This is a genomic window from Microbispora sp. H10670 (genome assembly GCF_014161385.1).
Lineage (GTDB): Bacteria > Actinomycetota > Actinomycetes > Streptosporangiales > Streptosporangiaceae > Microbispora > Microbispora triticiradicis.
In genome coordinates this window covers 115,344-173,014 of the sequence record NZ_JABBWW010000008.1, presented here as the reverse complement: position 1 = coordinate 173,014, position 57,671 = coordinate 115,344, and the positions used below count along the sequence as shown (strand labels likewise).

At 69.6% G+C, this 57,671-nt stretch carries 45 protein-coding genes and 4 tRNA genes (2 of these 49 cut by a window edge); 24 read left to right on the top strand and 25 right to left on the bottom strand.

Features of this window, described 5'->3' with window-relative positions:
- A protein-coding gene (locus tag HHX33_RS14390; RefSeq protein ID WP_182875030.1) for an alpha/beta fold hydrolase crosses the window boundary here: on the top strand, nt 1–695 show its 3' portion. It extends 841 nt beyond the left edge of the window; 695 of the gene's 1,536 nt are visible here — the last part of the coding sequence; its start codon lies beyond the left edge, outside the window; its stop codon occupies nt 693–695.
- 842 nt (nt 696–1,537) lie between these two features.
- The gene (locus tag HHX33_RS14385) at nt 1,538–3,241 is read left to right on the top strand and encodes a SpoIIE family protein phosphatase (RefSeq protein ID WP_182875029.1); all 1,704 of its coding nucleotides are present in this window, start codon (nt 1,538–1,540) and stop codon (nt 3,239–3,241) included.
- 62 nt (nt 3,242–3,303) lie between these two features.
- Here the strand turns inward: HHX33_RS14385 and HHX33_RS14380 are convergent, their stop codons facing one another.
- Nucleotides 3,304–4,458, bottom strand: coding sequence for a ferredoxin reductase (locus HHX33_RS14380; protein ID WP_182875028.1), 1,155 nt, complete (start codon nt 4,456–4,458; stop codon nt 3,304–3,306).
- A gap of 225 nt (nt 4,459–4,683) precedes the next feature.
- On the opposite strand from HHX33_RS14380, the gene HHX33_RS14375 reads away from it, so the two are divergent.
- Nucleotides 4,684–4,935: a hypothetical protein gene (locus tag HHX33_RS14375; RefSeq protein WP_111698991.1), complete on the top strand. Its 252-nt coding sequence runs from the start codon at nt 4,684–4,686 to the stop codon at nt 4,933–4,935.
- Nucleotides 4,936–5,001: 66 nt separating this feature from the next.
- Here HHX33_RS14375 and HHX33_RS34990 read toward each other — a convergent pair whose 3' ends face one another.
- On the bottom strand, nt 5,002–5,442 hold the full coding sequence (locus HHX33_RS34990; RefSeq protein ID WP_310741372.1) for an STAS domain-containing protein: 441 nt from the start codon (nt 5,440–5,442) through the stop codon (nt 5,002–5,004).
- A 355-nt stretch (nt 5,443–5,797) separates the two neighbouring features.
- The gene (locus tag HHX33_RS14365) at nt 5,798–6,634 is read right to left on the bottom strand and encodes a sensor histidine kinase (protein WP_182875027.1); all 837 of its coding nucleotides are present in this window, start codon (nt 6,632–6,634) and stop codon (nt 5,798–5,800) included.
- 311 nt (nt 6,635–6,945) lie between these two features.
- Between HHX33_RS14365 and HHX33_RS14360 the strand changes: the two genes are divergently transcribed.
- Nucleotides 6,946–8,265 carry an acyl-CoA desaturase gene (locus tag HHX33_RS14360; protein ID WP_310741371.1) on the top strand — a complete coding sequence of 440 codons (1,320 nt, stop codon included), beginning with the start codon at nt 6,946–6,948 and terminating at the stop codon, nt 8,263–8,265.
- Nucleotides 8,266–8,332: 67 nt separating this feature from the next.
- Here the strand turns inward: HHX33_RS14360 and HHX33_RS14355 are convergent, their stop codons facing one another.
- The 3 genes from HHX33_RS14355 to HHX33_RS14345 are packed head-to-tail and all read right to left on the bottom strand — an operon-like array spanning nt 8,333 to nt 11,249.
- The gene (locus HHX33_RS14355) at nt 8,333–9,430 is read right to left on the bottom strand and encodes a sensor histidine kinase (RefSeq protein WP_182875026.1); all 1,098 of its coding nucleotides are present in this window, start codon (nt 9,428–9,430) and stop codon (nt 8,333–8,335) included.
- Nucleotides 9,427–10,947: a circadian clock protein KaiC gene (gene kaiC, locus HHX33_RS14350; RefSeq protein WP_182875025.1), complete on the bottom strand. Its 1,521-nt coding sequence runs from the start codon at nt 10,945–10,947 to the stop codon at nt 9,427–9,429. The genes HHX33_RS14355 and kaiC overlap by 4 nt, the downstream gene beginning before the upstream one ends.
- Nucleotides 10,948–10,949: 2 nt before the next feature.
- Nucleotides 10,950–11,249, bottom strand: coding sequence for a circadian clock KaiB family protein (locus HHX33_RS14345; protein WP_182875024.1), 300 nt, complete (start codon nt 11,247–11,249; stop codon nt 10,950–10,952).
- Nucleotides 11,250–11,659: 410 nt separating this feature from the next.
- Here HHX33_RS14345 and HHX33_RS37205 point away from each other — a divergent pair, with 410 nt between their 5' ends.
- Nucleotides 11,660–12,319 carry a response regulator transcription factor gene (locus tag HHX33_RS37205; protein ID WP_182875023.1) on the top strand — a complete coding sequence of 220 codons (660 nt, stop codon included), beginning with the start codon at nt 11,660–11,662 and terminating at the stop codon, nt 12,317–12,319.
- Between the two features lie 172 nt (nt 12,320–12,491).
- Nucleotides 12,492–13,355: a sensor histidine kinase gene (locus HHX33_RS14335; RefSeq protein WP_182875022.1), complete on the top strand. Its 864-nt coding sequence runs from the start codon at nt 12,492–12,494 to the stop codon at nt 13,353–13,355.
- Nucleotides 13,356–13,403: 48 nt separating this feature from the next.
- Here HHX33_RS14335 and HHX33_RS37695 read toward each other — a convergent pair whose 3' ends face one another.
- The 6 genes from HHX33_RS37695 to HHX33_RS14310 form a co-directional block, all read right to left on the bottom strand.
- Nucleotides 13,404–13,931: a DUF5994 family protein gene (locus HHX33_RS37695; protein ID WP_220501811.1), complete on the bottom strand. Its 528-nt coding sequence runs from the start codon at nt 13,929–13,931 to the stop codon at nt 13,404–13,406.
- Nucleotides 13,932–14,113: 182 nt separating this feature from the next.
- Nucleotides 14,114–14,848: a GAF and ANTAR domain-containing protein gene (locus HHX33_RS14330; RefSeq protein WP_182875021.1), complete on the bottom strand. Its 735-nt coding sequence runs from the start codon at nt 14,846–14,848 to the stop codon at nt 14,114–14,116.
- Nucleotides 14,849–15,159: 311 nt separating this feature from the next.
- Nucleotides 15,160–15,684, bottom strand: coding sequence for a TetR/AcrR family transcriptional regulator (locus HHX33_RS14325; RefSeq protein ID WP_310741370.1), 525 nt, complete (start codon nt 15,682–15,684; stop codon nt 15,160–15,162).
- A 446-nt stretch (nt 15,685–16,130) separates the two neighbouring features.
- Nucleotides 16,131–17,768 carry an SWIM zinc finger family protein gene (locus HHX33_RS14320; protein ID WP_182875020.1) on the bottom strand — a complete coding sequence of 546 codons (1,638 nt, stop codon included), beginning with the start codon at nt 17,766–17,768 and terminating at the stop codon, nt 16,131–16,133.
- Nucleotides 17,769–17,771: 3 nt separating this feature from the next.
- On the bottom strand, nt 17,772–18,827 hold the full coding sequence (locus HHX33_RS14315) for a hypothetical protein (protein ID WP_182875019.1): 1,056 nt from the start codon (nt 18,825–18,827) through the stop codon (nt 17,772–17,774).
- Between the two features lie 28 nt (nt 18,828–18,855).
- On the bottom strand, nt 18,856–20,205 hold the full coding sequence (locus tag HHX33_RS14310) for a hypothetical protein (RefSeq protein WP_182875018.1): 1,350 nt from the start codon (nt 20,203–20,205) through the stop codon (nt 18,856–18,858).
- An 883-nt stretch (nt 20,206–21,088) separates the two neighbouring features.
- Between HHX33_RS14310 and HHX33_RS14305 the strand changes: the two genes are divergently transcribed.
- The gene (locus HHX33_RS14305) at nt 21,089–21,316 is read left to right on the top strand and encodes a hypothetical protein (protein ID WP_182875017.1); all 228 of its coding nucleotides are present in this window, start codon (nt 21,089–21,091) and stop codon (nt 21,314–21,316) included.
- A gap of 167 nt (nt 21,317–21,483) precedes the next feature.
- Here HHX33_RS14305 and HHX33_RS14300 read toward each other — a convergent pair whose 3' ends face one another.
- Both HHX33_RS14300 and HHX33_RS14295 read right to left on the bottom strand, forming a co-directional pair.
- A complete protein-coding gene (locus HHX33_RS14300) occupies nt 21,484–22,134 on the bottom strand; it encodes a response regulator (RefSeq protein WP_182875016.1) in 651 nt (216 codons plus the stop codon).
- Nucleotides 22,131–23,465 (bottom strand): sensor histidine kinase, encoded by a 1,335-nt coding sequence (locus HHX33_RS14295; RefSeq protein WP_310741381.1) that lies wholly within the window; start codon nt 23,463–23,465, stop codon nt 22,131–22,133. The genes HHX33_RS14300 and HHX33_RS14295 overlap by 4 nt, the downstream gene beginning before the upstream one ends.
- 120 nt (nt 23,466–23,585) lie before the next feature.
- On the opposite strand from HHX33_RS14295, the gene HHX33_RS14290 reads away from it, so the two are divergent.
- The 5 genes from HHX33_RS14290 (at nt 23,586) to HHX33_RS14270 (ending at nt 28,781) form a co-directional block, all read left to right on the top strand.
- Complete coding sequence (locus tag HHX33_RS14290) at nt 23,586–24,122, top strand: hypothetical protein (protein ID WP_182875014.1); 537 nt, start codon at nt 23,586–23,588, stop codon at nt 24,120–24,122.
- Nucleotides 24,119–25,201 (top strand): peptidoglycan-binding protein, encoded by a 1,083-nt coding sequence (locus HHX33_RS14285; RefSeq protein ID WP_182875013.1) that lies wholly within the window; start codon nt 24,119–24,121, stop codon nt 25,199–25,201. Before HHX33_RS14290 ends, HHX33_RS14285 begins: the two co-directional genes overlap by 4 nt.
- The gene (locus tag HHX33_RS14280) at nt 25,198–25,941 is read left to right on the top strand and encodes an ABC transporter ATP-binding protein (protein ID WP_182875012.1); all 744 of its coding nucleotides are present in this window, start codon (nt 25,198–25,200) and stop codon (nt 25,939–25,941) included. The genes HHX33_RS14285 and HHX33_RS14280 overlap by 4 nt, the downstream gene beginning before the upstream one ends.
- A complete protein-coding gene (locus HHX33_RS14275) occupies nt 25,938–27,128 on the top strand; it encodes an ABC transporter permease (protein WP_182875011.1) in 1,191 nt (396 codons plus the stop codon). The genes HHX33_RS14280 and HHX33_RS14275 overlap by 4 nt, the downstream gene beginning before the upstream one ends.
- Nucleotides 27,129–27,725: 597 nt before the next feature.
- On the top strand, nt 27,726–28,781 hold the full coding sequence (locus HHX33_RS14270; RefSeq protein ID WP_182875010.1) for a helix-turn-helix domain-containing protein: 1,056 nt from the start codon (nt 27,726–27,728) through the stop codon (nt 28,779–28,781).
- A 437-nt stretch (nt 28,782–29,218) separates the two neighbouring features.
- On the opposite strand, the gene HHX33_RS14265 is transcribed toward HHX33_RS14270, so the two are convergent.
- Complete coding sequence (locus HHX33_RS14265) at nt 29,219–29,668, bottom strand: DUF2690 domain-containing protein (protein ID WP_182875009.1); 450 nt, start codon at nt 29,666–29,668, stop codon at nt 29,219–29,221.
- A gap of 289 nt (nt 29,669–29,957) precedes the next feature.
- Between HHX33_RS14265 and HHX33_RS14260 the strand changes: the two genes are divergently transcribed.
- Nucleotides 29,958–32,321, top strand: a complete 2,364-nt coding sequence (locus HHX33_RS14260; RefSeq protein WP_182875008.1) for an ATP-binding protein — start codon at nt 29,958–29,960, stop codon at nt 32,319–32,321.
- A gap of 605 nt (nt 32,322–32,926) precedes the next feature.
- Here the strand turns inward: HHX33_RS14260 and HHX33_RS14255 are convergent.
- From HHX33_RS14255 to HHX33_RS14245, 3 genes are all read right to left on the bottom strand, one after another.
- Nucleotides 32,927–39,637 (bottom strand): RHS repeat-associated core domain-containing protein, encoded by a 6,711-nt coding sequence (locus HHX33_RS14255; protein ID WP_182875007.1) that lies wholly within the window; start codon nt 39,635–39,637, stop codon nt 32,927–32,929.
- Nucleotides 39,638–39,861: 224 nt separating this feature from the next.
- Nucleotides 39,862–43,167: a LamG-like jellyroll fold domain-containing protein gene (locus HHX33_RS14250; RefSeq protein ID WP_182875006.1), complete on the bottom strand. Its 3,306-nt coding sequence runs from the start codon at nt 43,165–43,167 to the stop codon at nt 39,862–39,864.
- A gap of 19 nt (nt 43,168–43,186) precedes the next feature.
- Nucleotides 43,187–43,492 carry a hypothetical protein gene (locus HHX33_RS14245; RefSeq protein ID WP_182875005.1) on the bottom strand — a complete coding sequence of 102 codons (306 nt, stop codon included), beginning with the start codon at nt 43,490–43,492 and terminating at the stop codon, nt 43,187–43,189.
- Between the two features lie 338 nt (nt 43,493–43,830).
- Here HHX33_RS14245 and HHX33_RS14240 point away from each other — a divergent pair, with 338 nt between their 5' ends.
- The gene (locus tag HHX33_RS14240) at nt 43,831–44,358 is read left to right on the top strand and encodes an ATP-binding protein (RefSeq protein ID WP_182875004.1); all 528 of its coding nucleotides are present in this window, start codon (nt 43,831–43,833) and stop codon (nt 44,356–44,358) included.
- Between the two features lie 293 nt (nt 44,359–44,651).
- Nucleotides 44,652–44,789: a hypothetical protein gene (locus tag HHX33_RS14235; protein WP_220501809.1), complete on the top strand. Its 138-nt coding sequence runs from the start codon at nt 44,652–44,654 to the stop codon at nt 44,787–44,789.
- A gap of 67 nt (nt 44,790–44,856) precedes the next feature.
- Here HHX33_RS14235 and HHX33_RS14230 read toward each other — a convergent pair.
- Both HHX33_RS14230 and HHX33_RS14225 read right to left on the bottom strand, forming a co-directional pair.
- A tRNA-Lys gene (locus HHX33_RS14230) sits at nt 44,857–44,928 on the bottom strand.
- A gap of 133 nt (nt 44,929–45,061) precedes the next feature.
- Nucleotides 45,062–46,219, bottom strand: a complete 1,158-nt coding sequence (locus HHX33_RS14225; RefSeq protein WP_182875003.1) for an acyl-CoA dehydrogenase family protein — start codon at nt 46,217–46,219, stop codon at nt 45,062–45,064.
- Nucleotides 46,220–46,305: 86 nt separating this feature from the next.
- Between HHX33_RS14225 and HHX33_RS14220 the strand changes: the two genes are divergently transcribed.
- Nucleotides 46,306–46,731 carry a PspC domain-containing protein gene (locus tag HHX33_RS14220; protein ID WP_111699114.1) on the top strand — a complete coding sequence of 142 codons (426 nt, stop codon included), beginning with the start codon at nt 46,306–46,308 and terminating at the stop codon, nt 46,729–46,731.
- Between the two features lie 3 nt (nt 46,732–46,734).
- Here the strand turns inward: HHX33_RS14220 and HHX33_RS14215 are convergent, their stop codons facing one another.
- The 4 genes from HHX33_RS14215 to HHX33_RS14200 form a co-directional block, all read right to left on the bottom strand.
- Entirely contained in the window at nt 46,735–48,024 is a 1,290-nt protein-coding gene (locus HHX33_RS14215) for an MFS transporter (protein ID WP_182875002.1), read from the bottom strand.
- Nucleotides 48,025–48,175: 151 nt separating this feature from the next.
- Nucleotides 48,176–48,517, bottom strand: a complete 342-nt coding sequence (locus HHX33_RS14210) for a metallopeptidase family protein (protein ID WP_182875001.1) — start codon at nt 48,515–48,517, stop codon at nt 48,176–48,178.
- 12 nt (nt 48,518–48,529) lie between these two features.
- Nucleotides 48,530–49,363: an ABC transporter permease gene (locus HHX33_RS14205; RefSeq protein WP_259402450.1), complete on the bottom strand. Its 834-nt coding sequence runs from the start codon at nt 49,361–49,363 to the stop codon at nt 48,530–48,532.
- A complete protein-coding gene (locus HHX33_RS14200; protein ID WP_259402449.1) occupies nt 49,360–50,514 on the bottom strand; it encodes an ATP-binding cassette domain-containing protein in 1,155 nt (384 codons plus the stop codon). The genes HHX33_RS14205 and HHX33_RS14200 overlap by 4 nt, the downstream gene beginning before the upstream one ends.
- 27 nt (nt 50,515–50,541) lie before the next feature.
- Between HHX33_RS14200 and HHX33_RS14195 the strand changes: the two genes are divergently transcribed.
- The 5 genes from HHX33_RS14195 to HHX33_RS14175 all read left to right on the top strand — a co-directional run bounded on the left by HHX33_RS14195 (nt 50,542) and on the right by HHX33_RS14175 (nt 53,160).
- Nucleotides 50,542–51,201, top strand: coding sequence for a TetR/AcrR family transcriptional regulator C-terminal domain-containing protein (locus tag HHX33_RS14195; protein WP_310741368.1), 660 nt, complete (start codon nt 50,542–50,544; stop codon nt 51,199–51,201).
- 1 nt (nt 51,202) lies between these two features.
- Nucleotides 51,203–52,807: a metallophosphoesterase gene (locus HHX33_RS14190; protein WP_310738415.1), complete on the top strand. Its 1,605-nt coding sequence runs from the start codon at nt 51,203–51,205 to the stop codon at nt 52,805–52,807.
- Nucleotides 52,808–52,880 (top strand) — tRNA-Glu (locus HHX33_RS14185).
- 108 nt (nt 52,881–52,988) lie between these two features.
- Nucleotides 52,989–53,063: transfer RNA gene (locus tag HHX33_RS14180), tRNA-Asp, on the top strand.
- A gap of 20 nt (nt 53,064–53,083) precedes the next feature.
- Nucleotides 53,084–53,160 (top strand) — tRNA-Phe (locus HHX33_RS14175).
- A 73-nt stretch (nt 53,161–53,233) separates the two neighbouring features.
- Here the strand turns inward: HHX33_RS14175 and HHX33_RS14170 are convergent.
- Nucleotides 53,234–53,593, bottom strand: a complete 360-nt coding sequence (locus HHX33_RS14170) for a tyrosine-type recombinase/integrase (protein ID WP_182874998.1) — start codon at nt 53,591–53,593, stop codon at nt 53,234–53,236.
- Between the two features lie 45 nt (nt 53,594–53,638).
- On the opposite strand from HHX33_RS14170, the gene HHX33_RS14165 reads away from it, so the two are divergent.
- The 3 genes from HHX33_RS14165 to HHX33_RS14155 all read left to right on the top strand — a co-directional run.
- Nucleotides 53,639–55,288, top strand: a complete 1,650-nt coding sequence (locus HHX33_RS14165) for a hypothetical protein (RefSeq protein ID WP_182874997.1) — start codon at nt 53,639–53,641, stop codon at nt 55,286–55,288.
- An 896-nt stretch (nt 55,289–56,184) separates the two neighbouring features.
- The gene (locus HHX33_RS14160) at nt 56,185–56,541 is read left to right on the top strand and encodes a hypothetical protein (protein ID WP_182874996.1); all 357 of its coding nucleotides are present in this window, start codon (nt 56,185–56,187) and stop codon (nt 56,539–56,541) included.
- On the top strand, nt 56,541–57,671 hold the 5' portion of the coding sequence (locus HHX33_RS14155; protein ID WP_182874995.1) for a TolB family protein. 186 nt of this gene lie beyond the right edge of the window; the window shows 1,131 of its 1,317 coding nt (coding positions 1–1,131); it begins with the start codon at nt 56,541–56,543; its stop codon lies beyond the right edge, outside the window. The genes HHX33_RS14160 and HHX33_RS14155 overlap by 1 nt, the downstream gene beginning before the upstream one ends.

Sequence of the window (57,671 nt, the reverse complement as noted above, 5' to 3'; positions counted from 1 at the left end):
CACGCCGTGAGGCGATCTACGGTTTGGGCACCACCGCCACGCAGGTGCGTGAGCAGGTGGTGAAGCTCGTCACCAGGTACGACAAGAACCCCAAGACCTATACCGAACTGCCGCAGCCGATCGATGGCTCGGCCGTCGCCAACCTGGCCGGGCGCAACTCGACTGAGTGGGCACGCGCGGGCAAGGCCCTCTCCGAGCTGCGGACAGCGAAGGCCACTACCGCCCCGCCCACCGTCAAGGAGCTGCTCGGCGCCCAGATGAGAGCACCTCTGCCCGGCACGCCCGAAATGACGAACATGACCATGAACTGGGCGGTCACGTGCAACGAGGACAGCAGCCGACCGAGTTTTGACACCGCCTGGCATGACTACCAGCGGCTCCAGAAGCGCCTTCCGGCGACCGGCCGCTCCTGGGGCACGACCGCGCTGTGCTCCGGCTGGCCGCTGCCGGTGCGGCAGGCCACGCTGAAGCGGGACGGTGGATCGCTGGTGCTGGCCGCGCACCTGTACGAGTACATGTCCGTCTACGACTGGGCGCTGCAAACCCGCCGCGTCATCGGTGGCACCGTCTACAAGGTGGCCGACGACGTGCACGTCTCGACCACCAAGGTGCCTGAGTGTGCCGCCGAGGTGGTGAAGTACTTCGAGACGGGCCGGATCGACGCGGGCTGCCCGGGCCTCAAGCCCGCGAGCTGACCCTCGGCCTGAGCATGGAAACAAGCGAGCGCCCCCACCCACCTTCACGAACGCACCGAAACCAGTACGAACCGCAGCAGCAGAGATTGTCAGGCACCCTCCAAACCCAAGTACCCCTGGCCAGCAAACCCAAGTACCCCCTGGCCAGGGGCAGGTTCGTTGGATTCTGCTCCCTTGCCACCGGGACCCCTTCGGGACTTCGGGCCCGATCAACGCGCCGACACCGCCCTCCCACTCAAGCTTCTGCGCGAGGGTCATGTGGGGCGGCAGCACCAAGCGGTACCCGAGGCGTTCACCACGATCCTCCGTGCCCGCGAGCTGACAACGAGCAACCAAACGAGATCAACTTCTCGTCGCAAGACCCATCTCAACCGAGAAACCGCAGGTCAAATGGGGTGTGGAGTGGTGGGGCGCCAGGGACTCGAACCCTGAACCGACGGATTGAAAGCGCCCTTGATCAGTACCGTCTACTGCCGCCGCGTGCCACCTTCTATCATTCCGTCCGCCTTGGCCCCGGGAGTCTGCCGCTCAGTCACCCTGTGTGCCGCGCCGTGTCCCGTGCACACGAGCAACCATCGAGCAACCATCGAGCAACCATGCGCCCTTTAGGTCGCGTCGAAAGCGAAGTGCAGGCGCTCGGACCGGCGTTGCGCCGGGAGGGATGACCCACTACGGTCGGCCCGCTTGGCGAGTACTGCCCGTGCCTCGTCGTCGGCGGCGGCCGGGATCCTCCGGCTTCTTCGCGGGAGTCGGCTGGTGCGATGTGGCTGCGTTGCCCCGCGTGCTCGGCGTGTCGGCGGGTAGGGCGTAGGCAGCGACGACCGGAGGAAGGCAGGGCGGCGATGAGGCGGCGTCTGCCCAGCACGCATGGGCATGCCGGGCTGCCCGACCAGAGGTTGCTGCAGGCGGCCTTCGACAGCGCGGGGGCGGGTATCTATCTGACCGATCTTGCTGGACTTATCACTATGGCGAACCTGCAGGCCGGGGCGTTGCTGGGCCGTCCAGTAGCGGAGATGCTGGGCGCCGATGCCCACGACCTGCTGCACAGGGGCGCCGACGATGGGCTGACTCCTCACTCCACCTGCCGGCTGATGGGGGTGCTGGAGCACGGTCGTCCGGCGCGTGGTGAAGAGTCGACGTTCCTACGGGGTGACGGCAGCCTGTTGCCGGTCTCCTTGTCGGCCGCTCCGATACTGGAGGGCGGGCAGGTGCTCGGGTTGATCGTCGTTTTCACCGACATAACCGAGCGGCTGAACCTCTCTCGTCGGCAGGCCGGCCGACTGGCCATGTTGGAGGACTCAACCGCCCGCCTGACGCTGGTCACCGAGATCACCTCCGTGCTGACCCAGACGCTGGATGTGGACGAGGCCTTGCGACGGCTGGGCAGACTGATCGTCCCGCGGTTGGCCGACTGGGCGATGGTGGATCTGCGTGTCGAGCACGACGAGGTGGAGCGGGTGGTGGTGATCCCTCCTGCTGATCAGGCGGCGGGGTTCCCGCTGCCCGAGCCTCCCGGTTCCCTGCTGGCGCGGGTGCTGGATCGAGGTGAGACCGTCTTGCTGGGGCCGGGCGACATAGCCCGCAAACCTGACTCCGGCATGGCCGCCGCAGAGCGGGAGCTGTTCGCAGCCCGGGGAGCGGTGTCGGCGATCATCACGCCACTACGCACCCAGCGGCAGGTGCTGGGGGCTCTCACCGTGGCACGCACCGACCCGGTCCACCCCTTCGACGCCACCGATGTGACGCTGGTCACCGACATCGGACGTCGCGCGGGGTTGGCGGTGGGCAACGCGCGCCTGTTCGGCCGGCAACGCGAGGTGGCCGAAATGATGCAACGTCACCTGCTGGCTCCGCTGCCGCAGGTGGGCCACCTTGAGATGGCCGCCCGCTACCTTCCGGCCCCGGTGGGGTCTCAGGTCGGGGGTGACTGGTACGACGCCTTCCTGCTGCCCGACGGCGTCGTCGCCCTGGTCATCGGTGACGTGGTCGGCCACGACATCACGGCCGCCGCTGAGATGGCCCAGCTGCGCAGCATGGTGCGCACGCTGGCGTGGGACCGCTGCGTGTCGCCCAGCCTGGTCGTCAACCGGGTGGACCAGGCGATGTCCGCCGTCACGGACGTGCCCATGGCGACGATGATCCTGGCACGTGTGGAAGGCTCCGAAGATGGTCCCTGGCGGTTGCGCTGGAGCAACGCCGGGCATCCGCCGCCTCTGCTGGTCACCCCTGACGGGCATGCCCGCTATCTGGAACAAGGGCGGGATCTGCTGCTCGGGCTCCGCCTGGGTATCGAGTCGACCAGGCGCGACGCCGTCGAACCGATGCCCGCTGGGAGCACCCTCCTGCTCTACACCGACGGCCTCGTCGAAAGTCCCGGCAGCGACCTGGCCACCGGACTGGCCCGGCTGCGGGCGCAGGCCGCGGCCATAGCTCACCTTTCGCTGGAGGACGTGTGCGACGAGATCGTGCGACGCGTACCCCACGGGACCACCGACGACGTCGCTCTTCTCGCGTCACGCCTTCCGGCGTGCGGCGCCGGCGCCTGACCGGCCGAACCCTTCGGTGCGCATCGAGGCGGGATGGAACACGGCAGATATGGCCGTTCCTTTCATAGCTCGATCTCGACTGGGCCGGCCGCCAGCGACACGCAGGTCTGGATCATGTCGCCCGCGTCTCCGTGCACCTGGCCGGTCCGTACGTCGCGTATCCGGCCGGAGCGAAGGCGCGCGACGCATCCGTAGCAGATGCCCATGCGGCAGCCGCTGGGCATGAGCACTCCCGCGCGCTCGCCGACGGCCAGCAACGGCGTCTCGCCGTCGGCCTCGGCTTCTCTGCCACTCCTGGTGAAGCGGACGCGCCCTCCCGAACCCGCTGCCGCCGGCACCAGACTGAAGCGCTCGACATGGAGGCCGTCCGCGGGCCCGGTCCAGTAAGCCGCGATGTCGTCGAGCATCTGAGGCGGTCCGCACGCCCAGACGGACCGATCCGTCCAGTCCGGGCAGAGCCGGGCCAGATCCGCGGGCCGCAGCCGTCCGTCAGAACGCGTGTGCCGTTCGTGCAGGCGCAGCCGCGGACACCGTGCGGCCAAGCCCCGCAGCCGCCCGCCGAAGATGACGTCGCCAGGTGCCGGCGCCGAATGGACCAGCACGATCTCCGGCCCCGTCACGGCCGGAACACCGTCGAGCAGGTTGTCCAGCATGGCCATCACGGGGGTGATGCCGCTCCCGGCGGTCACGAACAGCAGGCGTGGGGGTGGTGGCTCCGGGAGGACGAAGGTCCCCTCGGGCCGGCCCAGCCTGAGCATCGTCCCGGGCTCCGTGCTCCGCACCAGGTAGTCGGAGACGAGCCCGCCGCGCGCGGCCTTGACCGTGATGGTGACGCAACCGCCGGACCTACCCGGGGCCGACGACAGGGAGAAGGTGCGCCAGCGTCGCCGCCCGTCGACATCGACGCCGATCCGCACCCACTGACCAGGCCGGTGCGTGACCCAGCCTCGCCCCGGACGGATCACCAGTGTCGCCGCATCGGCGGTTTCCGTATGAACCGCCTCGACCCGGCCGCACAACTCCCCTTCCGCCCAGAGCGGATTGATCAACCCGAGATAGTCCTCGGGAAGCAGCGGCGAGGTCAGCCAGTGCGCGGCTGTCGCCAGCCGGCGAAGGAGCGCCCCAGGGGATGCGGACGCACGCGTAAGGATCACATGCAGAGCCTTCCCGAGGAATCGGCAGCCATCGAGATCGAGGGCCAGGCCACGAACGGCCATCCGTATGACGTGTACCCGGTACCCGCGTCCGGCAGCGGCAGGCGGGGGCCATGATGGGACAGGGAGCGGTTCAGGGCCGGTAACGGACCGGTAGGCGGCCGGGCCCGCGGCGGCACGGCTGTGGGAAGAGGTTCGCGGAGTCGGCGATGCGGTGACGCGGATGCCGGGCGAAAACCTTGCGGGGACGTCCACGGGCCGCTCCCGTCCCTACCGTGAGGAGCGGGTATGACCATCGACGCCCCCACCGGGCTGCTCTACTTACTGAGCGTAGGCAAGGAGAAGGAACTGATCCTTCGCGTGCACGGCACGATGCCCACGGCCGAGAGACTCGTCAGCTGGATGGAGCAGGGCGCCGTCGTGTCCCTTCAGGTCTCCCACGAGGGCGAGCCGGACACGTTCACCTACGTGGTCAACTTCAGGCACGTGGTGGCGGCCCGCTGCGCTCCCTACGCGAGGACGCGGATCAGCAGCTTCTGAGTCGTGGCTCCGGCCCCGCCTCTCCTACGTCGGGGACTCGCCGCCGACGCGGCTCCGGGCCTTCGGCTACGCCGTCATCGGGATGGTGCCGTTCAGGCCGGTCGCACGCAGTAACCGCGACAGGTACGGGCGGGCCGCGGCAAGGGAGAGGGTGATCCCCATCGTCTTGGCGCGGCGCTGGATGCCGACCAGGACTCCCAGCCCGCAGGCGTCGCATGCCGCCACACCCGACAGGTCGAGAACGAGCAGGCTTCTGCTGTAGCGCAGGACGTCCAGCAGGTCCTCGCGCAGGTCGGCACTGGTGAAGATGTCGATCTCGCCGGACAGCCGGACGGTCGTCGGAACCGACGGGTCGGCTCCGCCAAGTGGTGCGAGGTCACGGACGGAGATGCCGTGCTCCGGTCGGCGACGAGACGAGGTCTCCGGCGGCAGGCTTGGCAGGTGGACGTCCGATCGGTGGTGTCGGCACCCGTCGAGCAGGTCCGTCGGCAGTGTACTGATGTGCACTCCCTTGTTCTCTCCGTCCGCATCCCGTGTAACTGTGTCGGCATGCGCGCTGGGCGGCGTGGAACGTGAGAGCAGCGTCGGTGTCATGATCGCCTGGCCTGTCTTGGTCCTCTGAAGAACCGCGTCACGGTATATCGCCGCGGGCGACGCCGACCTGAGTGCCAACGCACGAAAAGTCCTCGGTGCTTGAACTCTACCCTGGTTTTCTGTAATGGCGCCGTTCCGGAAGTGACGTGTCCCCGATTTTCAGCGACGCACGGGCGTGAAGTGCGCGACAGGGAACGCTAGGGGAACGCGCCGGGGAACACTGTCGCGTCCGGAATTCCGTGTGCGGCCAACGAGAACAGTTGGTGGCTCAGGGGGCGGAGGCGGGCAATTGGAGCGTGAAGCAGGCGCCGCCGAGCGGGGAGGGCTCGACCCAGACGGTTCCGTGGTGGGCTCTCGCTATATCGCGGGTGATGGCCAGGCCGAGGCCGATGCCGGGCCCGCCTCGCTGGGAAACGGTTTTGAGCTGATACATCCGGTCGAAGATACGTTCCCTGTCCTTCTCCGGCACGCCGGGGCCATCATCGGACACCGTCAGTCGCGCATTGCCGTCGCTGCGGCCGACGCGGACCTGCACCCTCTGGGTGGCGTGGTGCTGTGCGTTGTCCAGCAGATTGGTGATGACCTGGCAGATCCGCGTGCGCATGGCTGTGATCTCGACGCCGGGAGTGCAGATGACTTCGATCGAGATGGGGTCCTTCCGGCTGGCGACCTCCTGCCTGACCAGTTCACACAGGTCGACCCGTTCCCAGTCGGCTTGGGCTGCGCGGGAACGGGCGATCAGAAGAAGTGCCGTAGACAGCGCATCCAGTCGATCCACTCCACGTAGTACCGCCTCCAGCACGCGGGGGTAGTCGGCTTCGCCGGGACGGGCAGCCGCTTCTTCCACCGTGACGCGTATCCCGGCCAACGGGGAGCGGATCTCGTGGGCGATGTTGGAGGAGAACTGCCGCTCTCTGTCCAGCATGTCCAGACTCACATTGATGTTGTCGACCAGCTGCGTCACCTCCTGCTGGTCATGCTGCTGAGCGATCTGGGCGTGTTCATCGCTGAGGTTGATATCGGCGAGGTCGCCGGAGATAGCACGCACGCGTCGCAGCAGCCGGCGGACCAGCACCCGGCCCGCGACCGCGGTGGCCAGCACCATGACGAGATTCCACCAACGCTTGTGGGAACTGGTGTTCCTCTTCCCCGGACCTGCGCGTTCCAGGCGCTCGCTCAGGCTTGATCTGCCCATCGGACACTCCCCACGAACCATCCCGCCGCCGTAGGCTCCCTACCCCCCCGTCAACCATTTACCTCGATAAATCACCGGCGAGCGGGTCGTGAGGCGGCTGCGCGGCCCAGCCAGGTCGTGTCTGACGAATCACGCCCTGCCGCGCGTGTCCCGGGTGGCGCGGTGAGCAGGCATGGCGCATCTGGAACACCTCCTGAATCGCTCTTGCAGTCTCGTACGACGTGCTCACCCCCGATGACGGGTACCACGAGACGTGGACGAACCGACTGGGAGGGGCGGCAGGACATGCGTTCCATGTGCCACCGTTCGCACGCGACCTCCTCGCCGCGCAGGCCCGGCTCGCGCTCGTCGGCGACCGCTCGCCGATCGCGGCCGCGTCTCGAACCGTTCGCCGCGGTTCCCGTCACCGTCGAGCTATGAGAGGAACGCGCATGCCTGCCACATCTCATCTCACCCCTGCCGAGGTCGAAGAGTTCGGGCGGGAGCTGGACGGAATCCGCGATGAGGTGATCGCGAGCCTGGGCGAGCGGGATGCCCGGTACATTCGCGGCCTGATCGGGACCCAGCGCAAGCTGGAAGTCTGCGGGCGGGCATTGCTCTTCGCCTCTTGGCTGCCGCCCGCCTGGATGGCCGGGACCACCGCTCTCGCCGCAGCGAAGATCCTCGAAAACATGGAGATCGGCCACAATGTCCTCCACGGGCAGTGGGACTGGATGGGCGATCCTAAGATCCACTCAACGACCTGGGAGTGGGACTTCGCTTCCCCGGCCGACCAGTGGAAGCACTCCCACAACTTCGTCCACCACACCTGGACGAACGTGCTGGGCAAGGATCGGGACATCGGCTACTCCGCGATGCGGATCACCCCGGAGCAGCGATGGCATCCGATCTACCTCGCCCAGCCGCTGTACAACGCGCTGCTGGCGCTCTTCTTCGAGTACGGCATCGCGATATACGACCTGGAACTCGAGCGCATCCCGTCAGGGAAGAAGGACCTCAAAGAGGCCCTGACCCAGCTTCGTGCCGTCGCGGGCAAGATTCGGCGCCAGGTTGTCAAGGACTACGTCGCGTTCCCGCTGCTCGCCGGTCCGGCCTTCATCCCGGTCCTGTTCGGCAATCTGACCGCGAACATCGCGCGCAACGTGTGGGGGCACACCATCATCTTCTGCGGCCACTTCGCGGAGGGCGCGGAAGTCTTCACCGAGGACCGGCTCGAGGGCGAGACCCACGGCGAGTGGTACGTCCGGCAGCTTCTCGGCTCGTGCAACATCGACGGTGGCCGCCTGTTCCACATAATGAGCGGCAATCTGAGCCACCAGATCGAGCACCACCTGTTTCCGGACATGCCCAGCAATCGCTACGCGGAGATCGCGCCGAGGGTTCGCGCGCTGTGTGAGCGGTTCGGCCTGCCGTACATGTCCGGCTCGCTGACCCGCCAGGCGGGCTCGGTGTGGAAGCGCGTCCTGCGGCTCGCGTTTCCGGGACCCGCGCGACGGCCAACGCCCGCCTCTCCGGTGAGGAGGCTCAAAGAGGCGGCCTGACCGCGCCGACGGCGGCGTGTCAGCGGATGACACGCGGGGCCGGACGTCGCGACCCGCTCCTCCGCGGTTACTCTCCGCTCCGGTCCGGCGTGCCGGGTGAAGGCGCTCGTCGCAGGCGGAGGCAGAAACAGGCGCCCTCGTCCTCGCGGGGCTCGTACCAGGCGTCGCCGCCGTTGCCCCGGGCGAAGCTTCGGACTATCCACAATCCCAGGCCTGTCCCCTCTGTCTCACGCTCAGCCTCCCGCTCACGGCTGAAGCGCTCGAACAACCGGGGCACGAAAGCCTCCGGCACGCCTGGCCCACGGTCGCACACCCGGAGAAGGATCCATCCCGGCTGCCCGGCCGCGGACACGTCCACGGGCGGACGTCCGTAGGCGAACGCGTTCTCCAGGTAGTTGTCCATCATCGCGGAGAACTCTCTGCGGTCGACCAGGGCCTCCAGATCAGGGCTGCAGGAGATGCGCACCTCCTGGGATCGTTTGTCCAGCTCGCCGAGCCGTTCGAGGAGGAGTTGAAGCACGGGGACGCGTTCCAAGCGGGCGGACGCGCCCTTCGCTTCAATGGTCGACGCGGTGAGGAGCTTTCGGACGAGCCCTTGGAGGCGGGCCGTCCGATCGGCGATGCGCTCGATGATCTCGGTTCTTCGCTCCTCGGCGAGCGCGACCAGGCGGTCGCGTAGCACGTCCACCAGCACGCTGATGGTGGCCAGGGGACTGTGGAGTTCATGGGCCGCGACGGCGACCGCGATGTTCTGGCGTTCCAGGGCCGCCTCCAGCTCTCGCTCGACGTGTCTGCTCCGCGTGACGTCGCGGAGCGCGGCGACGTACAGGGGCTCACCTTCCAGGGTTGTGGCGGTGACCCGCATCTCGACGACCCGTTTGCCTCCGGCGGGCAGCATCAAGTCGATCTCGGTCGCCGCACCCGCGGCGATGGGGAAGCCGAACGGCGTGCCGATCAGCTCCGCCGCCGAGCGGGCGAAGAGCTCCGCGGCAGCGGGATTGCAGAGCCTGATGACTCCTTCTTTGTCGACGGCGACGATGCCGTCCGCCGAGGCCGAAACGATGACCTGGCTGATATCGTCCCGGAATTCGACGTCGTCGGGCCGCCCTGACCCGGAGCCACCCGTGCGGCTTCCGCCAGGCGAGGACCCGCCGCCGGCACTCACCCCGACGGACCCTCTGTCGCTTCGGACTCGGGCGACCCCCACGCGGTCCCGGGATCGGTCGCTCCTGTGAAGACGTGGGGGACGCCTCGCAGAGGTTCACCGATGTGCATGCCGGTGCCATCGATCCTGAATTGGCGGATCCTGTGGTCATGGGCGGAGCCGCGGGCCTGGAGCACGGCGATGGCACGCTGGATCTCGGCGGGGCCTTCGACATATCGGAGCTGGATCCAGACGTCGGAAAGGCCGGCGATGTCGGAGGCGATCGCCGGCGCGTCTGCCGAGATGAGCCGTCCCGAAGGTGTCCGTGTGAGAAGAGTGGTGATCTCGCTCTGCCGGAGGACCGCCCCCAGCGCGATGATGAAGTCGAGCAGAGTCCGCGGCGCGACCACGCGTTCGAGAGCGGACACCGTGTCGATGACGAGCCGGGCTGGCGCGAACTCCTCAACAGCGCGCCTGAGCTGCAGAAAGAGGTCTTCCGGAGAGGTCACCTCCGCATAGCTGGACATGACCCGGGCCAGGCCCGACGCCTGCATGGCCTTGAGGTCCAGACCCCAGCTCGCGGCGGTGCGGAAGAGCTGCCCGCGGGTCCCGTCGAAGGTGCAGAGCAGGCAGCGCTCACCCGCCTCGACGGCGGCGGCCGCGAAACGCAGACTCGCCAGTGTCTTGCCCGTGCCGGTGGGCCCGGTCATCAGGACGATGGCGTCCCGGTAGAAGCCGCCGCCGCACATCTCGTCCAACTCGGGGATGCCTGACGAGACGCGGGCGAGCGACGCGTGGTCGGACGGCGTGAGGAACGCGAGGGGGACCACCACGATCCCGTCCCGTGGATCGATGGTGAACAGCCATTCCCCCGTGCGGTGCGTGGCGCCGCGGAACTTGACGATCTCAACCGTCCGGCTTCGCCGGCCCTGCCGGAGTACGTTGCGCAGGATGATGACATTGTCGAGCACGAAAGGCTCGACCCCGTAGCGGGTCACACCGTCGTACTCCTCGGGGCGTTCCGCGGTGAGCACCGAGGTGACTCCGAGCGCCTTGAGGGCGGAGGCGACCCGGAACAGTTCGTGCCGAACGACGCTGATGTCGGCGAACCGGGTGAAGATCGCGTTGAGCGAGTCGAGCGCGACACGGCGAGCCCCGGTCTGGCGGACCGCGTGTTCGATGCGCGCCACCAGGGCGCCGAAGTCGTAGGCGCCGACGGCGGGCGCGTCCTCCCCGATACTCGCCGATGCTTCGACGAAGGCCCACTTCCCGTCGTCCTCCCATGACTGGATGGGGAAGCCCAGCGAGGCCGAGTTACGGCGGATGTCGGTGACTGTCTCCTCGAAGGTGACAAACACCCCAGGCTCGTTGAAGCGCATGATTCCGCGGGAGAGGAACTCGACGGCGAACAGTGTCTTACCGCTGCCGGTCGTGCCGCTCACCAGCGTGGATCGGCCCGCGGGCAACCCGCCCAGGGTGACGTGGTCGAAGCCGTTGATCCCCGTGGGGATCCGCGCGATCGCGTTGCTGCCAGTCATCGTCACTGCCCTTCCGAGGGCGATGCGTCCGCGGCTGGGAGGCCCAGAGCGACGGCGGCGCGGCCATGATCGGACAGATCCCCGATCACCCGCCGCTGTGGTGGCGGCGAGAGCCTGACCACGGTGGGGGTGGCCAGGATCCGTCCCTCCTCGGCAAGCTCGGGCCGTTCGACGGCGTCGATGACCTCGACCTCGTACATGCCGGAGAGGTGAGCGTCGCACAGGAACCGCAGGTTCACCTCCGCGGCATGGGACCGCTCCGTGTTCCCAGCCACGTACAGCCTGAATGAGTAGATGGTCACGTCAGGAACCGTCTCCAACGTTCGCAGGGCTCCGGACGGGGCCTTGCGGTCTACCGCTGTTCGTACCCCGCAGACAGGCAGGGACCAGCATCGAAAGAGGAGACGGCACGCGCATCGGATGGAGGTGCCCTCCCCGCCCGCTTGGCCGTCGATCTGATGTGTGCATCACGATGCACGCGGGTAGCGTCATGATGAGTTCATAGGGGCAGGCTGCACGGTCTTCGCCCCGCTTTCGCGAAGGCGGACGCGCCCTCATCAGTCGGCTCCCAACCATCCTCCGTTCGAGCTACGCCTCACGCGGGGGATGCGCAGAGCGAGCCCGGCCGACCAGTGCACGGCGCGAAACCGCTCATGAAGTGAGCAGCCATGAGCCGAGCAGTGGTCAAGGTCACGGCGGGCAGGAGCCTTCTGTGATCCGAGTTCTCGTGGTCGAGGATCAGCAGGCGCTCGCCGGCGCTCTCGAGATCGCGATCGACGCCCAGCCCGATCTGCATTGCGTGGGCGCCGTCGGGACGGTCGAGGACGCCGTCTCGCTCGTGACGGTACGGAGCCCCGAAGTCGTGCTCATGGACATTCATCTGCCTGACGTCGACGGAATCGAGGGCACGAGGCGGATCAAAGCCTCCCACCCGCATGTCCGCGTCCTCATCCTGACAGGCGACGCCAGCCCCGACCTGTTCGCGGCCGCCGCAGTGGCAGGGGCTTCCGGATTCCTCGCAAAGGACAGTAGATTTCCGGACATTCTCAAGGTGATCCGCGCCTCGGTCGACAGGAACATCCTTATGGTGGAGGGCGATACGCTCAGAGCGCTCCTCCAGGAGCCCAGCGCATCGCCGCACGTCGGGCGCGAGAACTGGGCGGGGCTCACCGCGCGCGAGCTGGAAGTCCTGGGGCTGATGGGGGAAGGGCTCGATCCCCGTGCGATCGCCGGGCGGCTCGTCGTGAGTCTCCACACCGCTCGAGGCCACGTCAAGAACGTCATGATGAAGCTGAGCGCGCACAGTCAGCTCGAGGCGGTTGTCGTGGCGACTCGGACGGGGATCCTGCCGGGACTGCGGAAACCTTGCTGAGGCCCGCGATCCGGCCCATTTGGGGGGTGCCGTCCGGACCATGTGCGGGTGGCGGGGCGTCTGCCGTCTCCCTAGATTGTTGAACATGCGTCGCACCGCGGGTCGCCGTGGCTTCTCCCGAGCTACCGTCTCGGGGCCTCGCCGCCGCTGGGTCGCGGAAGGAAGAACTGACATGGACACGAGACACGTTAAGGCTCTGTCCGACTGCATCGACGGGCTTGACCTCCCCGCACATGCCGCAGGCCCTGATGCGGAGGTTTCCGATCCCCTCGGTGAAGACGAGATCGCGCGGACAACGCGGGCCGTGATCCGCACGCTGGAACGACTCGACAAGGAACTACAGCAACAGCGGAGGTTCGCCTCCGACACGTCGCACGAGTTGCGCAACCCCATCGCCGGGCTGCGCGCAGAGCTTGAGCAGGCTCAGTCACATCCAGAGGATGTTCATCTGCACGAGACGCTCCAACGTGCGCTGTGCGCCGTCGACCGGCTGGAGGCGATCATCAGCGATCTGCTTCTGCTGTCCCGGGTGGGGGGCGCTGTGCCGTACGAGCAGGCGCCGGTCGACCTGGCGCAGCTGGTCAAGGCGGAAGTCTCCCGGCGGGCGGACCGTATTCCGGTCCAGTTGCGGCTCGTTCCCGGGGTCTACGTCAAGATCGTCGACATCCAGATCGGCCGGGTACTCACAAATCTGCTGGACAACGCCCAACGGCACGCCGAACGGGTCGTACGGGTCGAGGTCAGCCGTAACGGGCGCACCGCGGAACTGGTGGTCTCCGATGACGGCGAAGGGATCGCCAAAAGCGACCTCGAACGGATCTTCGAAAGATACACCCGGCTGAACGCGGGCCGCCGTCGTGACCGCGGCGGCACCGGCCTCGGGTTGTCGATCGCCCGTGAAATCGCTCAGGCTCACGACGGGACTCTCCATGCCGGAGACTCTCCCATCGGCGGCGCGCGCTTCACGCTCCGGCTTCCCCTCGCCGCCCTTCCGGGCCCCAACGGTGCCAAGAGGCCCGACCAACGGCTGTGCTGATCGTCGATCACGAAGGCGGGCAGAGCACCGGACAGATGCCGGGCCAGATCACGGGCAGCCAGACCGCCCGAAGTGGCCGCCTTCGTCCTCCCAGACGTCCTGCTCTGCCTCTTGCCCCGCCGATACGCCGGGCGCGGGAGTCCGGTCCTGCACGGGAGGCGCACCGTTAGGGTCCCTGGGGGCCGACGCGTATGCGGCCTCCGGCGGTATCACCCGCAACGTTATTCCCTCGTGGCCGTTGATGGTCAGGGTAACCAGCCCGCGGTCCATGGATTGGAACCATCCGACCTTCACGGCCCGGCCGGCGACCGGAATACGGTGCGGAATGTTGCTCCACGCGTCGACGTGCAGTCCGACCCGGAGTGTCATCTTCCCCAGCCGGCGGTCGACGGCTGCGATGAGACCCGGGAGTTCGGCCGCCGCGTCCGTTGACCGGGGCCACCATTCCCCGTCTACAGCACCTGTGCGACGACGGCTGGGTTCCAGGCTGAGCCGTACGGGCACGTCATGCGGCTGCTCCGACAGAACACGGGCGACGGGAACTGCCGGCGTGGAGGGAACGGGCGTCAGCGTCATGATCGGCCGACCTGTCTCAGCCCTGACGGGGCTGCGTTCGATGAAACGCCGCGGACGGTGCCGACGCGACTGCCGACATTCGAAGTGTCCCCGGTAATCCAATTCTACGCCGGCGTGCTCTCGGTGACCCGTCGGCTCCGCCGGGCGCTCCGGCCGGACGAGGTCGATCCCGGCGAGCCTCGTCATCGGCTGTGATCGTCGGCCGGAGGTTGAGTGATGTCGTGTTCGCCGTGGATGACGGCATCCGCCGCCTCGGACAGGCGCAGGCCGCGGGTGCGCGCGTAGACGCACAAGGAGTCGAAAGCGACGTCCATGTCGCTGTGGTGGCGCTCGGCCAGCATCCCCGTGGCCTGCTCCGTGAGCGTGCGACTGCTGAGCGCGATCTGTAGCTGCTCTGCGGCTGCCTCGTCCTGCTCCAGCCTGCGCTGGTGCAGGATGCTGATGGTGGCCACATTGGCCAGCGCCTGCCCGATGTGCAGCTCGTCCGTGGTCAGCCGACCGGCTGCCGTCCGTAGCAGGGTGAGCGCGCCGATGACCCGGTCGCGGTGGCGCATCGGTAGCGCCTGGACCGCGACGAAGCCGGCGAGCTGCGCCGCTGCGGCGAAACGAGGCCAGCGCCCTCCCTCGGCGACCAGATCGGCACATGTCACCGGCCCGCCGGTGCGGTAACAGTCCAGGCCGGGGCCGTCCACCTCTTGGAGGTGGAGGAGTTTCAGCATGCGGGCCTGCTCTGTGGAGGCCGCCATCGGGCGCAGCCGCCCTTGCTGGTCAGCCAGCAGCAGCCCGGCCGCATCGACGTCCAGCAGTCGCACGCAGCGCATGGTGAGCTGGTGCAACAGGTCGACGACGTCGAAGTCTCCGACAAGGGTGTCCGTCAACTCGGCGAACGCGTCGGTCAGCTGGCGTTCCCGCGTCACGACTGCCTCCCGGAGGGATCTGCCGGATGTCAAGTCCCGTCCGACTCGATGAAACCGCAGCAAACGAGTCTCCGCCGCGCGCTTCCGCCGGCGGCAGGCATCGCATGCCGAGGTACGCGTGGCCGGACGTCGTCCTCACGGAGGTTAGTACCTGACTGCACCGAGGTCATGCCGGTGACCTGGCGCGGATGAGCCCGGTTCCGCCGATCGAACACGCGGCCGCCTGCCGTACCGGCTGATCCGTTTGGTGCCGCACGCCCGGGTCGAGGCGCCGGGCGGCCGCTTCGGCATGCTCGACGTGCACGCCCGAATCACGGCCGCGGCGGTGCGGGCGTGGTTCGGCGAGGATCTCCCGAGCGCGGCAGCGTACCCATGATCGCGGTGATGATGACCAGCCGCAGGGCGGAGCGCAGGTTGACGTGGAGCAGGGCCAGCTCGGGCTCCTCCTGGTAGGCGGCGAGGAGGCTGGGCGGCGGCGAGCAGTAGGTCGACAACGCGCCGGCCATGATCATGGTCTGCAGGCACACCGTCTGGGCACCGTCACCCAGCTCCGGCACCTGCTGCCGGACGAGGTGCACCATGGTCGCGAGGCTGTCGAGTGACGCGCGCTTGTGGCGCCGGACGACCTCGACCGAGACGTTGTGCTCAAGGACACCGCCCTGCGCGCCGAACAGGTCGCACAGCACCACGCGGCCGGCCAGCGACTGGCTCAGGACCTCGGCCAGCTGCTCCGCGCGGTCCGCGGCGGGCAGCCGCGCGTCGATGCCGGCGGCCAGCTCGTCGGCCAGCTCCACCAGCCACTTCCGCAGGAAGTCGTCCAGCAGCTCGAGCAGCACCGCCTCGCGGGACTCGAAGTAGCGCAGGGGTCGGTGACCTGCGCCCCCACCACCCGCTCCAGCGCCGCGTACCAGACGGTGATGTCCGGCTCCGCCACGTTCTTGTCCTGCGCGGCACGCGTCCCCGAGATCGTGATGAGTCCCGCCGCCAGAGCCGTCAGCCAGGCTCGATGCGCCTCCGGCACGTCGCTCAGCCGCCGAACCTTGGCCGGACACCCCACGCCTATCGCTTCGGCGGCTTCCGGCACCAGCGCGGGCTTGAGCGCACCATCTGCGGTGACCGCACGTCCGCTCCCCACCCACGATGCCAAGGCACGAGCGGCGGCGAACACGGCACGACCGATCGACATCTCCGTCACCATGACGGGACGGTATCGCCCCGACGGCACGACGCCGACATCGATCGTTCGGGTCGCCACTGACACGCCGACCGACGGGACAGATGGTCAAAGGCCATGCCGCTTGAGTTCCGCCATGAGGTTGCGCTTGCGCTTGTGGGTGGTGCGCAGCCGCTCTACATAGGCGCGCCCGTCGGCCTCGCGACCGAGCCGGTCGTAAAGCTTGGTGATCTGTACGGCCAGGCCGGCGGCCTCGGCGTAGGCGTCGTTGTTCATCAGGGTGATCTTGCTCTCGGCCAGGCGCTCATAGACGGGAATCGCCTCGGCGGGGTGAGTTTCCGCTCGCAATCGAGCCAGCCGCGACCACTGGCCGTCGACGGCGCCGAACTCCACCGCCGCCTGCCACGCATCCTCGTTGCTGTTCTCCCATAACAGCACGTCCACGAGCATGGAGGGCGGCTGCCATCCGGGCAGACCACGCCGCGCCGTGCTCGCGTCATGACGGAGTAGCCCCAGCGCCCAGGCGCGCAGTTCGGGCCAGTGGTCCGGCGTCGCCGCCGCGTGCAGCGCCTGGTAGACCGCGAGGCATCGGTCGCGCTGGAACTGGGCGCGGCGCAGTGCCAACGCCTCATCGCCACGACCGGCGGCGGCATGGGCGGTCGCGGCGAAATCGGCCAAGCGTCGATCGTAGGCACCGTCGGCGGTGGCCAGGCCCCGTTCGGCCCACTCCAGCGCCTCCCGGTCGCGCCCGGCCTCGGTCAGCACTTCGACGATGCCCGAATAGTCGGGACGACTACCGCGACCGAGCACTGTGACCAGGAGGCTGACGTCTCCCCGCGCCCTGGCGTACTCGCGCATCAGCGCGTCCGTGCGCCAGTCCGTGCGGGGCGAGCGCTTCTCCCAGATCCGCCGCAACTGTTCGCCATAGGCGGCCATCCCCGCATGACCGAGCGCGTCCGCGTAGTCGTCGATCGACAGGTCGGGCACGTCGGCATCGCCAAGCTGGCGCTCCAGCAGCCATGAGGCCAGCGTCACGGGATCGTCGCCGGTGGCGGCGCAGGCAGCGGCGTGGACCGCGACCAGCGCCCGGCTCGACTCGCCGATCTGGCCGTCTGAATCGTCGAAGAACTCGTAGTTCTCCGCCACCCGTTCCATGGCCCGCTGAGCCAGGGAGGCCACAGCGGCGCTCTGCCCAGCCTGATGCAGCCGTTCCAGTTCGTCGGCGATGCCGCCGATCGTGTCCGCGTAGTCCCAGCTGCCGTCCCAGTCGACATGGCCACGGACCCGGAGCACGCGGTCGATCCGCTGGCGTAGATCCTGCGCGTCCGTCGCGGGATCAGTCGAGGCTCGCGCCTCCAGCCGGCGCCGGATGTTCCGGTCGCCCTCGGCCAGCTCCATCAGCAGGGCCACCAGCTCCTGCGCGTCGAGCGATGTCAGATAGGAACGCAGATCGAACCGGTCGGGCACGGCCTCGCCGCGTTCCCGCCGGAACAGGTAGACCAGGCCGACCGCGACGCAGTGCTTGCAGAAGTTGCCCTCCTGCCCCCACGGGCAATCGCACACACCGTCCAGGCCACGACGGCCGACGGTCAACTCCACCTCATAGGGTTCCGTGCCGTACACGGTCGCGAAGATCTTTCCACCGTCGATCTGTAGGTCCTCGACGTCGTCGACATAATCGACACCGCGGTCATAGGACTTGACTCCGGCCAGAGCCCGCAGGTCATCCTTGGTAAACCCGGTCATGATCTACCTACCGGACAGCCGGTCCGACACGCGCCGTGCCCGTTCCGGAAGCTCCGCGCCGATCTCCCCGGCGAAGTCGAGGAACTGTGTGTGACCTGGCAGTTCATTCAGGCAGTCGCGGATCAGGGCACGCGCCGTGTCGGTCTCCCCGCGTCGCCAGCCGAGACGCGCGCGCAGATGCCTTAGTTCGGGACCGGCCAGAGCCGGGTGCGTCACCAGCCTTTCCAGCCGGTCGTCGGCCTCGGCGTCTGCCAGCCGTTCCAGAACCAGCAGATGCCAGGTGGCAAGATTCCTGGCCCGCTCACGGCGTTCGAAGCCCGTGTCCCGCCAGGGCACCCGTGTCCTGGTGCCGCCCTCGGCCAGTCGGTCCAGCGCGGCGAGATATCGGTCGGTGAAGTCCAGCCACGCATCGATCCCGCGCAGCATCCGCGCCAGCATGTCGGCCAGCGTGGTCTCCTTCTCGGCCGTCGGCCCGTCCCCGCGCCGGGTCCACCCGTACGCCCGCTCCCAGCGGATCAGCTGCGGGGCTGCCCGCTCGGCAAATCCAGAGAAGCCGTACAGATCGAGATAGGTGGCCCAGAGTAAGGCCACCGCATCCGAGACCACGAAACGCGCGGCGGCCATCGGGTCGTCGGAGCGGAAGTAGTCATAGTCACATGTCTCATCGGACAGGTCGATCAGCAGCTCCAACGCCTGCGCCCCGGTGGCCGCGTCCACCGCCAGCGCCGCCTTGGCGTCCTCGGCCAACCGGGTGAACGTGAAACGCCACCGGGTCCGCTCCTTGGGGGAGACGCGCCGATCACCGGCCATGTAGGCGCCGGCCCGGGCCAGTTCCACGAACCGGCGGACGTCGTCCAGCACCGACTGGACGTCCACCGTCTGCGTGGCGCTCTTGGCCGCGGGCTTGTGCCCATCTGGGGTCAGCTCTGCCTCGATCCGCTCCCTCAGCTGAGCAGATCCGCGCCAGTACAGCGTCCAGAGCGCCTTCTTCAAGCGCTCCTCGTCGAGTGGAGCCAGCGTGGAATAGAACTGCTCGCGACTCATCCGCTGCGAACCCATGGACAGCGATCGTAGCCCGGGGCGGTAATCAACACCCGAATCCGGCATCCGTACGTGGTCGCAGGGCGCGAGCCCGCAGCGCCGCCTGCACGGCGGCGCGCCCGGCGTCGGTGAGACGGTCACCAGGATCACCCAGGCTGCGCTGCCGGTGCAACAGGCCGAGCAGATCCAGGCGGCGGTGGATCGCGCCCATGAGCCAGCCGACGTTTTCCGCGGAGACTGGCGTTCCGCTGGCCGGGTCATGCCAGCCCTCGCCGGCCATGACTTCGGCGACGGCGGCGCGCCGCTCGAAATAGCCGTTGGGAGCCTCGGTGAGGTGCAGCATCAATACGGCCTCCGCCGCGGCGCCCTCGGCGGGATCGGACGGGATCAGGGCGGCCGTCACGACCGACCACAGGGCGGCCGTATCGGCGCCGACCAGGCGTTTCCCCGCCGGAGTGAGGACCAGGGTGCGCTTGCTGCGCCGGACGGCGCCGAGCTGCCGGACAAACTCTCGCAATGTCCAGGCTTCAGGGATGTCGGATTCGGAGCGCGGTCTTCCGGTCAGCGTGAGCCAGTCGAACCGCTGGCAGCCTTCGGTGACGACGGCCCTGGCCAGGGTGTGGTTGGCGGTGAGCGGGATGCCGCCGTCGGTGGCCGCCAGGGTCAGTAGCCAGCGGACCGGTGCCAGCCGTGCCTCCGCGTCCTCGGGAACCGGCGCCGGTGACACGATCCGCGAGGTGATCGTCTTCGTGAGGCGGGCGCGGGCCGCGCCACGAGAGGTGGCCCAGCATTCCATGCGTTCGGAGTGGATGCGTTCCAGCCGGCTCTGCTCGCCGACGGTGCAAGGAGAGGTGAGGAACTCATCGGTGATCCGCTCGGCGTTTGCACGCCATCCGCGGGCGCCAGGAGCGAACTCACCCGCCGCGATCGCCATCTCCAGATGGGCCGCCGTCGCCTGGAAGGCGTCACTTTCCTGAACGCCCATCACACGCCCCCAGGTCAGAACCCCTTCGACATCGGGCGGCTGCACGCCGGAGGCGTTCATGGCCTTCTCCAACGCCTTGAACCCGGCGTCGCGGCCCTGGTGCCAGGCGGTCAGGACCTGCATGGTCGTCTCGGAGACGCAGACGGCGGCGTACCGGGGCATCTCCAGCAGGTCGAACAACGCACCGAGCGTGGCGGCGAGCTGCTGGTGTTCGGCCAGGTCGGTCCACCACTTGGTCGGCAGCAGATACCACAGCCAGTACTGGAGTCCGTACAGGGTGACGGTCTCGACTCCTTCCCCGAAGGTCAGCGAATCGAACGCGGCACGCGCCTGATCGGCTTCGTCCCGGTTGCGACGGGCCAACTCGGCGAGAGCGTCCTCCACCTTGTCGTCCCCGATCCTGCCCACCATCCCCTCCTTCTCATCCTCCGGACGGGCCTGTGCCACCTGGGGGCAATCCGCATGGCTGATTTTGAAGCCTCTCACGGCACCGACGTCCCATAGGTGCGTTGGGGCTGCTCACATGTGGCGAAGTGGTCAAGCACTCTCGATGCGATGGGTTTGACGCGCTCCCCGTCGTTCCCTTCTTCGGGAGGAAGGTGATGGCGATGCGTGAGAGCCATCCAGTGGTCTACAAGCGGTGCGGGTGCACCGAACGGAGCGAGCGGCGCCCGCGGTTGCTCGAGGACGGGCACGGCTCGTGGTACTTCGCGGTGCAGATTCGGGGCCTGTCGGGGCGCCGGGAGTGTGTCCGGCGAGGAGGCTATTTCAGCGCGGGCGAAGCAGAACAAGCCGGGCGGCAGCTGATCGCAGCCGAGCAGGGCGGCCCGATCGGGGCGGGGTGCACGGTAGCCCAGTGGCTGCGGTACTGGCTGGCGACCGATCATGGGATCCGGCCGAGGACGCGTCAGGGGTACGCGGATCACGTCCGGCTGCATCTGGTCCCGGCGCTAGGGCGGATCATGCTGTCGGAACTGTCTCATTGCGATGTACGGCGCATGTTCACTGCGTTGGCCGGGCGCCGGAATCGGTACGGCAGACCACTGGCGACCGCGACACTGGAGCGGATCCGTGCCACGCTGCGGGCTGCCAGCAGGCGCACGGCCGCGCTGGATCCGCAGACGGTACGGCTACTACTCCGTCATGAACGCGACCGGCGGGCGGAGAAGACACGTCGCGGGGAGGCCTGGGACGATATGACGCACGTCTTCACTCGTCCGGACGGCGCTCCGGTGGCACCGGACTACCTGACCTACCGGTTCCATAAACTGGTGCGGAGGAGCGGGCTGCCGCCGTGCGGTTGCACGATCTGTGGCATGGCGTGGTCACGCTGGCACTGGCCGCGCATGTGGATCTGCCGGTGGTCCAGGACCAGGTCGGCCACGCCAGCATCGTGTTCACCGCCGACACCTACACCTCGGTGCTGCCGGACATCGGGCAGCCGGGGCGACGGCGCGGCTGGGGCTGTCGGCGGCGCGCGGGACCGCTCGGAAGGTGCGCAGGGGGCGATGCGGCTGGATGACCCAGGTGTGACCCATCCATGTCCCAGGCCATGATCAAGCGATCTCCCGTTGATGAGAACGCCCAGGTCAGAGGTGGCGGGGCCCCAGGGACTCGAACCCTGAACCGACGGATTGAAATTGCGCAGACCGGAGACCGTACAGTCCCAGCCCCCGTAGATGCTCCGAGTCAGATGATGCCCGACTGGTGAGCGTAGATGGCAGCCTGGACCCGATCCCGGAGTTCGAGTTTGCCCAGGATGCGGTGGACGTGGGTCTTGACGGTTCCCTCGCCGACCAGGAGTCGTCGGGCGATCTCCTGGTTGGACAGTCCTTCCGCCAGGAGTTGGAGCACATCGCGCTCTCTGGCTGTCAACGACTGCAGCCTCGGTGGGTCCGGAGGTCGCGGGGCCGTGCCGGTGAAGTGCGCGATGAGGCGCCGGGTCACGGTGGGTGAGGCGACGCCCTGGCCGGCCGCGACGACGCGGACCGCTGCGACGAGGTCGGCGGCCAGGGTGTCCTTGAGCAGGAACCCGCTGGCCCCGGCCCGTAGGCCCTCGTAGACGTATTCGTCGAGATCGAAGGTGGTGAGGATGATCACGTGGGGTGCTGTGTCAGCGGTGCGGCCGGACCGCAGGCGCCGGGTGGCTTCGATGCCGTCGATGCCGGGCATGCGCACGTCCATCAGCACGACGTCCGGGCGGGTACGGTCGACGACGCTCAGGACCTCGATGCCGTCGCCTGCCTCGCCTGCCACCTCGATGTCCCCGGTCTCATCGAGGATCATGCGGAAGCCGGCGCGGACCAGTGCCTGGTCGTCGGCGATGATGACGCTGATCACGTGTGCTCCAGCGGGAGGGCGGCGGTGATTTTGAAGCCGTCGTCGCAAGGGCCGCCGGTGAGCGTGCCGCCCAGCGCGGCGACGCGCTCCGCGATTCCCCGCAGTCCGTTGCCGCGCGAGTCTGCGGCCTGTGGACGGTCGTCGGCCGGGATGGAGCACTGTGCGGTACCGCCGGTGTCCCGGATATCTATGGTCAGCGCGTCCAGGGAGAAGTCGAGCCGGACGCGCGCCCGGGCGCCGGGGCCGGCGTGCTTGATCGTATTGGTGAGAGCCTCCTGCACGATCCGGTAGGCCGACAGCTCGACAGCGGCCGGCAGCGGCATGGCCTCGCCGGTGATGACGAATTCGACCGGTGTGCCGCTGTCGCGTACGCCGTCGATGAGGCCGGGCAGAGCGGCGAGACGCGGCTGCGGCGCCAGGTCGGGTCCGGTCCCGGCGCGTACGAGACCGAGGAGGCGCCGCATCTCCGCCAGGGCGGCACGGCCGGTGGTCACGATCTCCGCCAGTGCCTTCTCGGCCCGTTCGGGGCGTCGGGCAATCGCGGCCTGGCCGCCCTGTGCCTGCACCACCATCACCGACAGTCCGTGGGCGACGACGTCGTGCAGTTCGCGCGTGATCCGGCCGCGTTCGGCCGCCACCGCCAGCGCGGCGCGCTGGTCGCGCTCGCGTTCGAGATCGGCCGCTCTCTGCGTCAGGACCGCCAGATGGGCCCGCCGTGTCCTGACATTGTCACCGACCGCCCAGGCGACCACGAGCAGGAGCGCCGGCACCACTGCGGCGGCAGCCGCCGTCAGCGCTCCGCTCTCCTGCCATGAGGAGCCGAGCAGGGATTTCGCCGGCGTGCCCTGCCAGGCTTCCGTTCCTAGGCCGAATCCGGCTCGCACGAGCAGGTGCACACCGTACAGGGCGGTGAGCAGCCCACCCAGCGTGATCATGCCGATCCTCCGAGACCTGGTCGTGGCCACCATCGTGTACAGAACGACAAGGACCGCGAAGTCGACAGGCAGGACGTCCATGAAGGGATCGGCCTGATGCGCGGCGGCTCCGGCCGCGGCCAGCAGGATCGCTGCCCATGGCCAGCGGTGGCGGAGGAACAGCGCGACGATCAACGCGGAGGTGGCGAGCCACCACACCGTGACGTGCGTGTGCCACCCGGCAGCCGAGCCGAATGCCTGCAGCAACTTGTCGTGCGCTCCGCTGGTGAGGAACACATCGGAGCCGACCAGGATGCTCGCACCGGCGGTGAGCAGCGCGAAACCGGAATCGATCAGGATGCGGCGGAGGGCGGCGAGCCGGATCCCGGGTTCGGCGTCGCCTTCCCCGATCCGCATGTCAGTCACTGCCCCAGCGTACGAAGCCGTGCTCCGCGGGCAAATCTATCGATCGGCAGACATGTGCCTCCATCTCACGGCAGACGCGCGATGCCGCAGGCCCGGGTGAGCCTTGTCGGCATGACCCGTCACCTTCTTGCCCTGACGCTGGCCGCGAGTGTGCTGACCGCGTGCTCGGGCACCACCCCCGCCGGCGGCACCGGCGAATCATCTGCCGACGGCGCGACCGACGAGCGGCAGACGGCACTCGCCGTCGGCAAGCGCTTCGCCCAGTGCGGACGCGAACACGGCCAGCCCGACTTTCCCGACCCGGTCATCCGGGACGGAAAGCTCGACTTCCCCGCACGCGACGGCGATGCGCTCAAACGCGCGCTCGAGGCCGTACAGAAGGTCCCCGAATGCGGCAAGATCCTTGAGGAACTCCCCGCGTCCATGAAGGACGACAAGCCCGCGGTCGACGCTGCGGACATGAGCCAGCTTCTGCTGTTCGCCCAGTGCGTGCGCCGCAACGGCATACCGGAGTGGCCCGACCCCAAGTCCGACGGTACCTTCCCCGTCGCCGGTACTCCCCTGGAGGCGGAGGGCAAGTCGCAGCGGTGGCTGACCGCGCAGGAGGCGTGCAAGCAGCACTGGGACCGAGGGATCAGCATCTCATGAAAGCGGCCCGCGTTCTGGCGGTGTGTGCCGTGGCGGTCGGCGCCGGCGCCGTGGTTGCCTGGCAGGTCGCCCGCCCGTCCGCACCTCCGGTGCGTCCGGCTTCGACCGTGGCCACCGCCACCGCTCCGATCAGCCGGGGTGTGGTCGCCGCCCGCGTCCAGCTCCCCGGCGTGCTCGGCTACGATGGCGATTTCGCCGTCGTCGATTACCTCCCTGCCGGGGTGCTCACCGGCGTCCCCCGGCTCGGCACCACGATTAGGCGTGGTGCGACGCTGTTCACGGTGGACGGGAAGCCGGTCAGGTTGCTGTACGGTCCACGGCCCGCCCACCGCGGCTTCGCCCTGGGCATGAGCGACGGCGAGGACGTCCGTCTCCTGGAACGCAACCTTCGCGCGCTCGGCATGGACCCCGGCCGTGCGATGACCGTGGATCGCAGGTTCACCTGGGCGACCGCCGCCGCCGTCCGCCGCTGGCAGGCGTCCCTGCACCTGCCGCTCGCCCACCGCACCGGGCGTATCGCCCTCGGAGAGGTGGCCTTCCTGCCCGGCCCGACGCGGGTGCGACGCGTACGGCTCCCCGCCGGCTCCCTGGTCGCCCCGGGAGCCCAGGTGCTGTCGGCCACATCGGCGACCCAGGTGGTCCGTGTGTCGCTGCCCACCGACCGGCGCACCGCCGTACGAACCGGAGATCGCGTCCTGCTCACACTGCCCGGTACGGATCGGGAGTTGAGCGGAAGAGTGCGTGAGATCGGCGACGTGGCCTCCGCTCCACCGGACGGCGCCGGACCGGCCACGGTCCCCGTGCGGATCGTTTTCCACCCGCCGCGCGGCCTCGCCCGCCTGGACGAGGCGCCGGTGCAGGTGACCATCACCACCGAGCTGCGGCGCGGCGTGCTCACCATGCCGGTCTCCGCGCTGCTCGCCCGTCCCGGCGGCGGCTACCAGGTGGCCGTCGTCGCGACAGGCGGACGGCGCCTGGTCCCGGTACGGCCCGGCCTGTTCGACGAGGCCACGAGCACAGTCGAAGTCAGCGGCGCCGGGCTGGCAGAGGGAACTCGTGTTGAGGTGCCGGTCACATGAGTGACGTCGTGCTCTCCCTGGCCGGGGTGACGAGGACCTACGCCGGGACGCCTCCGGTCGAATCGCTGCGCGGTGTCGACCTCAGCGTGACCGCCGGAGAGTTCCTCGCCGTCGTCGGTCCCTCCGGCTCCGGCAAGACCACGCTGCTGAACATCGCGGCCTGCCTGGACCGTCCCACGCACGGCGAGGTCCACCTGGCCGGTCATTCCGTCGCGCGCCTGCCGGACCGCCTGCTGTCGAGCGTGCGCGCGCACGTCCTCGGCGTCGTGTTCCAGCAGTTCTTCCTGCTGGAACAACTGACCGCCGTGCAGAACGTCGCCACCGGCCTGCTGTACCGGGGAGTCCCCGCCAGGGCCCGGCGAGAGGCGGCGATCGAGGCGCTGACGCGGGTCGGCCTCGCTGCCCGCGCCCACCACCGGGCACGCGAGCTGTCCGGCGGCGAACGACAACGCGTCGCGATCGCCCGCGCGCTGGTAGGCCGCCCGGCTCTCGTCCTGGCCGACGAGCCCACCGGCAACCTCGACAGCGTCACCGGCGGCAACATCCTGGACATGCTGCGGGAACTGAACGGCCAGGGCGTCACGCTGGTCGTCATCACCCATGACCACGTCGTGGCCTCGACCGCCGCTCGCCAGGTGGAACTTCGCGACGGCCGCGTCGTGAGCGATTCGGCCGGCAGTGGGCGGCACCACCAGGAGAGGTCCGCCGCGCCTTCGACTATCGACGGGAGCCCCCCATGACACCCCCGTCCCGGCTACGGGCCGCAGACCTGCCCGGCCTCGCCACGCTGGGCCTGCACGCCCGGCCCCTGCGCGCGGCCCTGTCGATCCTGGGGATCGCCATCGGCATCGCAGCGGTGGTCGCCGTGCCTGGCATCACCCGCTCCAGCCAGTCGGCCCTCATCGCCGGCATCGACCGGCTCGGCACCGATCTGCTGACCGTCGTCAACGGCAGGACCCTGACGAGTGAGGAAACCCGCCTGCCCACCACGGCACCCGTCGCCGTCGCCCGTACGCCATGGGTGCGCGCGGTGGCCGCGACCGCCGAACTGCCCCTGCAGGTCTACCGGACCGACCGAATCCCCCGCTACCGCACGGGAGGACTCGACGTCCGCGCAGCCGAACCGGCCCTGCTTTCCACCCTGGGCGCAAGCATGCTGCAAGGCGTCTTCCTCACCGAGGCCACCGGCCACTACCCGACGGCCGTCCTCGGCCACGCCGCCGCCACCGATCTGGGGATCGCCGAAGCCGGCCAGGGCATACGCATCTGGCTCGCCGGGCACTGGTTCACCGTCATCGGCATCCTCCAGCCCCTGGAGCTGGCTCCGGAAATCAACCGATCAGTCCTGATCGGCGCGCCCACGGCGGCGGACCTGTTCGGCTACGACGCTCATCCGACCCGCCTCTACATCCGCACCATCACCGAACGCACGACCGACGTCGCGGCCATGCTGAGCAGAGCGGTCAACCCACAGGCGCCCGAAACCGTGGACGTCAGCCGCCCCTCCGACGCCCTCACCTCTCGCCTGCTCGTGGCGGACTCCACCACCTCGCTCCTTGTCGGGCTCGGTGGCGTGATCCTGCTCGTCGGCGGCATCGGCATCGCGAACGTCATGGTGGTGTCCGTGATGGAACGCCGTCACGAGATCGGCCTGCGCCGTGCGCTGGGTGCGACCCGATTCCACGTCGCCACGCAGTTCCTCGCGGAATCCCTCCTCCTGGGAGGCCTCGGCGGCGCCGTCGGCGTCCTGCTAGGGGCCGCCGCCACCTACGGCACGTCGATCGCCCGGGGCTGGCAGCCCGTTCTGACCGCACCGCTCCTTGCCGCGGCCCTTGCCGCCGCCCTGCTCGTCGCCACGCTCGCCGGAGCGTATCCAGCGGCACGCGCAGCCAGCCTTCCGCCCACTCACGCTTTACGGTCGGGCTGACCCCCCTGTCACGAGGCTTCCGCCACCATCGCGCAACCATCGGTTGCATTCGCGTTTTCTTATCGCGCCACGTTGATGCAACCAAGAGTTGCGTAAGGGGTGAACGAATGCCTGTCAACCACATCGAGCAGGATGTGCTCATCAAGGCGCCCGTAGAGGTCGGGTGGCGGGCGGTCACCGAGCCTGATCAGCTCAGCCGCTGGTGGACCGACTCCACCGAGGGATACTTCGGACCTGCCGGGCGCGGAGCCCTGGTCTGGGAAGACAAGGCGTCCCACGAGCGGGCGGTCGTGCTGATTCAGGTCGAGCGGGTGGAGCCGTACCGGCTGTTCTCGTTTCGCTGGCTGTACCCGGATGGGGCCGGCGTCAGAGAGGACAATTCGGGCACCGGAGCTCTACCGAGGCGGGCCGCGGGTGGCAGCCGAGTGGAACGACTGGTTCTCTGCCCTCGGCCGCCATTTGGTCGACAAGGGCAACCCGACCTTCCGGCGGAACATGAAGAGCGCTCCTACAGTGAATCTGCCATGAGGACCGATGCGGCGGGAGCCACATATGCGGGTGTCCAGTTGGGACGACGGAGAAGGATCAGTGTCACGGGTGCTGATCAGCACCGAGAGGCTGCCGGAGGCCGACCGGTTCGATTTCCTCCGTGAGCGTGCTCTGGCCCTGCCGGAGCCGGTGGAGTTCGTCAATGAGATGCCTGCGGAGCCGTTCGAGGCGTGTCTGCGTTTCCAGAACCTCGGCGCGCTGACCGTGGGCTCCTTCACCTCGGCGGGGCCCGTGGCGGTGGGGATCCGGCGCACGCCACGTCTGGTTCGTACGGCGGACCCCGAGATGGTCCGCCTGCTGGTCAACGTGCACGGTCTGACGGGGGTCGCGCAGAGCGACAGCGGGGAGGTCCTGTTCGCCGGTGAGGTGGGCCTGCACGACACCTCGCGCCCGTATTACGGCTGGCATCGGGCCGACGGGTCGCGCCGGGCGCGGCTGTTCATGCTCTCCTTCCACCGGCAGGCGTTCCCCGCCCTGCCCGCGTCCACGTTCGACCGGCTCACAGGGACGAAGCTGGGGGCTTCAGCGGCTATGCGCCGGCTGGCGGCCACGCTGGCGGATCGTGTGCTCACCGACGCCGACCACTACATGGCCTCGGATCCGTCTCGGGTGGCATCGATCCTCGCAGGCGTGGTCGAGGGGTTGTTCGGTCACGTGCTGGACCAGCGGGACCCACCTGCTACGGCAGTGGGCGACCGGGTTCTTCTGCACCGGGTGCAGGCGTTCATCGAGCAGCGGCTCGACGACCGCACCCTGTCACCTGCCTTGATCGCCGCGGCCTTCCACATCAGCCCACGGACGCTACAGCGTCTGTTCGCGAGCCAGGAGCGGGGTCAGGGGGTCGCCGCGTGGATCCGCCGCCTGCGGCTGGGGCGGTGCCGGCGCGATCTCGGCGATCCGCACCTCGCGGACCGGCCGGCGCACGCGGTGGGACTGCGGTGGGGATTCGCCGATCCCGCTCACTTCACCCGCGCCTTCCGAGCCGCCTATGGCGTCACGCCGGCCGCTTACCGGCGCGGGAAACAGATCGGCAGCGGCGCGAACGGAAGCGGGAGCGGCCCGGCCGTCCCGTCATGGCTGTCCACCAGCGACACGGAGGTGTAAGGCAGGTGCCAGGTCGTGTCTGCACATTCACGGCCCTGCGGCGCGTGGCTGGTGTGGCGCTTGACGGCCATCTCGACCGCGCGGGCCTCTTGGCGGGGGCCGGCTACCGGCAGCCGTGGGTGCCGGTGCCTGCCGTGCGGCCGGTCGTCGTGTGACCCCCGCCGGCCACCGGCGCGGTGTCCGCCGGCCCTGGATCGCCGGCGAGGGCGGCGGAGTCGCCGGCCGAAGTCGGCACGGCCGCCCGGCCCATGACATGGCATGAGGCGATGAACATGGATGTGCTGCCTTTCGGCGCGGTGAGAGTCCCCGGCGGGCCCGAGGTCATGATCGAGTGTTCGCGGTGACAGGCCGCTCGTCATTGACAATCCGCGCCATAGCCTTGGCCGTCACTGCCATGTCGCCGCCCGGGGGTACCGGTCACGGCTCCACGACGGTGATCAGTACCAGGCGGTCCGGAACTGCCGGTCGCCGAGCTGGGCGTACGCGTACGCCTGGTCCTTGTAGCTCCGGTTCACCGCCATCGGGCTCCAGGCGAGACCGGTCACGTTGACCGCGCAGCGAGACCGATAGTCGTAGGTCGAATAGACGCAGACGGTGTACCGGGCAGTGGTGCCGGAATTGGTGACCCGGCCCCACGACGCCTGGCAGGCGTCGCTCCACCAGTTCTCGACGTAGGCGCCGAAGTCCATAACCGTGGCGCCCCCCAGCACGGCGTCGTACGCGCAGCCCATGGCCTCTGGATCCTTGTTCGAGCAGCTCGGAAGGCCGTTCTCCCCGGCACCCCGGCAGCCGACGCTCGCGCTCGCGCTCTGTGCCGTCGCCGCCACCGGCACCACGGCGCCGGCCGCTAGCACCAGGGCCGCCGCCAGCCCTCTCCACTTCCGCATGCCCGTCCACTCCTCGTGATCGTCCTTCGGGCCGGGCCCGTGCCCACGGGCCCGCGTACGAGACCATCCGAGCAGTGAGGCGACCGTACGGCCAGGCGTGCGGACAGACCACGAACAACCGCAGACCAACCTCAGGCCACAGGCGGAACACGGCCGGACGACCGTCGGACCCCGGTGAGGGGCTTGGTCCCGCTCCGCAACTTCGACGCGTTTCGGAGGGCGCTCTCCTCACTCGTTGATCATGTAGCGTCCTCATCAGGAGCGGCGGCCGCGGCCCATGGGAGAGAGCATGCGAGAGGAGACGTCCGGCGGCGACAGCGGGACGGCCCGCCTGGAGTTGCGGATCGCGCTGCGCCGCCTGCGCCGTGAGCGCGGCCTGTCGCAGCGTGACCTCGTCCGTCCCCTGCATCTGGCCTCGCACAGCGCGATAGCGGATTACGAGTCAGGACGGCGGCTGCCGCCGGCGGACATCCTCGCCGCGTACGAGCGCCACTTCGGGCTCACTCCGGGGCGCCTTAAGGAACTGCGTGACCGGGCCCTGGTGGAGCGGGCCGCGGCGGAGGCCCGGACCGCACGTAAGCCGGGTCCGGGGGAAGACGGCCGATCCTTTCGGCCCGTCGCTGTCCCCCGGCAGCTTCCGGCCGGGACCACGCTCTTCACCGGCCGGGCCGGGGAGCTGGCGGCGCTCGACTCCCTCCCGGACGGCGCGCCCGCCGGGACGGTGATCGCGGTCGTCACCGGCATGGCGGGCGTCGGCAAGACCAGCCTGGCCGTGCAGTGGGCCCACCGGGCCCGCGACCGCTTCCCCGACGGCGACCTGTACGTGGACCTGCGAGGCCACCACCCGACGGGCGCGCCGCTCGATCCCGGCGACGTGCTGGACATGTTCCTCGGCGCGCTCGGTGTGACCCGGGATCGGATACCCCCCACGCCGGACGAGCGGGCCGCGCTCTACCGGACGCTGCTGGCCGGTCGCGCCGTTCTGGTGGTCCTCGACAACGCCCGCGACGTCGAGCAGGTGCGCCCACTGCTGCCTGGGGCGGGCCCTTGTGCCGTGCTCGTCACCAGCCGCAGCCGGATGGCGGGCCTGGTCGCCCGGGAGGGGGCGGTCCGCATCGCTCTCGACGTGCTCGACGCGCACGAGTCGGCGGAGCTGTTACGGCATGCCATCGGGTCCGATCGGGCCGATGCCGAGCCTCTGGCGGTCGCGGATCTCGCCCGCCACTGCGCCTATCATCCCCTCGCGCTGCGAGTCGTGGCCGAACGGGCCGGCTCCCGGCCGGCGCCGCTCGCCGAGACCGTCGCCGAGCTGGCGGACCGCAGGGGACGCCTCGACGTCCTCGCCCCCCACGACGACGAGGCCACCGCCGTCCGCACCGTCTTCCGATGGTCGTACGAGGCCCTGTCGTCGCCGGCCCGTGAGCTGTTCCGGCTTCTGGGCCTGCACGACGGACCGGACGTGGGCGTGCCGGCCGCCGCGGCCCTGGCGGACGTGACAGCGGGCGAGGGCGCACGGCTGCTCGGCGAACTGGCCGCCACCCACCTGCTGACCGAGCATGCCCCCGGCCGGTATCGGCTACACGACCTGCTGCGCCTGTACGCGGGCGAGCGGGTGCTCGCCGAGGAGGACCGGGCGGCGCGGACGGCCGCCGTACGGCGGTTCGCCGGGTGGTATCTGCACAGCGCCTGCGCGGCCCGCGTCGCCGTGAGCCCGGGGTTGCCCGCGATGCGTCCCGAGCCCGTGGAGCTCGCCGTGCCCGCGACGTCCTTTTCCGGCCACGCCGAGGCGCTCGCCTGGTGCGAGGCCGAGCTGCCCAACCTGGTCGCCGCGACCGAGGCGGCCGAGGAGGCCGGTCTGCACCGGATCGCCTGGCAGCTCCCGACCGCCCTGTACGGGTTCTTCGACCTGCGCAAACGCTACGCGGAGTGGATCGGCACCCACGAGATCGCCCTGCGCTGTGCTCGCGAGGCAGGGGACCGGGAGGCCGAGGGACGCATCCTGTGCAATCTCGGCAACGCCCACCTGCCGGCCCACCGCCCGGACGAGGCGCTGTCGGCCTACCAGGAGTCGCTCGCCATCTTCCGGGAGGTCGGCTACCGGCAGGGGGAGGCCAAGGCCCTGGGCAACTTCGGCGCCACCTACGACGCGCTGGGACGCTGGGGCGAGGCCGCCGAGGCCCACGAGCGCTCGCTGGTCATCTTCAGGGAGATCGGAGACCCGTACGGCGAGGCCCTGACCCTCTCCAACATCGGCGACCTGCGGCACCGGCAGAGCAGGCCCGCCGAGGCGGCGGAGCTGCACCGGCGGGCGCTCGCCATCTCCCGCGCCATCCCCGACCCGCACGGGGAGGCGCGGGCGCTCGGCAACCTGTGCACCGTCGCGGCCCGCCTCGGTAAGCCGGAGGAGGCCCTCCAGCACGGGACCGGGGCGCTCGAACTGTTCCGCGCCCTCGGCGACCGGTACCAGGAGGCGCTCCTGCTGGCCTGCCTCGGCGAGGTCCACGACGCCCTCGCCGATCCCGGGCGGGCGGAGGAGTGCCTGCGGCAGGCGTCGGCGCTGTTCCACGAGATCGGCGACGACCGCCAGGAGGCCCGCGTTTTGGACCTCCTGGCGTCACGCCAACCACCCCACACTCGGAAACCGCGGGAGTGAGCCCAGCCACCCCTACAACATGTCATCCAGCGCCTGTACGAGCCGCGGCAGCGCCTGGCAAGCCCCAGCTGACCAGGGTTATGCAGCGACCGGCTTGAGGTCGTGATGGACGACGAGGTCGTCGAAATCCTCAACGGTCAAGGTCGCGAGAAGGATGCCTTAGGTCGGACAGGACGCAGTGATACACAGGTCGTTCATCGGATGGCTTGACCCGCAGAATCTCGGCGGCGCGGCGGCCAGCTCGCCCCTGGTAACCGCGACATCCTCGGCTCCCATCATCACCGGCTGGCTGGACAGCCAGCGCTTGGCCTCGCGGCCACTATGGACGCCCCACTGGCGCACCTCGATTCAGCCTTTTGCGCTGCGCGTGTCCAGGACGACGGGCGACACCTACGTCGAGCGGGCGCGGGCCAAGCTCGGCGCCGGCAGTAAAGCTGGCCCCACACGCCCTCGGTTGATGCAAACCGGACCCCGATTCGGTTGAGTGGCCGAGGCTCGAATCCTCTCGCCGGGAGGTTGAGCGAAGTGACTGCGATAACCGTTCGGATGTTCAACATGGTCGCCGCACTAGCACCCATGTGCAGTCTCGCGTGCCTACAGATCACCTACGTGCAGTTGCAAATTATTCGCGCGGCACGGTCAAACTGGTTATTGCCGAGCGGTAAGTAAGGGAACATGCTGACGAATTTTCCGTCGGCCTTTGTGAGTAGTAGGTCGTTACCTTTAAGGAAGAACCAGTATCCGTCGCCACCGTTTCCCCGAGGGCTCCACGGACCACGTCTGATCTGGTCGGGCGCATTACGAACCTCGTAGATGCGATCCATGTACCACTGACGTGCGGCGCGGTCGCCAGGGTTCATGTTGTAATGCTTAGAGTGATTACCCCAGTGGCTTCCGAACTGCTTATCGCCGACACCATACAGCTCCGGACCGCAGTTATGCGCCAGGAGCGGTATGTTCTTCGCCAACGCATAGTAGGTGTGCAGGCCGTCGATCGTGAGGTTGTGGACGCGCTGACGGGCCGTCCAGTTCTTGATCGCCTGGATTCGGACGTAGGTGCCAGCAGAGGTACGTAACAGCATGCCGGGCCGCAGACGGCCGGCGTCGACCCACTGCCGGAGGTCGGGGACCCAGAAGGGGTGGCCGTCGGTGGCGACGACGTGGCCGGTCTTGTCACCACGCGACCCGTCGGTGTCAATGGTGATGTCGACGAGGTTCTTCTCGCCTTCGCCGCTGATCGTCGCGGTTACGCGGCGATTGACGGTCTTGCCGGTCTCCGGGTCGGTGGCCTTGACCTCGTCGCCTGGCTCCACGGCCGCGATCGCCTTGGCCGAGCCGTCGGCCATCAGGACGGTGGTCGCCGGCGTGAAGCTGTTGGCGAGGCAGTTCGCGCCCTCCTGGACGACGTTCTTGGTGGCGTTCTTGGCGGCGTTGCCGAGAAGGCCGCTGGTGATCTTGCCGGTGAAGATGTCGGCGACTTCCTCGGCCATCGCCTTGCCCGCGGCCTGTCCCGCCGCCTTGATGCCTTGTTGCATCGCGGTGGCCCCGGCCTTGAGCGCGGCTCCGCCCACCGACATCAGACCTCCGGTAAGAGCTCCGATGCTTCCGTCGACGAGGGCGTCGAGCATGATCTGTCCCGCGCTGTGGCCGCCTTCCATGAGGTCCTTGGCGATCGCGCCGGCGGCTCCGGCCACGAAGCCGCAGGCGACGGCCCCCACCCCGGTCCAGCCGATGACCAGGCCGCAGCCGACGCCGACGGCCGTGCTCGTGATGATGCCGACGATCTGCGCCTTGTGCTGCTCGGCGAAGTTGACGGTCGCGTTCCAGGCCTGCTGCGCGTTGCAACCGATGTTCCACCACTCGCAGGCCGGCGGCGGCGACGGCTCGGTCGGCGCGGGGTGCGACGGCGGCGGCTGGTTCTGGGTGGGGCCCGGGCCCCGATCGGGACCGGCGGGGCCGCTTGCCTTCACGCCGGAATCGTCCGACGGGAGGAACCACAGGCCCGACGGGTCGCTCTGCGCGACCGGATTGTTGCCCGCGTACGCGTACGAGGCCATCTGCTGGGGATTGGCGGAGTCGAAGACCGGGTCCGGGGAGACGAAGCGGCCGATGACGGGGTCGTACTCCCGGGCGCCGAGGTGGGTCAGGCCGGTGGGCTCGTCCGTCCCCCCGACATATCCGTGCTCGTTTGGCCAGCTGACGCTCGCCCCGCGCGGCTCACCGAAGGGCTTCTGGCGGCGCTGGGTGACGGCCTGGGTGCCGGCCTCGACTGCCACCAGAGCGGTGCCCTGCCGGTCGGGCATCAGCCAGGTGATTCCACCGCCGGTGCGCTGGGCGATGGTCGACCCGCCGAAGGAGTAGTACCGGGTGCCCGAGAGAGTGCCGGTGGCCGTGGTCAGGCGCAGCTCCATGCCTGGCAGGTAGAGGGTCGCGCCGGTGGCGTCGTGACGGACGAGCCGGGCGCCGTCGACGTCGTAGACGTACGATGTGGTCCCGCCGCTGTCGGTCCCGTCAGCGAGGCGGCCCTCGGCGTCCCAGGTCAGCTTCTGGATGTCGGTGGCCGTCGGCCTCGCGGTCGTGTTGCCGGAGGCGTCGTACGTGAGGGAGACGGTCTTCGACCCGGCCGACGTCGTCGTCGTGACGGACTGCGCGGCGTGGGGGCGGGCACTACCGGGGGCCGGGTAGGTGAGGCTGGTGGTCGTGTCGCCGCCAACCGCGTGGTCGACCGAGCTGGTGCGGTTGCCCACCACGTCGTATCGGAAGGACTGCCAGTAGGGCGCGGGCCCGCCGAGTCCGGCTGCCGAGGGGGTGGGCGCGCAGTCTCCCGAGGACGGCGTCCAGGCCTCGGTGAGGCGGCGCTGGTAGTCGTAGGTGAAGCACTGGGTGTCGGAGGCGCCGCCAGCGGGAGTGTCTGCGACCTTGGTGATGTTGCCGGACGGATCCCAGGTGATGCGCTGGTCGGCGATCGTCGACGGGCTGGTCTCCCGTACGGCGAGGGTGCGCTCCAGACGGCGGGTGGACTCCTCGTAGTAGTAGCCGAGCTGGGCGAGCGGCCCGCCGGCCTGGAAGGTGAGGACCGCCGGCTCGCCCAGGCGGGTGTACTGGGCCTGGGTGACGTACGTGGTCGTGCCGCCGAGGCTCAACGGCTGGCCGGTGTCGGTGTACTCGACGCCGAGCGTCTCCTGCGGCAGGCCGCCGGCGGCGGGCATGGTGGTGGTCGCGACGCTGCCGTTGGCCTTGTAGGTGGTGGCGAACTGGTAGGTGCCGGCGAGCGCGCCTTCGGATGCGGGAACGGTGATCTTCGTTCCGCTGGCGCGGTAGCCGACGTCGTAGCCGGTGACCGCGGTGGTGTAGGCGTTGCCGCCGGACCACCGGGTGGAGGAGGCCACCTGGCCCTTGACGAGGGTGTCGTATGTCCACTCCGCGAGTTTCGTGCTTCCCTCGGAGACGGCGGTCTTGCGGTCGAGCGCGTCGTAGGTGTAGGTGAGGGTGCGGCCGCGGGCGTCGGTGGTGGACAGCACGCGTCCGGCATCGTCGTAGACAGCGGTGGTGGTGCCCTTGTCGGGGTCGTCGACGCGCACCTGGCGGCCGCGTACGTCGTAGCCGTACGTCCACTGGTTTCCGGCGGTGTCGGTGACCGATGCGAGCAGGTTCTTGGCGTTGTAGGCGTATTTGGTGGCGTCGTGAGCCCCCGACGGCGTGGGTCCGTGGTACTGACGCGACTCGACGGTGCGGCCCCGGGCGTCGGTGACGGTGCTGGTCGCGATGCCGCCGGGGGGCGGGGTCACGTCGACGTGGTCGCCGCCGTACGAGGTGGTGGTGCGCCACTTCTCCACCCCGAGGGAGCGGAACACAGACGCGGTGGGCCGGTCGGCGCCGTCGAACAGCGTCAGCGTCTGGGCCGGGATCTGGTTGTCTCCGGCCGGTGTGAACAGGCCGGTGCCCGGTGTTCCGTCGGCGACGTACGCGGCGTCGGTCTTGTAGGCCCGGCCGGCGGTGTCGTAGAAGGTGTCGGTGACGATCCGCCCGCCGTCGGGGCCGACCGCGGGGGCCTGGGTCTGCCGGGGCCGCAGCAGCCCGTCGTAGAGGGCGTACGACGTGGTGTACCCGCCTTTGGCGTTCAGGGTGGACGTCGTGACCGCGGCCGGGCCGTCGGTGCGGATCAGGTAGCCGTAGGTGGTGCTCGCCGGCTGCGTGCCCTTCGCCCGGCCGGGCAGCCAGACGCCGGTGACCCGCCCGAGCGCGTCGTAGCCCACGTCGGTGCGGCGGCCGTTGGCGTCGGTGGTGCCGGTGGTGACGCCCCAGGCCGGTTCGAGGTCGGAGACGGTGGTCCAGCCGAGCGGGTTGGTGACGGTGTTCCTGGTCACCGGTCCGCCCGTGGCGGGGGTGTAGGCGGTGGTGGTGTGGTCGCCGTCGACGTCCCAGGAGTCGGTGACGCGTCCGTAGGCGTCGTAGGCCATCCGGTTTGTGGCCATGAAGGTCGCGACGCCGCCGGACCAGTCCTTCAGCGACTCGACCCGGGTGACGTCGCCCTTCGTCGGGGCCGCGCCCCAGGCCTGGCCGTCGTAGCAGGTGCGCGTGTCACCGATGACCTGGTCGGCGGAGGTGGGGGTCTTGTCGCAGGACAGAGCGTACGTCTGGACCCGGGAGGTGAGGGTCAGCAGCCACGAGGTGGTGTTGCGGGCGTAGTTGTACTTGGTGCACTGGTCGTCCCCGGGGTCGTCGACGTCGCCGTAGTCGTCGGTCTGAATGGCCGCGCCGTACTGGTCGAACTTGGTGACGCTCTTCGTCTGCCGATAGCCCCTACCGCCGTCGAGTGCGATGCGCTGCAGGGTGGCCCCGGTGTTCACGTACCTGGCCTTGGTGGTCACCCCGTCGCGAACCCGGGTGGCGGTCGGCGCGGACATCCACGGGTCGGTCAGCATGGAGGACACCTCGGCCCCTCCGGGCCCGTCGAAGGTGACGCGCTCGCGGATCATCCCGGCGAGGGGGTCGCTGTCGGTCCAGGTGCCGCCGCGGGAGTCGGTCACCGAGACGCTGCGGGTGCCGGAGGGAAGGTGGTCGCCGTCCATGCCGCGGAAGTACAGCGTCTCGCCGTACGACTGCTCACCCGGGTCCCCCTTGGTGACCCCGATCTTCGCGTAGCCGCGCCATACCGACCACGTCTTCTGCTCGTCGGGGATCAGGCCGTCGTCGTCGGTGTAGTGCCACGCGGGCGCGCCGATGTAGTCGTAGAGGGTCTGCACGCGTGGCGCGCCGCCGGTGTGGTCGGTCTCGGACACGGCGGCGACGACGTACTTGTGGAAGTAGTCGGTGACGGGAGCGGTGTATCCGGGCGGGGTCCACTTGACCGGGTAGCACCGCAGCGTGTTCGTCTCCGGGGCGCTCGGCATGCGGGAGCCGGCCACGCAGTCGGGGCCGGAGTAGCGCACCGAGATCTCGCCGCCGGTCTCGGTGCGGATCGAGGCGATCCGCCACCAGTTCATCGCCGGGGAGTGGTCGACCGTGTCCACCCGGTTGGGCATCTGCACACCGGTGAACGTGACGTCGGGCACCGTGAGCGTCCCGCCCACCAGGCCGCTGTGGCTGATGGAGGCCAGCCACAGCCCCGCCCGGGTGCCGTCGCCGGGGTCGGGATAGGTGTGGTTGAGCGTCCACGACTCGACGTCGCGGTACGCCGAGGCGCCCCACACCTGCGTGGTCACCTTCGCCAGCCGCTTGGTGGTGAAGAACGTCGGCGATCCCAGCGTGCACGAGGTGCCGGTGCAGGACTGGTCCCAGGGCACGTCCGGCCAGTTCGCCGGGTGGGCCGAGTCGCAGGTGGTGTTGGGCAGGCACCGGTCGGCCACGGTGAACAGCACCCGGGCCGGGGCGTTGCCGTACTCGGCCTCGGTGCGGGTGCCGTAGTCGATCTCGGTCAGGTACCCGCCGCGCTCATAGGAGGTGGACTTGGCCGGGTCGAGGTCGCGGGCGTACATGTTGGTCTCGGTGCCGTAGCGGTACGACATGGAGTTGCCGTGCGGGTCGACGACGTAGTCGAGGTTCCACCGCCACGCCTGGCGGCACCAGGAGGCGTCGAAGGTGGCCTGGTGGCACGGCTCCCCGGCGTCGTCGCCGAACACCGGTACGGTCCAGGTCGAGTTGGTCTCCGGCCTGCCCGACGTCCATCCCGGCAGGCGGTTCAGCCCGAACCAGTACTGCGTGCCGTTGGCGGTGGTCACCTTCCAGTACTCGCCGTTGTCGTCGCCGTTGGCGCCGCCGGTGAGATGCTCGATCTTCGAGCCGTCGTCGGACTTGGGATGCCATGTGCCGGTGGCGTCGTCGCGGATCAGTTCGCTGGCCCTGCCGCCCAGGGACATGGTGGCGTTGTCGGTCGCCCAGCACTGGTCGCCGGTCTTGGGCTGCACGCCGTCGTCGCCGCACGGCTTGTAACGGCGCTCCACATAGCCCGACCACATCTCGAAGCCCTCGCCGACCCAGGAGGGCTGGTTGTTCGAGGCGGCGTGCCGGCCGTCCACGCTCTGCGCCGAGTAGGCCAGCGAGAGCTGCGGGGACGGCCCGCCCAGCCCCGGCGGCACGCGCAAGGCGTAAGACCAGGAGAAGTCGCCCGAGGAGCCGCCCTGCGACCACGCCCCGGACGCGGACAGGGTGGTGGCCGCGAAGGTGCCCGACGAGCCGGACGGCGACGCGGTCGCCGCGAGCAGTGTCCCGGCGCCAGCCGCCGCGGACACCTCGGCGGAGACCGTCGTGCCGTCGTTGGCCGAGGCAAGCGGCGTGCCCTGGCAGCCCGCCTGGCCGGGCGTGGTCAGTGCGCACTCCGGCAGCGCCACCAGGCGCAGCCGCCGAGCCCAGTCCGCGCCGTAGGCCGAGCGGAAGCCTGAGTAGTCGAGCGCGACGTGCACCGGGCCGGCGGCGGTCCCGCCGTCCGCCCGGCTCACCCGCAGCAGCACCGCGTCTGGCCGCCGCACGGCGGTGGCGGCCCGGTCGAGCACCCGCACCGTGACGCGGGAGGGGGCCGGGCCGTGCCTTCCGTCCAACCTCGCCGCACCCGGGCCGAGCCGTACGGGCGCCATCCCCGGAACCTTCGTGTCCGAGGGGCCGACGTCCACGGTGGCCGCACCGGGGCCGGGCCACTGGGGAGCGGGCCTCGCCCCCTTGAGCGAGTGCCCGGCCGCGGGGTCGGCCGCCGTTGCGTGCGCCGTGTCCGCGGGCCCAACGGGGACCACGTGCTCGCGCTGGACCTTCAAGCGCTGGAACTCCGTCTTCGGCTGGGCCGCGGCGGGAGCCTGGCCGATGAGCGAAGCTGTCAGCGCCACAGCCGTGCCCGCGCCGACTACGTGAGACAGCAGTCGAGGGATGGTCCGGCTCCTTCGTGGGCCGGAACCCATGGTGAACACGCTATGCCTCCTCGTGGAGGTGGTCGATGACGGGATCGCGCTGTAGCCCTGGGAACCACAGGGCGGGGTGGCAGCGCTGTGTACTGTTCTCCGGCGTCCGGGGGACGTGATCGTCAGCCGCCAGACTCGGGCAAGCAGGCGCGTCACTGGTTGAACAGATCGGCGACCTGGGCGTCCGACAGGGCTCCGAGGAAGACGCGGACGTGGTCGAGGTCGCCCTTCCATGGCGCGGTGGCGGCGCCGTTGTAGATGGACCTCCCGGCCGCGGCCGCCCCGGTGGCGGCGTACGTCGTCACCGCGGTGCGCGACCCGGCGAGCTGCCCGTTGACGTACAGCCGGGCCTCCTGGGTGGCCGCGTCGTACACGCCCACCAGGTGGGTCCAGGTGTTCAGAGCCGGAGGCGCGGACGAGGTGACGTAAGTGATCGGCGGATTGTCAACGTCCTTGCCGTGCACGGCCAGCGACCACCGGTTGTCGACCTGGTCGTACTGCAGGGCGAAGGCGCAGTTGCGCGTGCCCGCCTGACACACGGCGGTGCGGAAGGAGCTCGTGTCGGTTAGCCGGACCCAGGCCGAGGCGCTGAAGCTCTGGTCGGTGAGCACGACGGGCCCGCTCGCGGTGAGCACTCCGGTGCCGTCGAACCGGGCGCCTCCGGCGCCGTCGTGGCCGCTCGCCGGGTCGAACGTCACGCCGCCGGAAGGCGTCAGGGAGTGGCCGCGCCCGGAGGAGTCGGACCCGTCGGAGGTCAGGTCCCACGCGGCCGCCGGCGTTGTCGTGCCCGCGAGGGCGGCCACCTCGTCGGGATAGACGAGCCGGTCCCACACCCGCACGTCGGCCACGTCCCCAGGGAATGGGCTCGTGATCATCCCGTTGAAGCGCTCGGCGCCGATGAGCAGGCGGCCCGTGGCGTTCCACCCGATGTGCGTGGTGGCGGTGCCGCCCGGCCGTCCGTCGACGTAGAGCGTCATCGTTCCGGTGCCGGCGTCGTAGGTGCCCGCCAGGTGGGTCCAGGCACCCACACGCGGCGCGGTGGGCGAGGTGGCTCTGGTGGCCGGGGGGTTCGCCGTGTCGGCGTTCTGGGTGGCGAAGGCCCATCGGCCGGACCCCTTGTCGTACTGGAGGATCATGCTGCTCGCGGTGGCGCCCTCCTCGGCGACGGCCGTGGCATAGGCCGCCGTGGAGGTCAGCCGCACCCACGCGGCCACACTGAAGCTCGTGTCGGTTGCGGCGACCGGGCCCGTCGTGGCGGCGTAACCGGTCGTGCCGTTGAGGGCGAGGGCGTGCCCCGGCGTCATCGTCCGGTCCTGGGCCCAGGTCACGCCGCCGGTCGCGGTGGCCGGGTGGCCGTTGCCCGAGACGTCGCCCAGCGAGGTGCCCGAGCCCTCGTCCGTCTTCCAGTGGCCGACCGGCGGGGTGCCTCCACCGGCGTAGAAGACGTATCTGCGGACCGGGGAGGGGTTGCCGGCCCTGTCGACCGAGCGCACGTAGAGGGTGTTGATGCCGATCGCCCCGGGAGTGGCCGTGACCGTGACCCCGCCGCCGATGGAGCCGGCCGCCACCTCCGTCGTCGGCGGATCGGCCAGGCCGTACCGGTACGCGGCCACGTCCGAGACCCCGCCCGCGCCCAAGGTGAAGGATCCGGGTACGCCCCGGGCGCCGTGGAAGTCGCCGTCGGCGGGGTAGTCGGCCGAGGTGACGGTGGGCGGGGCCGGTGGGGCGGCGGTGTCCACGCGGAACGCGCACTGGCCTGACAGGGCGGAGGTGTCGGTGCCGTCGCCGGCCTTCGCCTGCCAGAAGTACGAGCCGCCGTCGGCCAGTCTGCCGGCGGGGATCTTCATGACGGCGCGGCTGCCCGAGGCCACGTTCGACTGGACGACCTTGTCGGTCTCGGAGACCGATCCGCCATTCGCGGCCCAGTACATGCTGACGCCGAGCGACTGGCCGGCGTCGGGGTCCGACACCGCCGCGCTCATGGCGGGGGTGAGGGTGCCGACGTAGGTGCCGCTGCCGCACGCCTTGCCGTCGACGGTGAGGTTGTTCGGCACGTCGGGCACCGAGTTGTAGTCGACGGCGATGACGGCGTCGGTGTCGAACCGCTTCCAGCCGTACACGCTGGTCTCGTCGGCGGCCCGCAGGGCGAGCGTCACGTCCGACCAGCCGCTGGCCGCGCCGTCCCTGATCAGGCCGGTGATGTCGAACTCCACGGAGCCGTCGTTGCAGCCGTACCACTCGTTGCCCTTCGCGGCGTTCGACTCGGCCACCTTCCGGTTCCAGCCCGGCTGGTTGTTCCAGGTCGTGGAGGAGCTGATGCTGCCCGTCCACCACAGCTGCACGACGCTCGGGGAGCAGGAGTAGGCCCACTTCTCGGTGATCTGGAAGGTCGCCTTGAGGATGTGCTTGCCTTTCACCCCCGAGGTGTTCAGGCGGAAGAACGACCTCACGGCCGTTCCGTACGCCGGGTCGAGGCCCACCATGACCTTGCCGTCGGGATCGTCGGCGAGGTTGGCGCCGTTCCAGAAGGAGGCGGCGGGGTCCTGCTGGAGGGCCGAGGTCCAGGCGAGCCTGGAAGCGCTGTACGACGGGTCGATGGTGACGGGGAACCGGGTGTCCGGGTCGGCCAGCATCGTCCGGTCGGGGCGCAGGATCAGGGTGCCGTCGCGGAGGGAGACCCCGACGGCCGCCTGAGCGGGGGAGCCGCCGCCCCCGGGCGTGGTGTCCCACATGCGGGCGGGCGGGGAACTGAGCACCACCCGCCCGTCCCGGTCGTGGGCGACCAGCGCGCCGTCGCGTTCGACCGCGACCTCGGCCCCCGTCGTCCGGAGGCCGAAACGGATCTCGCTCAGGGCGGAGGCCGCCGCCCGGGAGCTGACGACGAGCCGCTCGGAGAACCCGCCGTCCTCGGCGCGCATCACCAGGTCGACTCCCGGCAGCACCTGCCGGTAGGTGGCGGTGTCACCGTCCAGAGCCGGCTCCGGCAGAGTGCCGGGCCAGGTGAGGGTGAGCCGCCATCCCGCACCGCCGAGGATGGCGAGCGGGTGCGACCCGCCAGGGGAGAAAGTCACCGGCATGGTCGTCGCGGCCGTGGTGATCGCGCCGTCCGCGTCGCGCCGCAAGGTCGGATCCACCGGCACCCACCCGTCGCCGTGCTGCACGCGGACCGGCCGGACCGACTCCTCTGCGGTGAAGGAACCGTCGGGGTTGACGTAGACCGTTCCCGTGGCTGACCTGTCGGCCTCCACCTCGATCCGGTGGTGGGATGTGCGAGCAAGGGCGAGCGAGGACGTCTCGTCGGTATGCGCCGGACGGTCCGGTCCGCCCGGGCTCACCCCAGGTGACGGCGGCGGGGTGCCCGCCGCGGCCGGTGGGGCCGCCGTGAGGAACGCGGTCACGGTGACGCTCAGGGCCGCGAGGACGGCCGACATGCGACGGCGCAGGGGGGTGGGTGACATCTTGCCTCCGGGGCTCCGCTCAGGGCACCGACATCGCACCAGGGCGGAGGAAGCTGATCAACGCCTGCGAACAGTCCGCGACCGTACGGCGACCGGCTCGCGAACACGGCTCGCGCGGGCCGGCCGACGAGAGAACGTTCGCCCAGGCTCGCTCGTCCCCGACGTCGAGGCCGCGCATCGTGGCCTTGTACTCCGCGAACGGATCCAGGCCCACCGCTGCTCGCCGCTCGTCCAGATGCTCAACGCCCTCGATCGGGTACGAGCCGTCGCTGTCGCCGTAGAACTGGGTGCCGTACAGCTGCGGGCGCCCGGAGTTCACCCGCATCCGGGCCTATAGCGCCTACTTCGCCAAAGAAAAAGTCCTCCCGAAGTAATCTTCCGGCCACGGGACGCAGCACGCGTCCTGGGCGTTCGGAAAGCGCCTGCGGGGCGCCGGGCTGCTCGGCTCGATGGGCACGGTCGGCGATTGTTTCGGAATGCACAGCCCCGTCACGTTCGAGAGCCTCTACCTACCCGCAGACACCATCGAGTGACCACACCGCAGGTGTCCGTGCTACGGAGGGAACCTCAGAATGAGGCCAGAACGCAAGATCTTTAGTGGCCTTCTAGGACCTGTTTCTCGCGTCCGTTCCCACGGCGCGCACAGCACTAGCATCGGGCTCCGTGATCGTATGGCTTAACGGCACCCACGGCTCAGGCAAGACGACGACCGCTGCACTCGTGCAGCAACTGATCCCGAATTCACGGGTGTTCGACGCCGAGAAGGTAGGCGAGACACTCATGGACATCACGCCGGGGCTGCCGGCGACCGACAACTTCCAGCACTGGCCGCCGTGGCGGCCACTCGTAGTCGAGACCGCCCGCCTCGTACTCGACTACACCGGCGGCACTTTGGTGATGCCCATGACTGTCCTGGTCGAGCAGTACTGGCGCGAAATCAGCACGGGCCTCACCCAACATGCCATCCTCGTACGGCACTTCGTCCTCCACGCTGACCAAGACACCCTCCGCAGGCGCATCGAGGGGGACACTCTTCTCGGCCCCCGCCCCTCCCCCTTCCGTCTCAGATATCTTGAGCCCTACGCCGAGGCGGCCCGCACGTGGCTACACGGCGAGGCCGAGGTCGTCGACACCACGCACCTAACACCCGCCCAGGTAGCACTGCAGATCGCACAGGCCCTCAAAAGTTGAGGTTTGCCCCCACGCGAAAACTGTGCACCCCGGTGAACGTTTCCGGTCACAGCACCAGCGATCAGCCCCCGCCAGTTACGGCCTGCGCTCATGCTTGGCGACCACCTCGGGGCCGGAGTGCCCCCGCCGGAGGCATGCTCTTTCTCTTGCTCCACGCGCGACTTATGCTCTTAACTCTCCGCTGCGGGCAACGGCGGCGGAGCGGTGGGCGACGGCGCGTGTGTGGTCGGCGGGTTCGGTCGGTACGGTGTGGCGCTGCTGCGGCGGGGCGGCCCGAGCCGCTCGCGCAGGGTGTGGACACCCGGACCATCATGGAGATCCTCGGCCACAGCACGATCGTGCTGACCATGAACGCCTACGCCCACGTGCTGCCCGAGCATCAGGAGACAGCACTCGACAAGCTGGAAAAGGCGCTCGGGGGACTCGCGTAGGACGTTGCCGTCAACCGTAGCCGTCAACAGCCCCCAACGATCATGTTCGCAGAGCCGTTTTCGCAGGTGGGGCGCCAGGGACTCGAACCCTGAACCGACGGATTAAAAGTCCGCAGCTCTGCCATTGAGCTAGCACCCCTTGGTCATGCCCCTCGGACTCCCGCGTCGCGGTGTGATCCGGCAGGACACTCCCCAAGATGCAGGGTACAGACAGTACCGCGTACATGGCGACGTCATTGTCCCTGATCGCCCCATCAGGGATCGCGGCCGGGTCAGCGGAAGGCGTCGAGGCCGGTGAGCGCCTTGCCCAGCGTCAGCAGATGCACCTCCTGGGTGCCCTCGTACGTCAGCACGGACTCCAGGTTCGTCATGTGCCGGATGACCGGATACTCCAGCGTGACGCCGTTGGCCCCGAGCACCGTACGCGCCTCGCGGGCGATGTCCAGGGCGGCCCTGACGTTGGCCAGCTTGCCGAAGCTCACCTGGTGCGGCTTCAACGAACCCGCGTCCTTGAGACGGCCCAGGTGGAGGGCGGTGAGCCCGGCCTGGCCGAGCGCGACGGCCATCCAGGCGAGTTTCTCCTGGGTGAGCTGGAAGCCGCCGATCGGCTTGCCGAACTGCACGCGGGTGGTCGCGTAGTCCACGGCCGCCTCCAGGCAGGCTCGGCCCGCGCCGACGACGCCCCACAGGATGCCGTACCTCGCCTCGGTGAGGCACGAGAGCGGGCCCTTCAGGCCCGTCACGTCCGGCAGGACCGCGGACGCGGGCAGCCGTACGTCGTCGAAGTACAGCGAGGACGTGACCGAGGCGCGCAGCGAGAGCTTGCGGTGGATCTCGGCGGCGGAGAACCCGGGCGCCGAGGTGGGCACGACGAAGCCGCGGATGCCCTGGTCGGTGCGGGCCCAGACCACCGCCACGTCGGCGACCGAGCCGTTCGTGATCCACATCTTGGCGCCGTTCAGGATCCAGTCGCCGGACGGGTCCTGCCTGGCCGTGGTCCGCATGCCGGCCGGGTCGGAGCCGTGGTCGGGCTCGGTGAGGCCGAAGCAGCCGATGGCCTCCCCGGACGCCAGCCGGGGCAGCCACTCCTCCTTCTGCTCCTCCGAGCCGTACTTCCAGATGGGGAACATGGCCAGCGACCCCTGCACGGAGACGAACGACCGCAGGCCGGAGTCGCCCGCCTCCAGCTCCCGGCAGGCCACGCCGTACGAGACCGCGTCGAGCCCGGCGCAGCCGTACCCCTCCAGGTGCATCCCGAGCAGGCCGAGGGAGCCCAGGGCCGGGGCGAGCTCGCGGGCGGGGAAGACGCCCCGCTCGAACCACTCGCCGACGTACGGGAGGACCTTGTCGGAGACCACGTCCCTGACAGCGTCCCTGATCAGGCGATGCTCGGGGTCGAGCTGGTCGTCGAGGTCCAGGAGGTCGTCCATGACGGTCAGGCTATAGGGGCCGCTTCGGGGTAGGGCCAGGGGGAATCCCGATGTGCGCTCGCACCCCCAAAAGGCATTGTGGAGGCATGAACGAGATGAACACCAACGGTTCGGTCAAGCAGCTCCACCGCACTCGAAACGGCAGGATCGTCGCCGGCGTGTGCTCGGGCGTGTCCGAGTACACCGGCATCGACGCCAACATCCTGCGCCTCGCCCTCGCCGTGGCGAGCTTCTTCGGCGGCCTCGGCTTCGGCGTCTACGCCGTCGCGTGGCTCCTGCTCCCCGAGGAGGGCAAGCCCACCTCCATCGTCCAGGACCTGATCAACAAGAACAAGGACGGCCACGTCTGGCACGACGCCAAGGCCAAGTGGGACACCGTCCAGCAGGGCTGGCAGCAGAAGCAGTCCCAGCCCACCTACACCGGCACCGGGAGCTACGAGCAGCACCCGTACGGCCGGCCGTCCACCGACGGTCCGCAGAACCAGGGCGGCCAGGGCACGCCGCAGGCCTGATCATCAGGCGGCGGCCCGGACCTTGGCGATGATCTCCGTACGCGACTCGGTCCAGAGCACGGCGAGCACCGCCGCGGCGCACAGCCCGGCGATCCCCGCCAGCGTCACGACCGGCTCTGGACCGAGCCGTTGGGCCGCGGCGCCCCCGATGAGGATGCCGGTGCCCTGGGCGGCCATGAGCGCTGACTGCACCAGCCCGAACGCGGCGGCCCGCCCGGACGGCGGCACGCACTGCACGAAGGCCGCATTGGCCGCGAGCTGGTACGCCCCGCCGACGCCGGACAGCACCCACAGGGCCAGCACGCCCTCCAGCGGCGGCCGTACGACGCACACCACGAGCGGCGCGCAGGTCAGCATGGCCAGCCAGCCCATTCCCCGCAGCCGGCCCGCCGGCGTGACGAACCGCCCGAAGACGAAGGCCCCGAGCACGGTCCCCGTCGGCATCGCCGCCATCAGCAGGCCCGTGATCACCGCCACCGGCAGCCGCCCGTCGGCCAGCGTCGCGGCGTACGGCGCGGCGATCCCCTCCGGCAGCACGTAGAACCCGCACAGCAGGGCGAACAGCACGAGCGTGCGCAACCGCCGCTCACCGAAGACCAGCCGGGCGCCGGTCCACGTCATCCGCCAGACGGACGGCCGTTCACCGTCCTCCCGCTCGGGCGCCGGACGGCGGCGCACCCCCGCGAAGATCACCAGCGCCGACCCGAGGAACGTCGCGCAGTCCAGCGCCAGCGCGCGGTACGGCCCCAGCACGGCGATCGCGGCGCCCCCGGCGGCGAACCCGAGCATCTGCACGGCCTGGTTCGTCATGTTCTGCAGCGCCGACCCCACGACGTACCGGTCGCCCTCCAGCACCTCGGGCAGCAGCGCCGCGCGGGCGGCGGAGAACGGCGCGCCGAGCAGGACGACGCAGAAGACCAGCGCGCACAGCACGGGGAACGGCGTCGCCGGAACGGCCATCGCGGCCATCGTCAGGGCACGCAGCAGATCGCACCAGAGCATCACCCGCCTGCGCGGATACCGGTCGGCGAGCCCGGCCAGCAGAGGACCGCCCAGGATGGGCGGCAGATAGGTCAGCGCGTAGACCGACGCTGTCGCCAGAGGCGAAGCCGTACGGCTGTAGACGAGCACGGCGAGCGCCACCTGGGCGAGCTGGTCACCCAGCAGCGACATGCCCTGGCCGAGCCACAGGGACCGGAACTCGGGGATCGCGGCGACCTCGCGGTAGGTGACGCGGGTCGCGGGAGGACGGCGGTGCCGGCCGGACAGCCTGCCGGGTTCGGTGGCCGCCATCTCACTCCGCGGGAATCGCCCCGCCGGCGACGGCCGCCGGTGCTCGCCGCGGTCGAAGAATCTGACAGTGCGTGGTCGCCATGTCACTTACAGTGCCCGGCGGGCACGCCTTTTGCAAGCGATAGGTCATCCCCAGGCCAGGAGCCTGGGGTCACCACCCGAGTTCGTGCAACCGGTCGTCGTCGATGCCGAAGTGGTGGGCGATCTCGTGGACGACGGTGACCCGGACCTCCTCGACCACGTCCTCCTCGGTCTCGCAGATCTCCAGGGTCGGGTTGCGGTAGATCTCGATCCGGTCCGGGAGCACCCCCGAGTACCAGTCGCCCCGCTCGGTCAGCGGAATGCCGGTGTAGAGCCCGAGGAGCCCCGGCTCGGGCGGGTCGTCGACCACCACGACCACGACGTTGTCCATCACCTTCGCCAGGTCCGGGGGGATGGTGTCCAGCGCCTCGGCCACGAGTTCCTCGAACCTTCTCAGCGGGACGTCGATCACCGTCCCATCGTTTCACCGCGCGGTGGCCGTGCGGTAGCGGCGTACGGCGAGCGGCGCGAACACCGCGATGATCAGAACCGACCAGCAGACGGCGGCCGTCACCGGGTGCCGGAGCGGCCAGGACGCGGCGGCGGAGCCCGGGTTGCCGAACAGCTCGCGGGCGGCCGAGACGACCGCGCTCATCGGGTTCCAGTCCGCGACGGCCCGCAGCCAGCCCGGCAGCCCCTCCAGCGGCACGAACGCGTTGGCCAGGAAGGTCATCGGGAGCACCCAGGAGAAGGTCAGCCCGTCCGCCTGAGCCCCGCTCCTCGCGAACAGCCCGAGGTACGTGCCCACCCACATCATCGCGAACCCGAACAGGGCGAGCAGCGCGAACCCGGCCAGCACCCGGAACGGGTTCCCGTGCGGACGCCATCCGGCGATGAGCAGGCCGGTGACCGCCATCATGGCGAGAGAAAGCATGGCGCGGGACAGGTCGGCGAGCCCGCGCCCGGCCAGTACGGCGCCGCGCGCGATGGGCTGGGTGCGGAGGCGGTCGATGACGCCGCGCGCCATGTCCTCGGCGACCGCGGTCGCGGCCGACACCGTGCCCATCGCCATGACCTGCATGAAGATGCCGGGCATCAGGTAGTTCCGGTAGTCGCCCCCGCCGGGCAGCGTGATCGCGCTGCCGAAGACGTACCCGAACAGGACGGTCATGATGACCGGGAAGACCAGCACGCTCGCGAGCTCGGCGGGCTGGGCGCGCAACCGGGAGTAACTGCGCCCGGCGAGCACGAGCGTGTCGGTCAGGCCCGAGCGCAGTCGCCCGAGAGCGGTGGCCGGGGGATCCATGGGGACGGTCATGCCGCGTCCGCTCCCGTCAGCCGCAGGAACACCTCGTCGAGCGTCGGGCGGCGCAGGCCCAGGTCCTCCACGGCGATGCCGGCGGCGTTCAGGGCGGAGGCCACCGCGACCAGCGAGGCGGCCCCGTCCGGAACGGGTACGGCGAGCCGCCGCTCGCCGGGGTCGATCTCCATGCCGGCCGCGGCGCGTACTCCGGCGCCGTTCCCGGAGCCGGTAAAAGGGCCGGCCAAGGAGCCCGCCGAGGGGCTCGCTCCGGGACCTGCTCCCGGTCCTGCGCCGGGACCTGCGCCGGGACCTGCTCCCGGTCCTGCGCCGGGACCTGCTCCCGGACCTGTTGCGGGGCCTGCTACGGGGCCGCCGGGGAGCGCGCCGCGGATCACCTCGGCCCCGCGCGTCAGGTCCGCCGCCTCGCGGAAGGCCACGTACAGCCGGTCTCCGCCCACCCTCGCCTTGAGCGCGGCCGGTGAGCCGGACGCGACGACCCGCCCGGCGTCGAGGACCGCGATCCGGTCGGCCAGCCGGTCGGCCTCGTCCAGATACTGGGTCGTGAGCAGCAGCGTCGTGCCCTCGTCCGCCAGTTCGCGCAGCAGGTCCCACAGGGCCAGCCGGCTCCTGGGGTCGAGGCCGGTGGTCGGCTCGTCGAGGAAGAGCACGGGCGGCTCGACGACGAGGCTCGCCGCCAGGTCCAGTCGGCGCCGCATGCCGCCGGAGTACGTCCCGGCCGGCCGGTCCGCCGCCTCGGCCAGGCCGAAGCGTTCCAGCAGTTCCCCGGCCCTGCTCCGGGCCGTACGGCGGGGCAGGTGGCGGAGCCGGCCGAACAGCTCCAGGTTGCCGCGCCCGGTGAGCAGCTCGTCCACGGCCGCGTGCTGCCCGGCCAGGCCGATGCGGTAGCGGAGCCGATCGGCGTCCCGGACCACGTCGCATCCGGCCACCCGGGCCGAGCCGCCGTCCGGGCGCAGCAGCGTCGTGAGGATGCGCACGAGGGTCGTCTTGCCCGCGCCGTTGGGTCCCAGCAGCCCGCAGACCGAGCCGCGCGGCACGTCGAGGTCGACGCCCCGCAACGCCTCGGCGGGCCCATACCTCTTGCGCAGTCCTTCCGCATGGATCACGGTCGTCTCCTTAACGCCGTTAAATTTAACAACGTTAAGCATGAATCGAACGTCGTTAAGCTGTCAACCGTGGCACTCGAACGCGGCACGATCGTCAGCACCGCGCTGCGGTTGCTGGACGAGGTGGGGCTGGAGAAGCTGACCCTGCGCAGGCTGGCCGCCGAGCTGGGCGTACAGGCCCCCGCGCTCTACTGGCACTTCCGGAGCAAGCAGGAGCTTCTGGACGAGATGGCCGACGCCATCGCCGTACAGGAGGCGCCCTCACTGCGGCCGCTCGCGGAGGGCGAGTCGTGGGAGGAGTGGCTGGCGGAGTGGTTCCGCGGCCGGCGCCGCGTCTTCAGGTCGCACCGGGACACCGTCCGCCTCACCGCGGGCACCCACCCCGGTGCCGAAACCCTGCGCACCGCCGAGACGATTCTGGACTCGCTGGTGCGGGCCGGATTCACGCCCAGGGACGCGATGTGGGGGATCGGCACGCTCGGGAACTTTCTCGGCGGGTTCGTGCTGGAGGAGCAGGCCGACCAGGAGAGAGGCCTGGTCGGACAGGATAAGTTCGAGGAGGCGCTCGAGGCGCTCGCGCCGTACCCCCACCTGCGAGCGGTGATGGCCGACACCGGCGCGCCGCAGAGCGACGCGGCCTTCGAGCACGGCCTGGCGTTGATTCTGGCCGGAATGAGGACGCGTATCGAGGCGACGCGGGGTATGCACAAAAACGATGGAGATCTCTAGGGTGAGGGCCTTTGCCCGGAAGGCGGCCGGCAGCCGGACCGCCGCCGTTCTCGCGGTCGTGCTGGCGGCGGTGGTCGGCGGCTGGCTCGGGCTGGCGCTCGGCGCCAAGGTGGACACGCCGGTCGGCCCCGCCGACATCGGCATGTCCATCTCCCCGTCGCTGCGCGGGGAGACCGTCGTCGACGTACGGCCTCTCGGGACGCTCAACTTCAACACCCACGACGCTCCGGTACGGCTCGGCCTGACGATCGAGGCGGTCCACCCGGACGTGGCCGAGGACATCATCAAGAACCCCCGGTGGGCCGACCGGCTCCCGACGACCATCGAGACCGACGTGATCGAGGGGCTGCGCCGGCTCGCCGTACGCGCGGCCCTGTTCGCCGTCGCCGCGGGGTTCGTCACGGGCCTGGTCGTCTTCCGGCGCCTGTCGCGCGCGGCCTGGACCGCGGGAGGCTCCCTGGTCATGGTGGCGGTCCTCGGGGGCGTGTCGGCGCTGACGTTCAACCCCCGCTCGATCGCCGAGCCCCGGTACACCGGGCTGCTCACCGGCGTGCCGTCCCTGATCGGCAGCGCCGAGTCGATCGTGACCAAGTTCTCCGAGTATCGCGGCCAGCTCGCCAAGCTGGTGACGAACGTCTCCCAGCTGTACGAGGCCGGCTCGAATCTGCCGATCTTCGACCCCGACCCGGACACGATCAGGGTGCTGCACGTCTCCGACCTGCACATCAATCCGATCGGCTGGAACGTCATCAAGTCGCTGAAGGACCAGTTCAAGGTGCAGTTCGTCGTCGACACCGGCGACATCAGCGACCACGGCACCAAGCCGGAGAACGAGTTCGTCAAGGAGATCGGCTCGCTCGGGGTGCCGTACGTCTACGTGCGGGGCAACCACGACTCCAAGAGCACCCAGGACGCGGTCGCCAAGCAGAAGAACGCGATCGTGCTCGACGGCAACGCCGTCACGGTCAACGGGCTGACCGTCTACGGCCTCGGCGACCCGAGGTTCACCCCCGACAAGGCCGTCCAGGTGGACGGCGACTCCAGCGAGAGTCTGCTCGACCTCGGCAAGACCAACGCCCTGAAGCTGGCGCCCCGCGACTGGTCGCGGTCGAAGTCCACCTCCGCCCCCGACCGGATCCCCGCCGACATCGTGGCCGTCCACGACCCCACCGTGGGCCGCGGTTTCTCCGGGTACGTCCCCCTGGTGCTGAGCGGCCACGTCCACGCGCGGTCCACCCAGCTGATGCCCACGGGCACCCGGCTGATGATCCAGGGCTCCACGGGCGGCGCCGGCCTGCGCGGCCTGGAGCACGACGAGCCGACGCCGCTCACCGCCTCGGTGCTCTACTTCAACAAGAAGAGCCACCGGCTGGAGGCCTGGGACGACATCACCGTCGGCGGCCTTGGCGAGCAGTGGATCCAGTGCCAGCGTCGTATCGAGCCGGACCCGGGCCGTACAATTTTCCCGGAGTCGCAGCAGGCGCCGTCCCCGACGGCGAGCGGCGGCGGCTCCCCGTCGCCAACTGCTTTGGCATCGGGGGCAAACGTCCCCTATGCTTCAGAGGTCTCCGACGGAAGGCGTCACGGAACAGGGCGAAAGCCTTGAGCCCCCATCGTCTAGCGGCCTAGGACACCGCCCTTTCAAGGCGGCGGCACGGGTTCGAATCCCGTTGGGGGCACGTGGAGCGCGTCGAGCGCACCGGAAGACGGAAGGTCGGAAGACCTACCGGAAGCTGGTAAGCTAGGCGAGCCGAACAACACGGGAGCGAAAATCTCCCGGACATAAAGGTCCTGTAGAGCAGTTTGGAGTGCTCGCCACCCTGTCAAGGTGGAGGTCGCGGGTTCAAGTCCCGTCAGGACCGCGTACGGCGGCAGCCGCCGAGGTCAGGTAGCTCAGTTGGTACGAGCGTCCGCCTGAAAAGCGGAAGGTCGGCAGTTCGACCCTGCCCCTGACCACCATCCTTGAACAGCCCGAACGCCCCGAGCCGATCACGGCCGGGGCGTTTTAGCTTGTGCGTGACTAACTGTGTGACTATGGCTCCGAAGCCAGCGGGAAAATCGTGTCCATGACCGTCGCTCCCTCCTGCATCACGAGCTGGATCTGCTTCCGGTAGACGGTCTCGGTGACGATCGTGTTGGTGTGCCCGACGAGGCGCGAGATTTGCTCGATCGGGACGTCATGAGCGGAGAGCAAAGACACGAAGCTGTGTCGCAGTTCGCGCGGCGTCCACTCTGCTGGGTCGATGTCCTCGGCACCCTTGATGGCGATCCGGAAGTCCCTTCGCACGTTCTCCGCACTTGGAGGGGAGTGAGGGACACGGCCGGGCTGCGCTGTCCCTTGATCACGGTTTGGTGTCGCACGACCGGACGATCTTGACGTGGGAGCACCCATGAGACGTTATTAGAACACATGTGCCCATTCTGGCAGGAGGCTCTCGTGTTCCCATCCCTGGTTCGCCGATTAGCCGCTTACTGCGGCGCCGCCAGCCTGATCACCGGCCTGCTCACCGTCACGGCCCCCGCCGCCTCGGCGGCCGGCACCACGACCGACCTCGGGGTCACCGACTCCTACACTGCCGACCTTGCCGTCGGCGGCGGCCGGGTGTTCGTTGCCGCCGGCGACCGCATCATCGTGGCCGGCACTGACGGCAACCTCACCGGCGGCGTCGTCACCGGCCTGCCCGGCGTCCAAGAGCTGGCCGTGAACGCGGACGGCACCCGCCTGTACGCGGCTCTCGCCGGCTCGAACGAGGTCGCCGAGATCGACACCGCGAGCCTCGCCGTCACCCGCCGGATCGACCTGTCGGCCCACCCTTGCCCGTCCACCCTGGCATTGTCGGGCGAGCGGCTGTGGGTGGGGCACGGATGCGACAACGGCCCCGGCGGCCTCGTCGGCCTGGATCTCAGCGCGAGCGCCCCGGTGCCCGTGGCGGTAGAGGGCGAGTACCTGTGGCCTCCCGTGATCGCGGCCGCCGGTGACACGCTCGTGGTCGGCCAGACCGCCCTGCACCACGTCGACATGCTGGTCTACGACCTCGGCGACGGCGCCCCCGCGCTGCGCGGCACGATCGACGGCCAGGAGTGGCGCCTCGACAACCTGCGCGACCTCACCCTGAGCTCCGACGGCGGCACCCTGTTCAGCGCGGCCGACACCCCCGGTCACTTCACCAGGTACGACACCAGGACCCTGGCGGCGACCGGCACCTACGGCGACGGCTGGGACGGGGCCCCGTCCGCCGTGGCGCTCGGCTCGGACGGCGCGTACGTCGCGGCCGGACGCCAGTGGGGCGGCACCGACCTCACCCTCTACGACGCCGCGACGGGCGCGGAGCTGTTCGCGGCCGACCAGCCGGACGCCGAACTGCTTTCGGACGGCGTCGCGTTCTCCGGCACGGACGTGTTCGCGCTGCTGCGCAGCTCCACGGACCGGCTGCTGCTGTGGCGGGTGACGGGCGTCGCGCTACCGGCCACCAAGCTCACGGTGACGGCCCCCGCGGACGCGTACGCCGGCTCGCCGATCACTGTCGAGGGGCGACTCACCCGCGCCGACGGCGAGGCGCTCGGGCTCAAGCCGCTCACGGTGATCCAGTACCTGCCCGGCTGGACGAAACTGCCGATCACCGGGGTGACGACGCGGCAGGACGGCACGTTCACCTTCCATGACACGCCCGTCTTCGAGCTGCCGCCGTACGTGGGCGAGGTGATCTACTGGGTGTTCTGGGACGGCGACGACGGCCACCGCCGCAGCAGCGCCTCCGTCACCGTGACGGTCAAGCGCGAAGCCACGCTCACCCTGACAGGGCCGCAGTCCGGCCTCGCCGGCACGGCCGTGGAGCTGAGCGGCGTCCTGACGTCGGGCGGCAGGCCGCCCTCTCCGGGGTCCACACTCACCGTGCAGCGCACCCTGTACGTCAAGGGCACCAGCGGTAAGACCGTCAAGCTCCCGCCGGTGAGGGTGAACGCCGACGGCACGTACACGTTCACCGACACGCCCGCCAACGCCGGCAGGTACAGCTACCTCGCGAGCTATGCGGGGGACGGCGGGACCGGACCGGCCCAGGCCACCCATCAGATCATCGTCAAGTGACCCGACGACCGGTGCCCGGCCGCCGGGCCGGGCACCTCGGGCTGGATCCGGTGGGGAAGGTCGGCAGTTCGACCCTGCCCCTGACCACCATCATTGAACAGCCCAAACGCCCCGAGCGATCACGCTCCGGGGCGTTCTTGATTTCCAGTGACAGCAACGCTGACAGCAACAAGCATCGTCCTCTTCCAGCAAGGGATCGTCGTTCAACAGCCTTGATGGCGGATGAGCGCCGGATCCGGGCGCCGACACCTGTCCGCAGACGTCCGAGGTCAGCCATTGATTCGTTTGTGATCGCGTCTGTGTATCACTGTTTGCTGTGGCGCATCCGTGGGCGAGGCTCTCGCGTTGGAGACGAATCCGTAGATGGACGGGCATCGCCGCGGTCTTCGTGGGTCTGGCCGCCTGTCAGGGGGCGTTCGGGCGCAATCTACAGGCGGTCACGTACGGCGAGCTCACATCGTGTCCCAGCGACCTGTTCGAGTCCGGGCCCGCGGCCGGGATGGTGATCGATTGCGTGGGGTGGACACTGCACGTGCCATTCGGCATGGATATCGAACTCAGTACGGCCGCGAGCCATGCCGGCTCTTGTCGAAGTCCGACACCGACCCTGTCCCCATCGAGATCACCCCGGATGGACACCGCGTCGCCTACTTGGACGTGAGAAAGCTCCGCTACCTCGCCAAGGATCTCCGCTCCGGCTTCACCCGCCCGATCACACCACGCCTCACCCCTGAGGAGATCGTCGCAATCACCTCGGTGGTCAGTTCCGCCGACAGCCGGCACTTCGCCGTGTCCACCAGGGAGACCGTCGGACATTCGTCACGGACTTCGAGACGGGCCGGACGAGGACACTCAACCAGGTGTGCTGAGCCTACGGGCTGACCGGCGACAGCCTGATGGGCAGCGCGGGCTGCGATGGTCAGGACGTCTCGATCGACGCCATCCGCTTCGACGGCACGGCGACCCGCTTCCGGTCGGAGGAGGAGCGCCCCCGTGACCTGTCCGCAGACCTGCGGAGGTACATCGACTTCGGGGAGCCGACTTCGGTGTACGAGACCGCAACCGGGCGGCGGGTGCGGGTCCTGCCCTCTGAACTCAGCGAATTCCAGTGGGCGGGCGCCGACACCCTGGTCGCACGAGACGCGGATATCGAGGACGGGGACGACTACATGGCCATCGACGCCAGAACGGGCGCGCTCATCTCGATTGGCATCCCATACTCCGATTCAATCGCCTTCGGCAAGGTCCGTTGATGTCGGACTGGTACGAGCAGGTCCGCCGTACGGCGTCGCTGTTGGGCGGACGCACGCCGTATGCCCGGCGCATGGCGGAGAAGGCACTGCGCGACAGGGAAGGCACGAAGGACGCCTTCTTCTCGCTCTATCGGTCCTATCTCAGCCCCTTCCTCGCCTGGCCCGATTCGGGCTGGGGGACGGAACCCTCCAATCTGGAGCGTGCCGTCCTGGTTGCGTTGCACCATGACGGCTGGACCGAGCAGGAGACCGCCTATTTGTGTGGGCGAAGTAGAAGAGCCGTGCGGCGGGCGGGCGAGAAAGGGCTTCGTGCTCTGGGCACCGATGGCACGGCTCTCGCCGGCACGCTACGGGCGATGACGGAGGATCTTCCTGCGGTCGCCGAGCGGAAGCCCGGGCGGAATCGCACCGGGTGCGGTGTATTGATTGTCTGCTTTATCGCCTTTGTCCTCATGGTGGCCTATTGCTCGGCCCTGGATGCTTCGCTGGGACAGCACGCAGGCCGCGCTCCCTTCGTCGCCCTTGCCTTTTCGGAGCTCAATCCATTGCGCGGCCCTATGCAGGCCACGATCCGGTACACCTATCGCGTCGATGCTCCGGTAACCGGGCTCACCGATGGAAGCTACTGGGTCGTCATCACCGAGTCGGAACAACGGCTGCTTGTCGAGGACGCCACTCCAAGCGACCTCGAGATCAGCCCGAACGGCCGGAGGCTGGCCTACCACAGCCGGAGCAAGCGCGAGGTCGTCGTGTATGACCTTCCGTCGGGGAGGATCAGCACGATATCGAAAGCCGATGCGTCGGACTACGAACTGTATTTTTCTCCAGACGGTCGCCGCCTCGCGTTCGCTTCCGAGAACAAACTGTATGTCTGGGACGGCAGGCGGCGGCGTGTCCCGGGGTTCGGGCCGGAGTCGACACTGAACGGCTGGTTGACGGGCGGGCGGGCCCTGCTGATTGATGACTCGGAGAGTGTCCGGGCGGTCGATCTCAATGGCACCGTCCTGTTCAGCACAGAGGACTCGGACCACGTGGGCCCGTTGCCCGACGGGAAGACGTGGATCGACGTCGGCTCTGACGAGAATCGCTTCACGCGGTACGGCCGGCGCACAGGTCGCCGGAGCATGCGA

Bases quoted from the DNA above. Each gene is read 5' to 3' on its own strand.
- HHX33_RS14385 (WP_182875029.1), top strand. From the start codon at position 1,538: ATGAGGCGGCGTCTGCCCAGCACGCATGGGCATGCCGGGCTGCCCGAC.
- HHX33_RS14245 (WP_182875005.1), bottom strand. From the start codon at position 43,492: ATGCGGGTGAACTCCGGGCGCCCGCAGCTGTACGGCACCCAGTTCTAC.
- HHX33_RS14295 (WP_310741381.1), bottom strand. From the start codon at position 23,465: ATGCGGATCGGGGAAGGCGACGCCGAACCCGGGATCCGGCTCGCCGCC.
- HHX33_RS14205 (WP_259402450.1), bottom strand. From the start codon at position 49,363: ATGACCGTCCCCATGGATCCCCCGGCCACCGCTCTCGGGCGACTGCGC.
- HHX33_RS14220 (WP_111699114.1), top strand. From the start codon at position 46,306: ATGAACGAGATGAACACCAACGGTTCGGTCAAGCAGCTCCACCGCACT.
- HHX33_RS14280 (WP_182875012.1), top strand. From the start codon at position 25,198: ATGAGTGACGTCGTGCTCTCCCTGGCCGGGGTGACGAGGACCTACGCC.
- HHX33_RS14170 (WP_182874998.1), bottom strand. From the start codon at position 53,593: ATGGGTGCTCCCACGTCAAGATCGTCCGGTCGTGCGACACCAAACCGT.
- HHX33_RS14260 (WP_182875008.1), top strand. From the start codon at position 29,958: ATGCGAGAGGAGACGTCCGGCGGCGACAGCGGGACGGCCCGCCTGGAG.
- HHX33_RS14285 (WP_182875013.1), top strand. From the start codon at position 24,119: ATGAAAGCGGCCCGCGTTCTGGCGGTGTGTGCCGTGGCGGTCGGCGCC.
- HHX33_RS37695 (WP_220501811.1), bottom strand. From the start codon at position 13,931: ATGACGCTGACGCCCGTTCCCTCCACGCCGGCAGTTCCCGTCGCCCGT.
- HHX33_RS14320 (WP_182875020.1), bottom strand. From the start codon at position 17,768: ATGACCGGGTTTACCAAGGATGACCTGCGGGCTCTGGCCGGAGTCAAG.
- HHX33_RS14215 (WP_182875002.1), bottom strand. From the start codon at position 48,024: ATGGCGGCCACCGAACCCGGCAGGCTGTCCGGCCGGCACCGCCGTCCT.
- HHX33_RS14315 (WP_182875019.1), bottom strand. From the start codon at position 18,827: ATGGGTTCGCAGCGGATGAGTCGCGAGCAGTTCTATTCCACGCTGGCT.
- HHX33_RS14335 (WP_182875022.1), top strand. From the start codon at position 12,492: ATGGACACGAGACACGTTAAGGCTCTGTCCGACTGCATCGACGGGCTT.
- HHX33_RS14275 (WP_182875011.1), top strand. From the start codon at position 25,938: ATGACACCCCCGTCCCGGCTACGGGCCGCAGACCTGCCCGGCCTCGCC.
- HHX33_RS14375 (WP_111698991.1), top strand. From the start codon at position 4,684: ATGACCATCGACGCCCCCACCGGGCTGCTCTACTTACTGAGCGTAGGC.
- HHX33_RS14200 (WP_259402449.1), bottom strand. From the start codon at position 50,514: ATGCTTAACGTTGTTAAATTTAACGGCGTTAAGGAGACGACCGTGATC.
- HHX33_RS14310 (WP_182875018.1), bottom strand. From the start codon at position 20,205: ATGGTGGGCAGGATCGGGGACGACAAGGTGGAGGACGCTCTCGCCGAG.
- HHX33_RS14365 (WP_182875027.1), bottom strand. From the start codon at position 6,634: ATGGTGCTGGCCACCGCGGTCGCGGGCCGGGTGCTGGTCCGCCGGCTG.
- kaiC (WP_182875025.1), bottom strand. From the start codon at position 10,947: ATGACTGGCAGCAACGCGATCGCGCGGATCCCCACGGGGATCAACGGC.
- HHX33_RS14225 (WP_182875003.1), bottom strand. From the start codon at position 46,219: ATGGACGACCTCCTGGACCTCGACGACCAGCTCGACCCCGAGCATCGC.
- HHX33_RS14160 (WP_182874996.1), top strand. From the start codon at position 56,185: ATGGGCAGCGCGGGCTGCGATGGTCAGGACGTCTCGATCGACGCCATC.
- HHX33_RS14250 (WP_182875006.1), bottom strand. From the start codon at position 43,167: ATGTCACCCACCCCCCTGCGCCGTCGCATGTCGGCCGTCCTCGCGGCC.
- HHX33_RS14265 (WP_182875009.1), bottom strand. From the start codon at position 29,668: ATGCGGAAGTGGAGAGGGCTGGCGGCGGCCCTGGTGCTAGCGGCCGGC.
- HHX33_RS14290 (WP_182875014.1), top strand. From the start codon at position 23,586: ATGACCCGTCACCTTCTTGCCCTGACGCTGGCCGCGAGTGTGCTGACC.
- HHX33_RS14380 (WP_182875028.1), bottom strand. From the start codon at position 4,458: ATGGCCGTTCGTGGCCTGGCCCTCGATCTCGATGGCTGCCGATTCCTC.